The following is a 57,166-nucleotide window of genomic DNA, read 5'->3' as shown; positions in this document are numbered from 1 at the left end:
CCGCATTCCTATCCGGCAGCTCCAGCAGGCGCGCGGGCACGATGTTGAAGTTTGCTGCCATCGGTGTCATCAGCGTCCCGCAGTAGCCGGAAAACATGCCGATCGCCGCCATGACGGCCGGGTTTCCGCCATGCTGCAGCACCAGAATCGGGATGCCGACGCCGGCCGTCACAATCGGGAACGCGGCAAAGGCGTTGCCCATTACCATCGTCAGCAGCGCCATTCCTCCGGCATAGACCGCCACCGCAATCAGCCGGTTATCCACCGCCAGATAGTGTTCAGTGAGATGCGAAATCGCGCTGCCGACGCCGGCGCTGGTAAACAGCAACCCCAGCGTGGCGAGGATCTGCGGCAGAATAAACGCCCAGCCTACCGCATCCAGCAGGCGCCGTGTCTCCTGCATCGACTGCAGCGGCTTTTCCCGCGTAAACGCCAGTGCAATCAGCCAGCCCAGAATACAGCCCACCATCATTGAAAACAGCGTCACCAGCGTAGCGTGGTTGCCCGCGCCAAACACCTGCTCCTGCAGTCCGGGAATATGATTAAACGCCAGTACGCCAATCACCGTAACCAGCGGTATCGCCAGGGCGGGTAAGAACAGCTTATTGCCCAGCCGTCTGGCGCTGGCCTGTTTCTCCTCATCCGTACGCTGATGATAGCGCCCGAGGCGTACCCCACCACAGCCGGCGATCAGCGCCATCACAACCACGACCACCCCGGTGGCAATATGCAGCCAGCGGCGGCCCAGCTCAGCGTCGCCGGCCCACTGCCCTGCCAGCTGATAAGCGCCATCACCAATCAGAAAAATCAGGCCATAGAGCGCCCAGAAGAGACCGGTGGTCAGACGGCGCGGATTGGCGCGGTCTCCCCAGGAGAGCAGCGCCACCACCAGCAGAATCGCCCCTGCCAGCCACATCAGATATTGTTGCTGAAACATTACTTCTCCTCCCTGGCGTGCAGCGCCTGCTGATTCAGCGCACCCAGCTCACGCGACAGCTGGCGATCCAGCCGCACCAGCCGGGCCGAGTGGATAAGAAAGGCGCACAGCGCGGTCGGGATGCCCCACAGCGCAATATGCAGCGGCTCGGTGGTAATGCCGGCTGATTCCTGCATAAAGTTATGCATAAAGATAATCGCGCCGAACGCGACAAAGATATCCTCACCAAAGAAAAGGCCGACGTTATCCGTTGCGGCAGACATGGCGCGCAGCCGGTGACGTATCTCCGGCGAAACCTCACCATAGCGGTTCTCCGTCGCCCCCTCCGCCATCGGTGCCAGCAGCGGACGCACCATCTGCGGATGGCCGCCCAGGCTGGTCAGCCCCAGCGCGGCGGTTGCTTCGCGCACAAACAGATAAACGATAAGCAGACGGCCGGCGGTGGCAGTTTTGATCTGCGCAATCCAGCTCTGGGCACGCTCTTTCAGCCCGTGGCGTTCCAGCAATCCGATTACCGCCAGCGGCAGCAGCAGGATCAGCGGCAGATTGCGCGTATTGAGAAAGCCGGAACCGAGTTTTTCCAGAATGTCGCCGAGCGGCATCTGCGCCGCGAGGCCAGTAACAAAGCCCGCGACGATTACCACCAGCACCGGATTAAAGCGTAATAAAAAGCCAATAATGATGGCCAGGATCCCCAGCAGGGGCCAGAGGTTGACAACGTTTTCCATGATTTTCCTCACTGAAAACAAAAAAGCCCGGCCGTAGCAGGCCGGGCGAAAAAGGGACGTTATGCGCTGCTGACGGCAATCTGCTCAGCAGCAAACGCGGCACGCAGCGTACGGGCAAACTGCAGCGCGTGTGCGCCATCACCGTGCAGGCAGACCGTCTCCGCGTTGACGGCGACCCACTCACCGCTCACGCTTTGCACCTGCTGCTGCTTTACCATAGCCAGCGTCTGCGCCAGCGCCTGGCCGGCATCCTCAATCAGCGCGCCTGGCTGGCTGCGCGGCACCAGCGCCCCGCTCGCCAGATAGCCGCGATCGGCAAACACCTCTTCGCGGGTGCGCAGGCCATACCGGGCACCTGCCGCAATCAGCTCGCTGCCCGCCAGGCCAACCAGAATAAGCTGAGCATCCACCGCCCGTACTGCCCGGGCAATCGCGTCAGCGAGCTGCGGATCGGCGGCGGCCTGGTTATAAAGCATGCCGTGCGGCTTAACGTGAAACAGCCGCGCGCCTTCACTTTCCGTCATGCTTTTCAGCGCGCCAATCTGATAGATCATCTGGGCATAGACTGTCTCCGGCGGCAGCTGCATCGCCGTGCGACCGAAGTTCTCGCGGTCGGGAAAGCCCGGATGAGCGCCAATCGCCACCCCTGACGCATTGGCCCAGCGCACCGACTGCAGCATGGTCTGCGCATCACCGGCGTGAAAACCGCAGGCGATATTGGCAGAGCTTACCAGCATCAGCAGTTCCCGATCGCTGCTGCTGCCTTCGCCGAGATCGGCATTCAGATCAATTTTCATGCGTAAGCCCCCAGGCTATCTGATCCAGCGCGCGCTGCTGCTGCTGTTTCGCCAGCAGCGCCTCTTCCAGCGTGCACGGAATAAAGTGAATCGGTTCGCCGAGCCGGATTTGCGCCAGCTGATAAATATCCGCCTCGATAATGCAGGCGATCCGCGGATAGCCGCCGGTGGTCTGTGCATCCGCCATCAGCACAATAGGCTGACCGTTTGGCGGCACCTGCACCACGCCAGGCACCAGACCATGTGAGAGCAGATCGCGCGTGGCGGTCCGCTGCAGGCTGTCGCCCTGCAGGCGATATCCCATACGGTTACTCTGCGGGCTCAATTTCCACGGGTTACGCCAGAATGCCTCCTGCGCCTCCTGGGTAAATTCGCTATATTCCGGACCCGGCAGCGCACGAATGCGGTTCCCCCACAGCAGCTGGCGCACGCCCGCCGGCTGGCTGAAGCGGCGGGTTGGCTCGCCCAGCGGCAGACGATCGCCATCCTGCAGCCTGCGGCCCTGCCAGCCGCCAAACGCAGCTTTCAGATCGGTGCTGTGCGAGCCCAGCATTTCTGCTACCGCAAACCCGCCGTTTACCGCCAGATAACTGCGCATGCCGCTGGTTGGCATGGATAGCGTAAGAACCTGACCACGCCGCACCGGCAGGCGCCATCCGGTCCAGACCGGCTTGCCATCCAGCTCAGCGTTACAGGCGGCTCCCGTCAGCGCAAACCAGCCGTCGCGCTGAAACTCCGCCCTGAACTGACCCAGCACAATCTCCAGTACCGCGCTGTTCTCGCTGTTACCCACCAGCATATTTGCGGTACGCATGGAGGGCTCATCCAGCGCACCGCTCAGGCTGACGCCCAGCTGACGCCAGCCGTGCCGCCCGCGATCCTGTACCGAGGTCATTAACCCGGCGCGTAAAATATTCAGCATATGCCCTCCTTCTGCGGCACAAACCGAACGCGATCGCCGGGGCGCATCAGCGTGGGCGGCTGCTTAAGCGGATCAAACAGGCTGAGTGGCGTATGGCCAATCAGCTGCCAGCCGCCGGGGGCAGCCAGCGGATAGATACCGGTCTGACTGCCGCCAATCCCCACTGAACCAGCCGGGACGGCCACGCGCGGCTCGGCGCGACGCGGCGTATGCAGTCGCGTATCCAGGCCGCCCAGATAGGGGAAACCAGGCTGGAAGCCAAGAAAATAGACAATGTAGTCTGCGCTGCTGTGCAGCTCTACCACCTGCGGCGGCGTCAGCCCGGCGCGATCTGCCACTTCTGACAGATCGGGTCCGGCACTGCCACCATACACCACCGGGATCTCAATCAGCCGGGGATTATTCTGCAGCTGCTCTTCACCCTCTTCCCACCAGCGCTGCAGACGCTCAATGGCGTCCTGCGCATCAATTTGTGACTCGCGCAGTATCAGCGTGAGGTTGTTCATACCGGGGATCACCTCCTGCACCTGCTCATCCTGCTGCAGTCGTTCACATAATCCCCAGATGCGCTGCTGACTGGCGAGCGAAACCGGCGGCGCCAGTTCCAGTACAACCGCCCGCTCTCCCAGTAAATAACAACGTGCCTGTTGCAAAACCCACCTCCCGATCGTGAATAACGCGCGCCGGCAGACGTGCTGCGGCACGATAAACCTTTCACATAGCTGCTCAGGTTCAATAGGTTATGCAAAAGTGGCGGAGATGTGTCAACCAGTTTGCGCCCGGCGAGCGGACGCAGAGAGAGAAAAATCAGGCAGGATTGTCGATATCGATAAAGGTAACATCGAGGTGGTAATGCTGCGCCAGCCACTCACCCAGCGCTTTGATACCGTCGCGCTCGGTCGCGTGATGGCCCGCGGCGAAAAAGTGCAGCCCCTGTTCGCGCGCGCTGTGAATGGTCTGCTCAGAGACTTCGCCCGTAATAAAGGCGTCAACGCCGGCCGCGGCCGCGTTGTCGATAAAGCCCTGACCACCGCCGCTGCACCAGGCCACGCGTTTGATCAGCGCGGGTGCGTTATCACCGCAGTGCAGCGGCGTGCGTCCCAGGCGCTGCGCGATTTTTTCTGCCAGGTCGCTGCCGCTGAGCGGCGTGCGCAGCTCACCCCAGGGCAGCAGCGGCTCGATTTCACCCCTGACGTCGATATCAAACAGGCGCGCCAGCTGCGCGTTATTCCCCAGCTGCGGATGCGCATCCAGCGGCAGATGCCAGCCATAGAGATTAATATCGTTAGCCAGCAGCGTGCGCAGACGCTGTCGTTTCATGCCTTTTATTGCCGGGGCTTCGTTTTTCCAGAAATAGCCGTGGTGTACCAGAACGGCATCGGCATTCCGCTTTACCGCTTCATCCAGCAGCGCCTGGCAGGCCGTAACGCCGGTAACCACTCTTCTGACTTCACTGCGTCCCTCAACCTGCAGTCCGTTAGGTGCATAGTCGCTAAACGCGCTGCTGTTTAGCTGCTGGTTAACGATCTTTTCCAGCTCAATGTTATTCATAAAGGCTCCGTCATCGCCTCAGGCCGCGCCGCGTGCGCGTTCAAAGGCGTCTAATGTCTTTTTGCGTGCCGCCTTATGTTCCACGATTGGCAGGGGATAATCGAGTTTCTTGTTATTTTTCTTCGCCCAGACGTGCGGCTGATGAATATCGCTGTCGGGCACATCTTTCAGCTCCGGCAGCCACTGCCGGATAAATGCGCCCTGCTTATCGAACCGTTCACCCTGGGTTGTCGGGTTGAAGATACGGAAATAGGGAACGGGATCGGTGCCGGTAGAGGCTGCCCACTGCCAGCCGCCGTTGTTAGCAGCGAAATCACCGTCAATCAGCTGTTCCATAAAGTAACGCTCGCCCTGCCGCCAGTCGATAAGCAGATCTTTTACCAGAAAGCTGGCGGTGATCATGCGCAGCCGGTTGTGCATCCAGCCAATGCTGTTCATCTGGCGCATACCTGCATCAACGATGGGATAGCCGGTTTTGCCCGCTTTCCAGGCATCAAAATGGGCGCTGTCTTTCTGCCAGCTGACGTGATGGGTCCAGTCGATAAACGGCTGATGTTTACAGAGCGCCGGATAGGCCACGATCAGATGGCGATAGAATTCCCGCCAGATCAGCTCACTGATCCAGGTAAAGGCTTTTCCTCCTTTCAGCGCATCAGCATGCTCTTTCACAATCCGATGCAGACACTGCCGGGGTGAGAGTACGCCGGTTGAGAGATAGGCTGACAGCTGGCTGGTCCCGTCGCTGGCAGGTGTATCGCGCTCTAAGGGATAATCCAGTACCGGCTGTCTGGCGAAGGCGCGCAGGCGTTTTAACGCCGCCTGTTCGCCGGCCGGAAACAGCTTTTCATCGGGTTTTTCAGTCGGATAATCAAATGCGGGGATCTTTTTCAGGCTGTTCAGCGGCGCATCACCGCGCGCGGCAGGAGCGCTATGGCACTCTGGCATCCCCTGCTGCAGCCGTTTTACAAACGCTTTGCTGAACGGCGTGAAGACTTTGAACGTCGTATTATTGCCGGTCTGCACGCTACCCGGCGGCAGCAGCAGGCTGTCATCAAATCCCTGACATGTAATACCCTGCTCATCCAGCTGTTTTTCGACGGCAGCGTCGCGCTCGCGCTCGTTAATTTCATACTGATAGTTGTAAAACAGCGCATCCACCCGATGCGTTTTGCAGAAGTCGCTCAGGTAATTAACCGAAGCAGCAAAATCATCGCACTGATGAAAATGCAGCGGAATGCCGCGTTCCGCCAGCGCCTGCTGCAGCTCACACAGGTTCTGATGAATAAAGGTCGCCTGTTTTGCTGACATGCTGTGCTGCCGCCACTGTTTCGGCGTGGCGATAAACAGCGCCATGACGTCAGCCTTTTTATCATGACACGCTGCAGCCAGCGCGCTGTTATCGTTAATACGCAGATCGTTGCGCAGCCAGAGCAGGTGTGTGGTCATGGGGCCTTGTCCTTATTGTCCGTAACGCAGGCGCAGTGCTTCCGGGTAGGGATCGAAATAGCGCTGCTGCGCCAGCCAGGGATGCGGATACTCAGCCATGTAGTGTTTCAGCATAGTAATAGGGGCCAGCAGCGGCTGAACGCCACAGCGATAGCGATCGATCAGCTGCGCCAGTTCCTGACGCTGAGGAGAGCTGAGTTTTGGCCGGAAATAGCCCTGTACATGCATCAGCACATTAGTATGATTGCGGCGCGATGCGCGATGCGACATTAGCTGCATCAGCCGGTTACGGTACTCAAACGCATACTCTTCCAGCGACGCCCATTTATCCATAGCGGCCACAAAGCGTCCCAGTTCGCGATAGGCATCCTGCGCGTGCGACAGCAGCAGCAGTTTGTACCGGCTGTGAAAGGCGATCAGTTTGTGCCGCGTCAGTCCGCTGCGCCACATTTCGTTGAACTCATGCAGCGCAAATACGCGCCCGGTGAAGTTTTCGCGCAGAACCGGATCGTGCAGGCGGCCATCCTCTTCCAGCGGCAGCCAGGGCATCTCCTGCTGTAAAAAAGAGGTAAAGATGCCGATGCCCGATTTGCGATTATTGTTTGTGGCAGGATCGTAAACGCGCACCCGCTCCAGACCGCAGCTGGGTGATTTGGCGCAGAGAATATAGCCGCAAAGATGGTGCAGCGATTTGACGCGCTCCGCTGACCAGCTGCGCATTTCGCTGGTGACTTCCTGATTGTCATCTTTGCTGAAACAGATATGGATCTGATCGTCGCCTTGCTTCACCAGCCTCAATGCCGGACGCGGTGTGGGCAGGCCGATAGCCATCTCAGGACAGACGGGCTCGTAGCGCACAAATTGCGCGAGTTCGTCCGTTGCAAAGGCAAAACGCTTGTGGCCGCCATCAAATCGGACGCTATCCCCGAGCAGGCAGGCACTGATGCCGACAGGAATTTTCTCGCTCATACTTGTACAACCTCCAGAATCTTGTAGAGGTTTAAGTGTAGCGCAAATGACGATGAATGGCAGGATGTAGCAGGCGCTATAAGGAAAATTTTGTCAAAAAAAGCGGCCGCTTCGGGTAAAAGCGTCCGCCTCAGTCAGAAAAACTCTGTTACCAGTAAATACCGCCAGCGATTTCGGACTGCGCCAGCCATACCGGCTGGGTACTGGTTTTGCACCAGATGCGGTGCAGGTAGCTATAAAAACGCGCACGATCGCGGCGGAATAGCATAAAAGGAAGCGCCGCAACGCCTGCAATCAGCACCAGCGTGCGCCGTATAACGATTTTTGGCAGTGAATAGCGTTTATCCATTGCGTTCCTCCTGAGCAATCTGTTGTAAAGTGTGATCTGCCGCAAATATTACTCCTGGCTGCTCACTTTTGCTACTCATCAGACCACTTATTCTGAACTTTTTTTGACCATTTTTCCGCTTCAAAGAATGGCGTTACAACAGTGTGAATAACGGGTTATTTTATTGGGGTAAATCGCTGCGCGGACGCCGCTGCGGTTTATTGCTAAAGTAGAGAAAACCGTGTCGCAGGAGCCCACGTGACAACCATTTTGATTGTGGAAGATGAAAAAGAGATCCGCCGTTTTGTACGCCTGGCGTTAGAGAGCGAAGGCGTAAAAATTGTCGAAGCTGAACAGCTGCAGCGTGGTCTGATTGAAGCGGCAACGCGCAAGCCCGATCTGGCGATCCTCGATCTCGGCCTGCCTGACGGTGATGGCATCGCGTTTATTCGTGAAGTACGCCAGTGGAGCACTATGCCGGTTATTGTGCTTTCAGCCCGCAGTGACGAGCAGGATAAGATCGCAGCGCTGGACGCGGGTGCGGATGATTATCTGACAAAACCGTTTGGCATTGGCGAACTGCTGGCCAGGGTGCGGGTGGCTTTACGTCGTCATCAGGGCAGTCAGCCCGATGCGCGCGTGCTGTTTGGTGAAGTCTGCGTTGACCTTGCTGCACGCCGTATCACCCGCAGCGGTCAGGAAGTGCATCTGACGCCAACCGAGTTTCGCCTGCTCAGTCTGCTGCTGAATAACGCCGGCAAGGTGCTGACGCAGCGCCAGCTGCTGAATCAGGTCTGGGGCCCCAATGCGGTGGAACACAGCCACTATCTGCGCATCTATATGGGCCACCTGCGTCAGAAGCTCGAAGAAAACCCGACGCAGCCTGCTCACCTGCTGACGGAAACCGGTATCGGCTACCGTTTTATGCCATAAAAAAAGGCCGCAGCAGCGGCCCTTTTCACGGTATCACCCTCAGGCGTTCTTCAGAACTTCGCTGACAATTTCCACCGCTTCTTTCTCAATCAGCTCGCGATGCTCAGCGCCAAGGAAGCTTTCGCAGTAAATCTTGTAAGCATCTTCAGTGCCGGACGGACGCGCGGCAAACCAGCCGTTCTCCGTCATGACTTTCAGTCCGCCAATAGATGCGCCGTTACCCGGAGCAGCCGTCAGGCGTGCGGTAATCGGATCGCCCGCCAGCGTATCAGCGCTGACCATCTCTGGTGACAGCTTTGACAGCGCGGCTTTCTGTGCCGAGGTCGCAGACGCCTGCAGACGATTGTAGCTTGGCGCACCAAAGCGCTCCGCCAGCTCATCATAGTGCTGCTGCGGATTTTTACCGGTCACCGCCGTGATTTCAGCGGCCAGCAGGCAGAGAATAATGCCATCTTTATCCGTTGACCAGGCTGAACCATCAAAACGCAGGAAGGAAGCCCCCGCGCTCTCTTCGCCGCCAAAGCCAAAGCTGCCGTCGAACAGGCCATCAACGAACCACTTAAAGCCCACCGGTACTTCTACCAGCTTGCGCCCGATATCATTAACCACGCGGTCGATCATCGCACTGGAGACCAGCGTTTTGCCCACGGCAACATCACTACCCCACTGCGGACGATGCTGGAAAAGATAGTTGATAGCGACGGCCAGGTAGTGGTTTGGATTCATCAGGCCAGCTGGCGTGACAATACCGTGACGGTCATAATCGGGATCGTTGCCGAAGGCCAGATCAAACTTGTCTTTATACGCCAGCAGACCCGCCATCGCGCACTCTGATGAACAGTCCATGCGCACCACGCCATCTTTATCCAGATGCATGAAGCGGAAGGTCTGGTCGATAGCGTCATTAACGATGGTCAGATCGAGGTTGTAATGCTCAGCGATACGCTGCCAGTAAGCCATACCTGAGCCGCCAAGCGGATCTACGCCAATTTTCAGTCCCGCTTTCTGAATCGCCGGGAAGTCGATAACCTGCGCCAGTCCTTCAACATAAGGCTGAATCAGATCCTGCTCAACAATGTGGCCGCTCTGCCACGCCTGATCCAGCGGCAGACGTTTCACATCCTGCAGACCGCCTTTGATCAACTGGTTAGCGCGATCTTCCACCACTTTTGTGACGTTGGTATCAGCCGGCCCACCGTTTGGCGGATTGTATTTAATGCCGCCATCTTCCGGTGGATTGTGTGAAGGGGTGATCACAATGCCGTCAGCCTGCGCGCCGCCGCGTTTGTTATGCTCCAGAATAGCATTGGAGATAGCGGGCGTTGGCGTGTAGCCGTTATCCTGCTGCACGATGACATCCACACCGTTCGCCGCCAGCACTTCCAGTACTGACAGAATAGCGGGCTCAGAGAGCGCGTGCGTATCTTTGCCCACGTAGCATGGACCCGTAATACCGTTCTTTTTGCGCTCTTCGGCGATCGCCTGTGCGATAGCCAGAATGTGCTCTTCATTGAAGCTGTGACGTCCCGCGCTGCCGCGGTGGCCAGATGTGCCAAATTTCACCGCATGGTCCGGGTTAGCCGCATCCGGCTTCAGGACGTAATACTGCGAGGTTAATTGTGCAACGTTAATCAAATCGCTCTGCTGGGCAGGCTGCCCGGCACGGGGGTGATTGGCCATTGGCGCTTCTCCCTGACGCTTCAGTTTAAATGGTGCCGCAAACTTTCTCTGTCAGCTCCGGAGGGAACTGCATAGCCAGCATGATGTGCTCCACCATGCTGCATTTACGGCCTGTATTGGTGTTTGTGATGACCCAGTAAGGTGTACCTGGCACATGCTTAGGTTTGGTATGCGTGCCATTTTGCAGCAGCGTATGCTCATCACCGGCAAAATAGACGCGCGTACGTCCCTGCAGCGATGCGGTAGCATCGGCAAATGCATCAGGATCGAGACGATAGAGCGTTGACAAAATCAGCATAAAGCGGTTAACCGCTTTTTTCTGCTCGGCATACTCATCTGACAGCATCAGCTCGCGCATGGCACGCACGCGGTCCTGCGGACGCGCTTCAGGCTCTGCTGCTGCTGTCGCCTCTTTTACCGGGGCCGTTACTGCTGGCGCTGCTGCAGCGCGCGAGCTGGCGGTAAATTTCAGCATGCGACGCAGTATGTCTGAGGCGCTTTCACCGATGTGCTGCGTGTGGCTGGCAATATAACGGTAGAGTTCTTCGTCAACTTCAATCGTTTTCATCTTATTCCGTACGAGTCTGGCAACTAGCAGAATCCCGCATTCTGCAACGCCCTTACCGGTAGCGGGCACGCAGAGAGCCTGGGATCTGACATATTGATTATAAAGTTAAATCCGCAATAGCTGATAGCGCTGGCAACGTTTACGGGCAAAAGTCAGAATATGCCCTAATACCTGGCGACCGCCACCCGGACAGGTAGAATCATGATACCCTAACCCACGCTCTCAACTGTAAGAACTTTAGCCATGATTTTGAATGCCCGTCTGCAAACTGCACAATCTGATTCTCACAGCGCACCGGTTTTGCTTATCCATGGCCTGTTCGGCAGCCTGGATAACCTTGGCGGGCTGGCGCGTGGCGTAGCCGATGCGCGTACTACGCTGCAGGTGGATGTGCGCAACCACGGTTTATCGGCGCGCAGCAACAGCATGAGCTATGCTGCAATGGCGCAGGATATGGTTGATACACTGGATGCGCAGCAGATCACGCAGGTTGATGTGATTGGCCACTCGATGGGGGGCAAAATCGCTATGGCACTGAGTGCGCTGGCGCCTGAACGCGTTGGCAAGCTGGTGCTGATTGATATCGCTCCCGTTGACTATCAGACGCGCCGGCACGATGAGATCTTTGCGGCGATTCGCGCGGTATCCGCCGCCGGCGTGACGCGCCGCAGTGAAGCCGCAGCGGTGATGCGACAGTTTATCCCTGAAGAGGGGATCATTCAGTTTATCCTGAAGTCCTTTGCTGAAGGAGAATGGCGGTTCAACGTGCCGGTATTATGGGATAACTACGCGACGATATCGGGCTGGGAACCTATTCCCGCCTCGGCTCATCCGGCGCTGTTTATTCGCGGCGGCGACTCTCCTTATCTGGATAATCACTATCGGGCCGCGCTGCTGGCCCAGTTTCCTGAGGCGCGGGCGCAGGTCATTGCCGGTGCCGGGCACTGGGTGCATGCAGAGAAGCCTGATGCCGTGTTACGTGCCGTGCGGCGCTTTTTTACGCTCTGAAAGCAAAAGCTTACTGCGCTATGTTTAAGATTGGCGTCACGTCTGACGCTGGAGTATGATGTCGCGCTAAAATTTTGCCACGGTGGTCAGACACTGTGGCTGGCCGATAATGTGTTTAATCGCGCGGCGCCGTTCGCGCCCACTCAGTTTCGCAAATCATGGCAAAAGAACAGACAGACCGTACCACGCTTGATCTCTTTGCAGACGAGCGACGACCGGGCCGCCCGAAAACCAGCCCGCTGTCGCGCGATGAGCAGCTGCGCATTAATAAGCGCAATCAGCTTAAACGCGATAAGGTTCGTGGGCTACGGCGCGTGGAGCTCAAAATGTCCGGCGAAGCGGTTGACGCGCTCAATACGCTGGCTGAGCAGCAAAATATCAGCCGCAGCGAGCTGATTGAGCAGATGCTGCTGACGCAGCTCAAACTCATATAATTTATGCAGACCGCACACTGGAACACAAACTCTGCGCTTTGCGCGTTCCGCGCTTTTTCAGGGTCTGCTATCATTCGCTTATCTGTATAGTCTGTTGACTTACTCTCACATTCAGGATTTAAGAGGCTACCTAACCCATGGCAATCGTAGGCATTTTCTTCGGCAGCGATACCGGCAACACTGAAAACATTGCAAAGATGATCCAGAAACAACTGGGTAAAGATGTCGCCGAAGTGCATGACATTGCTAAGAGCACGAAAGAAGATCTGGAAGCGTTTGATATTCTGCTGCTGGGTATTCCTACCTGGTATTATGGTGAGGCGCAGTGCGACTGGGATGACTTTTTCCCGACGCTGGAAGAGATTGACTTCAATGGCAAGCTGGTTGCGCTGTTTGGCTGTGGCGACCAGGAAGATTATGCCGAGTACTTCTGCGATGCGCTGGGTACGATTCGCGACATTATTGAGCCAAATGGCGCAATCATCGTGGGCCACTGGCCTGTTGAAGGTTACCACTTTGAAGCCTCTAAAGGTCTGGCCGATGAGAAGCATTTCCTCGGGCTCGCCATCGATGAAGATCGTCAGCCAGAGCTGACGAATGCGCGCGTCGAGGGCTGGGTGAAGCAGATTTTTGATGAGCTGCAGCTTAAAGAAATTATTGAGGCATAATGTGTTGCCGTTACCCGATGCAGGCACGGTTAACATCGGGTAACGGAATTGCCTATAAAAATAATAGCTACGCTTTTTTAACTTTTCCCTGCAATTCTGTAGAATACCCGCAACGGTTAACGGCTTATTCCTCTGTCAGCAGGCTGAGGCTGAGTGAACTGAGAACCCAGCACTGTATAATCCCGCCGGCGACAGCAAGAGCGTTACTCCCGCCTCTGGTGATTTCTTTAGCATTTGCCTGGTTTCTATTCGCCTGCCCCGGTTCTATAATGAGACGCAAATGAGAATGCGCGTTAACCACACATTCAAGGCTGTTAAGCCGCAAATGACTAGCAAAGTAACAGGACAATATCCGCATGACTGACAACAATTCCGCATTGAAAAAGGCTGGCCTGAAAGTCACGCTGCCCAGATTAAAGATTCTGGAAGTGCTTCAGGAACCCCAGTGCCATCACGTCAGTGCGGAAGATTTGTACAAACGCCTGATCGATATGGGCGAAGAGATTGGTCTGGCCACGGTATATCGCGTTCTGAACCAGTTTGACGACGCGGGCATTGTAACCCGTCATAACTTCGAAGGCGGCAAGTCCGTTTTTGAATTAACGCAGCAGCAGCATCACGATCATCTTATCTGCCTGGACTGCGGTAAAGTGATTGAGTTCAGCGATGAGTCGATCGAAACGCGCCAGCGCGAAATCGCGACCCGCCACGGCATTAAGCTTACTAACCATAGCCTCTATCTGTATGGTCACTGCGAAGTGGGTGACTGCCGGGAAGATGAAACGCTGCATAACGATAAATAACGTCAGCTACGCTGCAAAATAAAAAAACCGGTGCAGGCACCGGTTTTTTTGTTGCTGCAGTTCAGGCGACCAGTGTCTCCTGCAGATAGCGCCAGCGCGGATTTTCCGTTGTGCAGTCCAGCACCGCCAGCGAAATACGGCTGTGGCTCTCGCCGTTCAGTATCTGCAGTTCGCGATACTGAATGGTGACCTCTTTTTGCTGCTCAGAAATGATTGCATGTTCGCTGGTCGCGATGCGCATTCCTTCACGCTGTCCGCACAGGCGGCGAAAAAGATCTTCAACGTCATTCAGATTCAGCTGTCTGCCCTGTGGCGTAACCATCCGGAAATCAGGATGGAAATGCGACAGCAGCAGCCCCATGGTATCGTTGCTGACATCCGCATGATTAAAAATACGTTCAATGAGCTGATGTAAAACCACAACGCTATGTTTGGCTTCCTGAGCGAGGCTTGTCATTATTTTTCCCTTTTTGCTAGCCACAGACCAAGTCCGGAGTGCGCATAGCCTACCTGAAAAAAAGGATTTAACACGGTCAAATGCGTTAATTTTTTTAAAGTCAGACAAGTCGTAAACCCGCATACCAGCTCGATTTTATTTAACGCAGAATAAATGGTTGCCGGGGAGCAAAAGAGGATAATAAAAAAGGGCGAATACTCGCCCTTATATAATTTTATGATGCCGGAAGCGGTTATTATTCGCTGCCGATCTTCGCCCAGGTATCACGCAGGCCTACCGTGCGGTTAAATACCAGCGCTGATGGCTGCGAGTAGACGCTGTCCGCGCAGAAGTAGCCCTCACGCTCGAACTGGTATGGCGAGGTTGCTGCCGCTTCGCGCAGTCCTGGCTCCACAAAGCCCTGCTTGATCTGCAGCGAGTCCGGATTCAGAGTCGCGAGGAAATCCTCTGCCGCGCCCGGGTTAGGCACGCTGAACAGACGATCATAGAGGCGGAACTCAGCGGGCAGCGCATGAATTGCGGAGACCCAGTGGATCACCCCTTTTACTTTGCGGCCATCAGCCGGGTCTTTGCTCAGCGTATCCACATCGCAGGTTGCATAGATGCAGGTGATGTTGCCCGCCTCATCTTTTGCCACGCGCTCAGCGCGAATCACATAAGCGTTACGCAGGCGCACTTCTTTACCCAGTACCAGACGCTTATACTGCTTGTTAGCTTCTTCACGGAAATCTGCGCGATCGATCCACACTTCGCGGCTGAAAGGCACGTCGCGCGTTCCCATCTCCGGCCGGTTAGGATGGTTTGGCATGGTGATGATCTCATCATGCCCGGCAGGCAGGTTTTCAATCACGACTTTAAGCGGGTCGAGCACGGCCATAGCACGCGGCGCATTTTCGTTGAGGTCGTCACGAATGCATGACTCCAGCGAAGCCATCTCAACGATATTGTCCTGTTTGGTGATACCGATGCGGCGGCAGAACTCACGAATTGATGCCGCGCTGTAACCACGACGGCGCAGGCCTGAAACGGTCAGCATGCGCGGATCGTCCCAGCCTTCAACCCGCTTCTCGCTCACCAGCTGCGTCAGCTTGCGCTTCGACATCACCGCATATTCCAGATTCAGGCGCGAAAATTCATACTGCCGCGGATGCACCGGAATCGTGATGTTATCCAGCACCCAGTCATACAGGCGACGGTTATCCTGAAACTCCAGCGTACAGAGCGAATGCGTGATCCCTTCCAGCGCATCGGAGATGCAGTGCGTGAAATCGTACATCGGATAGATGCACCACTTGTTACCGGTCTGATGGTGCTCGGCAAACTTAATGCGGTAGAGCACCGGATCGCGCATCACAATAAAGCTGGAAGCCATATCGATTTTGGCACGCAGGCACGCCTTACCCTCTTCAAAGCCACCATCGCGCATTTTCCGGAACAGCGCCAGGTTCTCTTCGACGCTGCGATCGCGATACGGGCTGTTTTTGCCCGGCGCCGTCAGCGTGCCGCGATACTCGCGGATCTGCTCGGGTGACAGTTCGTCAACGTACGCCAGTCCTTTGTTGATCAGCTCGACAGCATAATTAAACAGCTGATCAAAATAGTCGGATGAGTAACGAATGTTGCCGCTCCACTCAAAGCCCAGCCATTGCACATCATTTTTGATCGACTCGACGAACTCCATATCCTCTTTAACCGGATTGGTATCATCGAAACGCAGATTGCATTCCCCCTGATAATCCTGTGCGATTCCAAAGTTCAGGCAGATCGATTTTGCATGGCCAATATGCAGATAACCATTGGGCTCTGGCGGGAAACGGGTATGCACACTACTGTGCTTACCGCTCGCCAAATCTTCGTCGATGATCTGACGAATAAAGTTCGTTGGGCGGGCTTCAGCCTCACTCATCTCAAAATCCTCAAACAATAACGGGTGATTTTACCTCGAAGTAACGGAGTATGATCCACAAAGCGCTGAAGGGAAACAACCGTTTGTTGGCGCTTTTAAAACAAAAAAGGCAGGAATCGCTTCCTGCCTTATCGGTTAGACGCCCGGGGTTAGTTTTTCACCTCATAGAGCGGCGTTTCGCCGGCAACGACCGTGCCGGTTGCCAGCAGCGTAAGACCTGCGAAGTCGTCGCTGTTGCTGACCACCACCGGACTGATCATCGAGCGCGCGTGAGCGTTCAGATAGTCCAGATCCATCTCCAGGATCGGCTCGCCAGCGGTAACGGTCGCGCCCTCTTCCACCAGCCGGGTAAAACCGCGCCCTGCCAGCGCAACGGTGTCCAGCCCCATATGCACCACTATCTCAACGCCGCTCTCTGTTTCCAGACAGAAGGCGTGATTGGTATTGAAGATTTTCACTATGGTACCGGCAATCGGTGCCACCACGCGGCTATCCGACGGCTGAATGGCCAGGCCATCACCTACCGCTTTGCTGGCGAACGCTTCATCCGGCACCTTATCCAGCGCCACTACATGACCTGATACCGGTGCCAGCAGCGTGGCAATCGCCTTATGTGTAGCCGCGGGCGCAGGCGCTGCTGCTGCCACAACCGGTTTAGCCACAGGCGCAGCGCTGGCGGCCGCCACCGGGCCTTTGGTCAATACGGACTTCATCGCAGTAGCGATACTCTCCGCCTGCGTACCCACAATAATCTGCACGCTCTGCTTATTAAGACGAATAACGCCTGAAGCGCCGATACGTTTTGCCACACCTTCGCTGACCTGTGCGGAATCTTTCACGTTCAGGCGCAGGCGCGTGATACAGGCATCAATATGCGTCAGGTTTTCAGAGCCGCCGACGGCAGCAATATAGCGACGCGCCAGCGATTCAGTCGCCGTTTCACCGCTACTTTCAGGCGTGACATTCACATCATAACCATCGGTTTCATCATCCGCTGCCAGCTCGCGGCCCGGCGTCAGCAGATTAAATTTGCGGATAGTGAAACGGAAGACGACGTAATAGATCACGAAGAAGACCAGGCCCTGCGGGATCAGCATCCACCAGTGCACCGCCAGCGGGTTACGCGACGAGAGCACCATATCTACCAGGCCGGCGCTGAAGCCAAAGCCGGCAATCCACTGCATGCTGGCCGCAATAAACACGGAAATACCGGTGAGTACCGCGTGGATCACATAGAGCACCGGGGCCACGAACATAAAGGAGAATTCCAGCGGCTCAGTGATACCGGTAAAGAATGCTGCGAAAGCGGCTGCCAGCATAATGCCGCCCACTTTTGCCCGATTCTCAGGACGCGAGCAGTGATAGATAGCCAGTGCCGCACCCGGCAGGCCAAACATCATGATCGGGAAGAAGCCTGCCTGGTAGCGACCCGTAATACCCGGAATGCCGCTGCCGTTAGCAATAGACTGCGCGCCGCCGAGGAATTTTGGAATGTCGTTAATACCCGCAACATCAAACCAGAACACGGAATTGAGCGCGTGGTGCAGGCCAACCGGGATCAGCAGTCGGTTAAAGAAGGCGTATACCCCCGCCCCGACAGAACCCAGTTTCTGGATATGTTCCCCAAAGCTTACCAGACCACCGAAGATCACCGGCCAGACGTACATCAGGATAAACGCCACGACAATCATCAGGAAGGAGACCAGAATCGGTACCAGGCGACGCCCGCTGAAGAAAGAGAGCGCTTTAGGCAGTTCGACATGGCTGAAGCGGTTATACATCTCCGCCGAAAGGATACCCACCATGATACCGACAAATTGGTTTTCAATTTTGCCAAACGCCGCAGGCACCTGCTCAAGCGGCATTTTCTGGATCATAGCGACTGCAGCAGGCGAACAGAGCGTGGTCACCACAAGAAAGCCAACAAAGCCGGTCAGGGCCGCTGCGCCATCTTTATCCTTAGACATACCGTACGCGACACCAATCGCAAACAGTACCGACATATGGTCGATAATCGCGGAGCCTGACTTTATCAGCAGTGCCGCCAGTGCGTTACCTGCCCCCCAGCTGTCGGGATCGATCCAGTAGCCTACCCCCATCAGGATAGCGGCCGCCGGCAGCGTGGCCACCGGCACCATCAGCGCACGGCCGACTTTTTGTAAATAGCCTAATATACTCACCTTGTTCTCCCCCTATGAGACTGGCGTATCCCCTGGTACGGGTTGGTTTTATTATCCCGGCACCTGGCGTGTTGATAAGACGATTCTCTGCGAGATGCAGTGTAAAGATAAATTAATTCGCCTCGCAAATTAAAACCGCTCCAGTTGTGACTTTTATCACCTTAATAGCCAATATAAGTCGCTTAATACTGGTCACTGCCACAAACTTATTTTATGATAAAAAATATCAACCGCTCTTTTTCGCTGTAGCTTGCTGATAAACGCGTTAACCTCATTCACACTTGATCACGGCTGCTACAGCATATTCTTTTTATCTGTTTAACCGAGGTGCACTATGAGACTGATTCCGCTGGCTACACCTGCTCAGGTTGGCAAATGGGCAGCCCGCCATATCGTCAACCGGATTAACGCCTTTAACCCAGGCCCTGAGCGTCCCTTTGTTCTGGGATTGCCTACGGGCGGCACGCCGCTGGAAGCTTACAAGCATCTGATTGAGATGCACAAAGCGGGCCAGGTCAGCTTTAAGCATGTTGTCACATTCAATATGGATGAGTATGTCGGTCTGCCGAAAGCGCACCCGGAAAGCTATCACAGCTTTATGTATCGCAACTTTTTCGATCACGTTGATATTCCGTCAGAAAACATCAATCTTCTGAATGGCAATGCGGAAGATATTGACGCAGAATGTCGCCAGTATGAAGAGAAGATTCGTGCGTTTGGTAAAATCCACCTGTTTATGGGTGGTGTAGGCAATGATGGCCATATTGCGTTTAATGAACCCGCCTCCTCGCTCTCATCGCGTACACGTATAAAAACGCTGACGCATGATACGCGTGTCGCTAATTCACGCTTTTTCGATGGCGATGTCAGCCAGGTCCCTAAATATGCGCTGACCGTTGGCGTGGGTACGCTGCTTGATGCCGAAGAGGTAATGATCCTGGTGACAGGCCACGTCAAAGCGCTGGCGCTTCAGGCCGCGGTAGAAGGCAACGTAAACCATATGTGGACCATCAGCTGTCTGCAGCTGCATCCAAAAGCGGTTGTGGTATGTGATGAGCCAGCGACAATGGAACTGAAAATTAAAACGGTAAAATATTTCCGCGAGCTTGAAGCGGAAAATATGCAGGGCGTCTGAGAGCACGATGTAGAAGCCTGCTGTCGTTGACAGCTGGCGCAGCCGGGAGAGAGATAATGTACGCATTAGTAAACGGTCGGATTTTTACCGGCTATGACATTCTGGACGATCACGCGGTAGTTATCGCGGACGGTATTATTGATCGGGTTTGCCCGCGCGCCATGCTGGATGCAGCGCTACCGCAACAGGATATGGCCGGCGCGTTTATCGCTCCCGGCTTTATCGACCTGCAGCTCAACGGCTGCGGCGGTGTGCAATTCAACGATTCGCCTGAAGCGCTGAGCGTGGAAACGCTGGAGATAATGCAGCGTGCTAATGAAAAGTCAGGCTGTACCAGCTTTCTTCCAACGCTGATTACCAGCAGTGATGAACTGATGAAGCAGGCGGTGGAAACCATGCGCGCCTGGCTGACAACGCGCCAGAATCAGGCGCTGGGTTTGCACCTTGAAGGTCCGTGGCTCAACCGGGAGAAAAAAGGAACGCACAATCCGGCTCTGATACGCCAGCCCGATCCCGCACTGGTCGACTACCTTTGTGCCAACGCGGATGTCATTACTAAAGTCACGCTGGCGCCTGAACAGGCAGGCAGCGAGGTTATTCGTCAGCTCAGCGCAGCCGGTATCATCGTTTCTGCCGGTCACTCTAATGCGACCTATGCCGAGGCAAAAGCCGGCTTCAGCGCCGGCATTACCTTTGCGACCCATCTTTATAATGCGATGAGTCCTTTTAGCGGCCGTGAACCTGGACTGGTCGGTGCGCTGTTTGATTCGCCTGATGTATACTGCGGCATCATTGCAGATGGCTTACATGTCAATTACGCTAACGTGCGCATGGCAAAACGTCTCAAAGGCGAACGGCTGATTCTGGTTACTGACGCGACTGCGCCGGCAGGTGCTGCGATTGATAAATTCATTTTTGCAGGTAAAACAATATACTATCGCAATGGTCTGTGCGTGGATGAGCATGGAACCCTGAGCGGTTCAGCACTGACAATGATTGAAGCAGTGCAGAACAGCGTAGAGTATTGCGGCATTGCCCTGGATGAGGCGTTACGTATGGCAACGCTTTATCCGGCAAGAGCCATGGGCGTGGAGAAACAGCTGGGCACGGTAGCAGCAGGAAAAGCCGCCAACCTCACTGTTTTTACCCGCGATTATCAAATCATCAAGACGTTCGTCAATGGAGAGAGCGTCCTCAGCGAGTAAGCATTGAATGACCACTGGCGGCCAGACTCAAATAGGAAATGTCGATCTTGTCAAACAACTCAATAGCGCAGCCGTTTATCGGTTGATCGATCAACAGGGGCCGATTTCGCGAATTCAGATTGCCGATCTCAGCCAGCTTGCGCCCGCCAGTGTCACTAAAATTACCCGTCAGCTGATTGAACGCGGTTTGATCAAAGAGGTCGAGCAGCAGGCCTCTACCGGCGGTCGCCGCGCCATCTCCATTATCACGGAAACCCGTCATTTCCATACCATCGGCGTCCGTCTCGGACGCAACGACGCCACGCTTACCCTGTTTGATCTAAGCGGCAAATCGCTGGCGCAGGAAGATTATCCGCTACCGGAGCGCACGCAGGAGACGCTGGAGAACGCGCTGTTTAACGCTATCAGCGCGTTTATCAACGTGCATCAGCGGAAAATTCATGAGCTGATCGCTATTGCCGTGATCCTGCCCGGGCTGGTCGATCCGGTTAAAGGGATTATCCGCTATATGCCGCACATTGCCGTCAGCCACTGGCCGCTGGTTGCCAGCCTGCAGCAGCGGTTCAGCGTGACCAGCTTTGTAGGGCATGATATCCGCAGTCTGGCGCTGGCTGAGCACTACTTCGGTGCAAGCCGCGACTGCGCTGACTCGATTCTGGTGCGGCTGCATCGTGGAACCGGTGCCGGCATTATTGCTAACGGACAGATTTTTCTCGGCAGTAACGGTAACGTGGGTGAAATTGGCCATATCCAGGTCGATCCGTTAGGCGAACGCTGCCACTGCGGCAACTTCGGCTGTCTGGAAACCATCGCCGCAAATGGCGCGATTGAAAACCGCGTACGCCATCTGCTGAATCAGGGATATCCAAGTACGCTGTCGCTGGATAACTGCCTGATGCCACAAATCTGTCACGCTGCTAATCAGGGCGACGCGCTGGCGTGTGAAGTGATTGAGTATGTGGGGCGTTATCTCGGCAAAGCGATTGCCATTGCAATCAACCTTTTTAACCCGCAAAAGGTGGTGCTGGCGGGCGAAATCACCGACGCCGACAAAGTGTTGTTTCCCGCCATCGAGAGCTGTATCAATACGCAGGTGCTGCGTGAGTTTCGTAAAAACCTGCCGGTGGTGCGCTCACAGCTGGATCATCGCTCCGCGATTGGGGCGTTTGCGCTGGCAAAACGCGCTATGCTGAATGGCATTCTGCTGCAGCATCTGCTGGAAGATTAATTGTAACCTGCCTGAGCAGGCCTGACGGGATCTTGTATGACCATTAAAAGCGTAATCTGTGATATCGATGGCGTGTTGATGCATGACAACACGGCCGTGAAAGGGGCTAATGAATTTCTGCAGCGTATCCTGGAAAAAGGCATGCCGCTGGTCGTGCTGACTAACTATCCGTCGCAGACTGCTCAGGATCTGGCCAACCGTTTCTCCAACGCCGGCGTCGACATTCCTGACTCGGTGTTTTATACCTCAGCCATGGCCACCGCTGATTTCCTGCGGCGTCAGGAGGGGAAAAAAGCGTATGTGATCGGAGAAGGTGCGCTGGTTCATGAACTCTACAACGCCGGCTTTACCATTACTGACGTCAATCCTGATTTTGTTATCGTCGGTGAAACCCGCTCGTTTAACTGGGATATGATGCATAAAGCCGCGTTTTTTGTGGCTAACGGCGCGCGCTTTATTGCGACCAATCCGGATACCCACGCGCGTGGATTTATTCCCGCCTGCGGCGCCCTCTGTGCCGGTATCGAAACCATTTCGGGCCGTAAGCCTTTTTATGTTGGCAAGCCCAGCCCCTACATTATGCGGGCGGCGCTGAACAAAATGCATGCGCACTCTGAAGAGACAGTGATCGTGGGTGATAACCTGCGCACCGATATTCTGGCGGGCTTCCAGGCGGGACTGGAAACTATTCTGGTGCTCTCTGGTGTTTCCACCCTGAGCGATATCGACGCAATGCCATTCCGACCCGACTGGATTTTCCCTTCCGTCGCCGATATCGATCTGTTCTGACCGGCGCCGTGCACCTGCTGACGCCCTGCCCACCTGCCGGTGTGCGGGGCGTTACTGTTTTTGGCGCCTGATGATAAAAAGAGCTAAACCGGCAAATTATTAGATATCATCTAAAAAAATAGCCTTTATTTTGGTGTATATTCAATTTATTCACCTGTGCAACACTCTATTTATCATAAAAACGTTATTTTGCTTGCGCAACCACCATCAATTAGCGCATTTTCTTATACATCACGCAGCGCAGGCTGCCGGACAAATGCAAAATAACATCGCCACAGGGTGAGATCAGGAGTCAGTTATGTGTTCGATTTTTGGTGTGCTGGATCTGAAAAGCGATCCTGTTGAACTGCGCAAGAAAGCGCTGGAGTCTTCCCGTCTGATGCGTCACCGCGGCCCGGACTGGTCCGGGGTGTTTGCAGATGATAAGGCTATCCTGGTGCATGAGCGCCTCTCAATCGTTGACGTTAACAACGGCGCGCAGCCGCTGTATAACGCTGACCACACCCACGTACTGGCCGTGAACGGCGAAATTTATAACCATCAGGCGCTGCGCGCTGAGCTGAGCGATCGTTATGCGTTTCAGACCGGCTCCGACTGCGAAGTGATTCTGGCGCTCTATCAGGAAAAAGGCGTCGATTTCCTTGATGACCTGCAGGGTATGTTCGCTTTCATCCTGTGGGACAGCGTTAAACAGCAGTACCTGATTGGTCGCGATCATATCGGTATCATTCCGCTCTATATGGGCAATGATGAGCACGGTAACCTTTACGTGGCGTCTGAAATGAAAGCGCTGGTTCCGGTCTGCCGCTCTATTAAAGAATTCCCGCCGGGAAGCTTCCTCTCCAGCACTGATGGTGAAATCCGTCGTTACTGGCAGCGCGACTGGATGGATTTTGCAGCGGTTGCGCAGAACACCACCGATGCTGCAGGCCTGAAACATGCGCTGGAAGAGTCAGTAAAAAGCCATCTGATGTCTGATGTCCCTTACGGCGTGCTGCTCTCAGGCGGACTGGACTCTTCAATCATTTCGGCCGTTACCAAGCGTTTTGCGGCTAAACGGGTGGAAGATGCTGATAAGAGCGACGCCTGGTGGCCACAGCTGCACTCGTTTGCTGTGGGCCTGGAGGGTTCACCCGATCTGAAAGCTGCGCAGGCGGTCGCCGATCATCTCGGTACCGTACACCACGAAATTCATTTCACGGTACAGGAAGGCCTGGACGCGATCCGTGACGTGATTTACCACATCGAAACGTATGATGTCACCACGATTCGCGCCTCAACGCCGATGTATCTGATGTCACGCAAAATCAAGGCGATGGGTATCAAGATGGTGCTTTCTGGTGAGGGCGCAGATGAAGTATTTGGCGGCTATCTCTACTTCCATAAAGCACCAAACGCCCGTGAGTTCCATGAGGAGAACGTGCGTAAGCTGCTGGCGCTGCATATGTTTGACTGCGCGCGTGCGAACAAAGCGATGTCAGCCTGGGGCGTAGAGGCACGCGTGCCGTTCCTGGATAAAAAATTCCTGGATGTGGCAATGCGCATCAACCCGGAAGATAAACTGTGCGGCAGCAACGGGAAGATGGAAAAGCACATTCTGCGTGAATGCTTCTCATCGTATCTGCCGGAGAGCGTGGCGTGGCGTCAAAAAGAGCAATTTTCTGATGGGGTCGGTTACAGCTGGATCGATACGCTGAAAGAAGTGGCGGCGAAGCAGGTCAGCGATCAGCAGCTGGCAACCGCACATTTCCGCTTCCCGCACAACACGCCTGGCTCAAAAGAAGCGTATCTCTATCGCGAAATCTTTGAGGAGCTGTTCCCGCTGCCGAGCGCAGCAGAGTGCGTGCCTGGCGGACCTTCTGTGGCCTGCTCTTCTGCTAAAGCGATTGAGTGGGATGAGGCGTTCAAATCCATGGACGATCCTTCCGGCCGTGCCGTTGGCGTACATCAGTCCGCTTACAAATAAGCGCATCGCCGGATAGAGTAAGGGACCCGCTGCGGTCCCTTTTTAGTTGCAACTGACGCGGATGTGATCGAAAATTGCTGAATAAAGCGCCAGCCTGGTTACAAGCCAGACAAACAGGCGCCGCAAGGTAAAAAACGGCAAAAAAACTGTTGACGCTACAAAGCTCAATACGCATAATGCGCCCCGCAACGCCGTTGAAGGTAACGCGAAAAAAGATGGCTACGTAGCTCAGTCGGTTAGAGCACATCACTCATAATGATGGGGTCACAGGTTCGATTCCCGTCGTAGCCACCATCTTTTTTGCGGGAGTGGCGAAATTGGTAGACGCACCAGATTTAGGTTCTGGCGCCGCAAGGTGTGCGAGTTCAAGTCTCGCCTCCCGCACCATTTCAGTCTTCGGCAGCCGGATGGGGTATCGCCAAGCGGTAAGGCACCGGTTTTTGATACCGGCATTCCCTGGTTCGAATCCAGGTACCCCAGCCAATCCGATATGTTTTCGTGGATACGCGTTAACAGATGGGATATCGCCAAGCGGTAAGGCACCGGTTTTTGATACCGGCATTCCCTGGTTCGAATCCAGGTATCCCAGCCAGCATCGGGAAAAGCAGTAAAGCAGTATTATGGCTACGTAGCTCAGTCGGTTAGAGCACATCACTCATAATGATGGGGTCACAGGTTCGATTCCCGTCGTAGCCACCAGATAATTGGGGTGTCGCCAAGCGGTAAGGCACTGGTTTCTGATACCAGCATTCCGGGGTTCGAATCCCTGCACCCCAGCCATACAAAGACAATTTGATCAAACACCTATTGGGGTGTCGCCAAGCGGTAAGGCACTGGTTTCTGATACCAGCATTCCGGGGTTCGAATCCCTGCACCCCAGCCAAATTGCACAACAGGCCCGCTTTTGCGGGCTTTGTTGTTTCTGACGTTCTGAAACGGCAGGGCTTTCTGCCAGCGCGCCGCGCCAGCAGTAAGCGTGGGTGAGGTCAGAGTCCCAGCGCGTAGCGCAGCGCACGACGCTTCAGGCCGCCGGCACGCTCTGCCGCCATCAACCCCAGATTACGCGCCAGGCGCAGCGGCGGCAGTGAGTTGCTGAACGCAAAATAGAACAGATCCATGCCACCCTGCATCAGCAGATTATCGCGATAGCGTTCACGCTGATAGCGCTGCAGCACCGCCATTCCTGACCACGTCTGCGCCTGACTGCGCGCCTCAGTCAGCACGGTAATCAGCGCATCCACGTCGCGATAGCCCAGGTTAACGCCCTGCCCCGCCAGCGGATTAATCGTATGCGCAGCATCGCCCACCAGCGCCAGCCCCGGCATGACGTAGCGCGTGGCATGACGCCGGACCAGCGGAAACGACGCCGCGCTCTTTATCTGAAAACGGCCGAGACGAGCCGGGAAATTCAGCTTTACCTCTTTCTCCAGCTGGCTCAGCGGCAGCGCCTGCAGCTGACGGATACGCGCGGGTGCGTCATACCACACCAGCGATGCATGCTGGTCAAAAAGCGGCAGAAAAGCTCGCGGCCCCTGCGGCGTAAACTGCTGCCAGGTAGCATCACCCGCCGGATGCTCACACTCGGTACTGATAAGCATGCAGGATTGCGCATAGTTCCAGCCGTGCACGCCGATGCCTGCCAGCTGCCGCACCCGCGAGTTAGCGCCATCCGCGCCAACCACCAGCCGGGCATCAAGCGGTGCGCCCTGGTCCAGGGTGATGTGCCAGCCGCCGCTATGCGGCTGCAGATCCTGCAGCGTTGCCGGGCACAGCAGCGCGACGCCATCCTGCTGCATCTGCTCCCACAGCGCCCGCTGCAACACGCGGTTTTCTACCATATAGCCAAGCACCGGCAGCCCCAGCGATGCTGCATCAAACGTGACGTGCGCGCTCTGCCACTCCCAGGTTTCCAGTTTGCGATAGGGCGCACTGCGCATCGTCTCTACGCGCGCCCAGGCGCCCAGCTGCTGCAGTAACGCAACTGAAGAAGCACCAATCGCGGAGATGCGGATATCAGGCTCGCAGCTGCTATCAAACGGCTCAGGTTCTGCACGCTCAATGACAGCAACGCGGAACTGCTGCTGCGCCAGCCCGCACGCCAGCGCCGCCCCCACCATGCCACCTCCGACGATGACCACGTCATACTGTCTCTCCTGCATCAATCCTCACCTTTCCTGTTGCCCTGACGCCCCACGGCGTTTGCTGATAAACAAAGTGTACCGGAAATCATCCGGAAGGGGGCTGAGCCGCTGCCACATCTTTTTGTGTCCGCGCTGCCTGCAGCAGCCTGGCTGTCACGCTGGTGCGCGAAGTATGACAGGTACGCTGGTCACATCCCCCCCAAAGCATTACACTATGCCCCCTGCACTTCCCTGCTCAGATTCAATGGCTGGTTCAATGACCAAAAAACTGCATATCAAAACCTGGGGCTGTCAGATGAATGAGTATGATTCATCCAAGATGGCTGACCTGCTGAACAGCACGCACGGCTACACTCTGACGGAGGAAGCCGAAGACGCAGATGTTCTGCTGCTTAATACTTGCTCTATCCGTGAGAAAGCGCAGGAGAAAGTCTTTCACCTGTTAGGGCGCTGGAAAAAGCTCAAAGCGGCCAATCCCGATCTTATCATCGGCGTGGGCGGCTGCGTGGCGTCGCAGGAAGGCGATAAACTGCGCCAGCGTGCACAGTGTGTTGATATCGTCTTTGGACCACAGACGCTGCATCGCCTGCCGGAAATGATCAATCAGGTACGCGGGAATAAAAGCCCGGTAGTTGACGTCAGCTTCCCGGAAATTGAAAAATTTGACCGTCTGCCGGAACCGCGCGCTGAAGGCCCGACGGCTTTTGTCTCCATCATGGAAGGCTGCAATAAATATTGCACTTTCTGCGTGGTGCCGTATACCCGCGGCGAAGAAGTCAGCCGTCCCTGCGACGATATCCTGCTGGAAATCGCCCAGCTGGCCGCTCAGGGTGTGCGCGAGGTTAACCTGCTGGGTCAGAACGTCAACGCCTATCGCGGCGCGACCTTTGATGACCAGATCTGCACGTTTGCTGAGCTGCTGCGCCTCGTCGCCGCCATTGATGGTATCGACCGCATCCGCTTTACCACCAGCCATCCGATTGAGTTCACCGATGACATCATTGATGTCTATCGTGATACGCCAGAGCTGGTGAGCTTCCTGCATCTGCCGGTCCAGAGCGGCGCTGACCGTATTCTGACGCTGATGAAGCGGGCGCACACTGCGCTGGAGTACAAAGCGATTATTCGCAAGCTGCGCGCAGCACGTCCTGATATCGAAATCAGCTCTGATTTTATCATCGGTTTCCCGGGTGAAACTCAGCACGACTTCGAACAGACCATGAAGCTGATCCACGACGTTAACTTTGACACCAGCTACAGCTTTATCTACTCCGCCCGTCCGGGTACGCCTGCGGCTGACCTGCCAGACGACGTGCCGGAAGAGGAGAAAAAGCAGCGCCTTTATATTCTGCAGGATCGTATCCAGCAGCAGGCGATGGCGATCAGCCGCCGTATGGTGGGTACCGTTCAGCGTATTCTGGTTGAGGGTACATCACGTAAAAATGTGATGGAACTGACCGGCCGTACTGAAAATAACCGCGTGGTAAACTTTGAAGGCTCGGTGAACATGATTGGCAAATTTGTCGATGTTGAAATCGTTGATGTCTATGCCAACTCACTGCGCGGCGTGGTCGTACGCACCGAAGATCGCATGGGACTGCGCGTGGCGCAGAGTCCGGCGGCCGTCATTGCCCGCACCCGCAAAGAGGATGAAACCGGCGTCAGCCTGTATCAACCCTGACAGTTAATCACTGTGCGGCAGCACGCAGCGTGCTGCCGCCTGTTTCATCCGCTACCCCTTGCATTCTGCAGCGGTCGCCCAAATATCTTTCCCTGCGCTTGCGTCCTGGTGCTGTCCCATAAATAATTTTGTCATACGCTTATGACGCGCACGCGCGGCATCCATACACTTTTTCAACTGGCCCTGTGTGACCCAAAGGATTCAATTGAATATCGAAACTCGTGAAATCGCTCTGGAACCCGCCGACAATCAACGTCTGATGAGCCTGTGCGGTCCGTTTGATGACAATGTGAAGCAGCTGGAACGCCGTCTGGGCATCGAAATCAACCGCCGCGACAACCATTTTAAGCTGGTGGGCCGTGCGCTTAGCGTGGACGCCGCCGCGCATATCCTGCGTACGCTGTACGTGGATACTGCCCCGGTACGCGGCCATATTCCGGATATCGAACCGGATCACATCCATCTGGCCATTAAAGAGAGTCGGGTGCTGGAGCAGACCGCCGAAAGCGTGCCGGAGTATGGCAAAGCGGTAAACATTAAAACCAAACGCGGTGTGATTAAGCCGCGCACGCCGAATCAGGCGCAGTACATCGCCAACATCCTCGACCACGATATCACCTTTGGTATCGGCCCGGCGGGCACCGGTAAAACCTATCTTGCGGTTGCCGCCGCGGTTGATGCGCTGGAGCGCCAGGAGATCCGTCGTATTCTGCTGACCCGTCCGGCGGTAGAGGCGGGTGAGAAACTGGGCTTTCTGCCTGGCGATCTGAGCCAGAAGGTTGATCCCTATCTGCGCCCGCTTTATGACGCGCTGTTTGAGATGCTCGGCTTTGAACGGGTTGAAAAGCTGATGGAGCGTAACGTGATTGAGGTGGCACCGCTTGCCTATATGCGCGGTCGTACGCTGAATGATGCGTTTGTGATCCTTGATGAGAGCCAGAACACCACCATTGAACAGATGAAGATGTTCCTGACGCGCATTGGGTTTAACTCCAAAGCGGTGATCACCGGTGACGTGACGCAGATTGACCTGCCGCGCAGCACCAAGTCGGGTCTGCGCCACGCGATTGAAGTGCTGGCTGACGTCGAAGAGATCAGCTTTAACTTCTTCCACAGCGAAGATGTGGTACGCCATCCGGTAGTGGCACGTATTGTGAACGCTTATGAAGCCTGGGAAGAGGCGGATCAGAAGCGTCGTGATAAACTGGCGGAAGAGCGTAAACGGGAGTCGCTGGCCGCACAGGCTGTGCACTCCACACCACCACAGGAGCCGTCATGAGTACGGTAGTACTGGATTTACAGCAGGCCTGCGCCGACGCGCACGGCCTGCCGGAAGAAACCGCTTTTCAGCGCTGGCTGGAAGCGGCCGTTATCCCCTTTCAGCCAGAAAGTGAGGTCACGATTCGCCTGGTTGATGAAGCGGAGAGTCACGAGCTAAACCTGACTTATCGCGGCAAAGACAAGCCGACCAACGTGCTCTCTTTTCCTTTTGAAGCGCCGCCAGGAATTGAGCTGCCGCTGCTGGGTGATTTAATTATCTGTCGCCAGGTGGTTGAGCAGGAAGCGGCTGAACAGGGTAAAAGCACTGAAGCACACTGGGCACACATGGTCGTACACGGCACGCTGCATCTGCTGGGCTATGACCATATTGAAGACAGTGAAGCCGAAGAGATGGAGGCGCTGGAGACTGAGATAATGCTTGCTCTTGGTTATCCTGACCCGTACATTTCGGAGAAAGAAGACGCCTGAGCCGTGGGTTCAGGCTACTGTGCTGCCGGCGGGACGCGGGCAGCTATCCTTATCTAACAGCGAGATCGTAATTAAAACGCCATGAGCGACGACCATTCTCAAAACAACGACGCCCCCAGTAGTAAAAAGGGCTTCTTTTCCCTGCTGCTTAGCCAGCTGTTTCACGGTGAACCTAAAAATCGTGATGAACTGCTGGGTCTGATCCGTGATTCTGAACAAAAAGAGCTGATTGACCAGGATACCCGCGACATGCTGGAAGGGGTGCTCGACATCGCCGAACAGCGCGTACGCGATATCATGATCCCACGCTCACAGATGATCACCCTGAAGCGCAATCAGAGTCTGGAAGAGTGCCTGGCCGTGATTATTGAATCTGCGCACTCCCGTTTTCCGGTCATCAGCGAAGATAAAGATCACGTTGAAGGCATTCTGATGGCGAAAGATCTGCTGCCGTTTATGAGCAGCAGCGCTGAGCCCTTCAGTATGGAAAAGGTGCTGCGTCCTGCGGTAGTGGTGCCGGAAAGCAAGCGCGTTGACCGCATGCTGAAAGAGTTCCGCTCGCAGCGCTATCATATGGCGATTGTTATTGATGAATTTGGTGGCGTATCTGGCCTGGTGACCATCGAAGATATTCTGGAGCTGATTGTCGGCGAAATCGAAGATGAGTATGACGACGAAGAAGATCGCGACATCCGTCAGCTGAATCGCCATACCTACACGTTACGCGCGCTGACGCCGATTGAAGATTTCAACGAGGCGTTCGGCACCGATTTCAGCGATGACGAAGTGGATACGATTGGCGGTCTGGTTATGCAGGGCTTTGGCCACCTTCCGGCTCGCGGCGAGAGTATCACTATTGATGGCTACCACTTCAAAGTCGCTATGGCGGACAGCCGTCGTATTATTCAGGTGCATGTGAAAATTCCGGAAGATTCTCCACAACCGCAACTCGAAGACGAATAACTTTATGGCATCTGCCTCTCTTTTTTCCCGCCAGCGGGTGCGTCTGCTGCTGGCGCTGATAGCGGGTGCCACCGGCACCCTCGCCTTTTCTCCTTACGATTTCTGGCCTGCGGCGCTTATCTCCCTGGCGGGTTTGCAGGTATTACTGCTAAACCGTCGTCCTGCCCAGGCTGCAGCGCTTGGCTTTACATGGGGCTTTGGCCTGTTTGGCAGCGGCATTAACTGGGTCTATGTCAGCATCGCTACCTTTGGCGGTATGCCCGGGCCGGTAAACGTCTTTCTGGTGCTGCTGCTGGCAGCATATCTGGCGCTCTATCCGCTGCTGTTTGCCGTGGTGCTCAACCGCTTCTGGCCGCGCGCTACTCTATGGCGGCTGGCGCTGGCGGCGCCGGCGTTATGGCAAATCAGTGAGTTTCTGCGCGGCTGGGTCCTGACGGGTTTCCCCTGGCTGCAGTTTGGCTACAGCCAGATTGACGGTCCGCTGAAAGGTATTGCGCCGCTTGCGGGCGTAGAGACCATTACCTTCCTGCTGATGATGATTGCCGGCCTGCTGGTCTTTGCCCTGCATCAGCGCAGTCTGAAAAGCCTGATTGTTGCCGCAGCCCTGCTGCTGCTGCCGTGGCCGCTGCGTATGCTGCACTGGTATCAGCCGCTGCCGGCACGCAGTGTGGACGTGGCGATGGTACAGGGTAATATCCCGCAATCGATGAAGTGGGATCCGCAGCAGCTGCGCGACACGCTGCGCGTCTATACCAGCTACAGTCAGCCCTATATCGGCAGTGCGCCGCTGATTATCTGGCCTGAATCAGCTATTACCGATCTTGAAAGTAACCAGCAGCCCTTTTTACAGGCGCTGGACGCGGAACTGCGCGCGCGCGGCAGCAGTTTGATTACCGGCATTGTTGACTCACGCGTTGAGGGTGATAACCGCTATCACGACTATAACTCCGTCATCGTGCTCGGTGGCAAACAGCCTTATAACTACCAGAGCCGTAACCGCTATCAGAAAAATCACCTGGTGCCGTTCGGCGAGTTTGTGCCGCTGGAGAGCCTGCTTCGTCCGCTGGCGCCGTTCTTCGATCTGCCCATGTCCTCTTTCAGCCGCGGTGCTTACATCCAGCCACAGCTGAACGTGGCGGGTTATAACCTCACCAGCGCCATCTGCTATGAAATCGTTCTGGGCGAACAGGTACGTGCCAACTTCCGGCCAGATACCAACTTCCTGCTGACGGTTTCAAATGATGCCTGGTTCGGCCACTCGATCGGTCCGTGGCAGCATTTTCAGATGGCGCGCATGCGTGCGCTTGAACTGGGACGCCCGCTGCTGCGCTCGACAAACAATGGCGTTACAGCCGTGGTCAACGCCGACGGCGACGTTGAAAAGATGATCCCGCAGTTTACCCGCCGGGTACTGGAGGCGCGCGTAACGCCTGCTGCAGGCGAAACGCCCTATGCGCGCAGCGGTATCTGGCCGGTCTGGTTACTGACGCTGGCAGCGATCACCGCCGCCATTGCACGCCGGCGCGTCTGACGCTCGCGTCTCCCTGAAAGCGAAGCCACGGCTTCGCTTTTTTTTTTGTCTTTCCGCTGAAACATTCTCCTGCAATGCTGCGTAATGTGGCACGAAGCTTGCTGTTAACCATAACGACAGCGGCGAATCCCGGCAGCAGGCTTGCTGTCATGAATTTCACGCACTGTTAACGGGCATGATTGCGCACTGAAACAGCGCAAGGCAGCTACATTGCCTTGTAATGGTGCGGAGCGGCTCGCAAAAAACAAACTTTTTTGTTTCATTGCGTTAACATTTCGCTATGTTAGTCCCCTATCCTGCGCGCAGTTGCGCTAAAGGATTATTAAAAAAGCAGCAGGACACACAGACATAACATCACGCTCTGCGCAGTTTTATTCTGCGCGACATTCACACGAAGGAGTTGGAACATGCAAATGCGCAAAGTGGCCTTATCACTTCTGCTGTTGGGAGCAGCAGCGGGCGCGGCTCAGGCAGAAGATTTCACCGGCACGCTGAAAAAGATTAACGACAGCGGCGTTATTGTCGTCGGCCATCGTGAGTCATCCGTTCCCTTTTCTTATTATGACAACCAGCAAAAGGTCGTCGGCTATTCGCAGGACTACTCCAGCGCCATTGTGGCAGCGATCAAAACCAGACTGAATAAACCCGATCTGCAGATCAAGATGCTGCCAATTACCTCGCAGAACCGTATTCCTCTGCTGCAGAACGGCACCTACGATTTTGAATGTGGTTCCACGACAAACAACGTTGAGCGTCAGCAGCAGGCGGCCTTCTCTGACACCATCTTCATCATCGGCACCCGTTTACTGGTGAAAAAAGGCGGTGACATTAAAGATTTCACCGATCTGAAAGGCAAAACGGTTGTGGTCACCTCCGGTACCACCTCTGAAATTCTGCTGCGCAAGCTGAATGATGAGAAAAAGCTCGATATGCGCATTATCAGCGCTAAAGATCATGGCGATTCGTTCCGCACGCTGGAAACCGGACGTGCCGTCGCCTTTATGATGGATGATGCCCTGCTGGCCGGTGAGCGCGCCAAGGCGAAAAAGCCTGATAACTGGGAGATTACGGGTACCGCGCAATCCAAAGAGGCTTACGGCTGCATGCTGCGTAAAGACGATCCACAGTTCAAACAGCTGCTGGATGAAACCATTGCTAAGGCACAGACCTCCGGTGAAGCGACCAAATGGTTTGATAAATGGTTTAAACAGCCTATTCCGCCAAAAAACCTCAATCTGAATTTTGAACTCTCCTCCGATATGCAGGCCCTGTTTAAATCACCTAACGACAAGGCGCTGTAACGTAACAACGATAACAAGGGCGGCCAGGCTGCCCTCCTGATTGCTGAACATGCGGTACGGACAGACAGACTGCTGCGGGTCGTTCCCCTGCGGCAGGAAAAAAGAGACCGCTCAACAATCTTATGGGTAGCCTGGCTACCCTTTTTTACCGGAGCTCGTTATGGGTATCGACTGGAACTGGGGCATCTTTTTACAGCAGGCTCCGTTCGGCAATACGACCTACCTTGGCTGGCTGTGGTCCGGATTTCAGGTGACCGTCGCGGTCTCCTGCTGCGCCTGGATTATCGCCTTCCTGGTGGGATCGCTGTTTGGCATTCTGCGTACCGTACCGAATCGCCTGCTGGCTGCGATTGGCACCTGCTATGTAGAGCTGTTTCGTAATATCCCGCTGATTGTGCAGTTTTTCTTCTGGTATCTGGTGGCGCCGGAACTGGTTGGTGAGAAGCTCGGCATGTGGTTTAAGGCGGAGCTTGATCCAAACATTCAGTTCTTCCTCTCCTCCATGATCTGTCTCGGACTTTTTACCGCAGCGCGCGTCTGCGAGCAGGTGCGGGCGGCGATTCAGTCGCTGCCGCGCGGACAGAAAAATGCCGGACTGGCTATGGGGCTGACGCTGCCACAAACCTATCGTTATGTGCTGCTGCCTAACGCCTACCGTGTCATTGTGCCGCCAATGACCTCGGAAATGCTGAACCTGGTCAAGAACTCCGCCATCGCTTCCACGATTGGCTTGGTCGACCTGGCTGCCCAGGCGGGCAAGCTGCTCGACTACTCGGCGCACGCCTATGAGTCCTTTACCGCGATTACGCTCGCCTATGTCGGCATCAATCTGGTGATTATGCTGGTCATGGGTCTGGTAGAACGCAAAATTCGCCTGCCCGGCAACCTGGGAGGGAAATAATGTACGATTTTGACTGGAGCTCTATTCCGCCCAGCCTGCCCTACCTGCTTAATGGCATGGTGATTACGCTTAAAATTACCGCCGTCGCGGTGGTGTTCGGCATTATCTGGGGCACCATTCTGGCCGTTATGCGCCTCTCAACGTTTGCCCCGGTACGCTGGTTTGCAAAACTCTACGTCAACCTGTTCCGTTCAGTCCCTTTGGTGATGGTACTGCTGTGGTTCTATCTGGTTGTGCCGAGTTTTCTGCAGCAGGTGCTGGGCCTGTCGCCGCAGACGGATATTCGTCTTATCTCTGCCATGGTGGCCTTTGCGCTGTTTGAGGCTGCTTATTATTCGGAGATTATTCGCGCCGGTATCCAGAGCATCTCTCGCGGACAATCAAATGCCGCACTGGCGCTCGGCATGACGCAGTGGCAATCAATGAAGCTGATTATTCTGCCGCAGGCGTTTCGCGCCATGGTGCCGCTGCTGCTTACTCAGGGCATTGTGCTGTTCCAGGATACCTCACTGGTCTATGTACTGAGCCTGGCTGATTTTTTCCGCACCGCCTCTACCATTGGCGAGCGCGATGGTACCCAGGTAGAAATGGTTCTGTTTGCCGGTCTGGTCTATTTCGCGATCAGCCTGAGCGCGTCGTTGCTGGTTAGCTATCTGAAAAGAAAAAGGACAGTTTAAATGATTAGCCTGAAAAATGTTTCTAAGTGGTATGGGCACTTTCAGGTGCTGACCGACTGCTCAACCGAGGTAAAAAAAGGAGAAGTGGTGGTGGTCTGCGGGCCCTCGGGCTCGGGCAAATCCACGCTGATTAAAACCGTCAACGGACTGGAGCCGGTTCAGCAGGGCAGCATTCAGGTCAACGGCACTGAAGTGAACAATAAAAAGACTAATCTGGCCAAACTGCGCAGTCAGGTCGGCATGGTGTTTCAGCACTTTGAGCTGTTTCCTCATCTGAGCATTATCGATAACCTGGTGCTGGCGCAGGTAAAAGTACTGAAGCGCGATAAAACGGCGGCGCGAGATAAAGGACAAGCCCTGCTGAAGCGCGTGGGGCTCTCTGCCCACGCGGAGAAGTTTCCGGGGCAGCTTTCAGGCGGCCAGCAACAGCGTGTGGCCATCGCCCGTGCGCTCTGCATGGACCCGATCGCCATGCTGTTTGATGAGCCCACCTCCGCGCTCGATCCGGAGATGATCAATGAAGTGCTGGATGTCATGGTTGAACTGGCAAACGAAGGCATGACGATGATGGTGGTGACGCACGAAATGGGCTTTGCGCGTAAGGTGGCTAATCGCGTTATCTTTATGGGTGAAGGAAAAATTGTCGAAGATACCCGCAAAGATGACTTCTTTAATAATCCGCAGTCCGGGCGCGCGAAAGAGTTCCTGGCAAAAATTCTGCACTAACCGCTGAACCATGCGCGCCGCCTGCACACACGCAGCGGCGCGCTGTTAACGCAATCTGTCAGGGTTCAAACGGCTGGCGCTGAAACTGATCGTGATTGCACTCAGGGCAGCGCGTCAGGCTTTCAGGCGTATAGATAGCGCGCGTAAAGCCGCAGTTTTCGCACACCAGATTACCCAGCCCCACCACCTCACCGCTCTGATAAACGCCGTGATGATGCAGGTCTTTAAACACCTCACGCCACTCCAGCTGACTCTTATCTGTGATATCCGCCAGCTCTTTCCACAGGCTCTCACGGATCACACGTAAAAAGACCGAATCTTCCAGCGCGCTCTCCGCTTCGGGATAGCTGCGGGAGAATTCGTAAAGATCGCGTCGCACCGCACGCATTACTTCATCCACTTCAGAAGATGAGAGACTCTCGTCGGTCAGCAGATCCTGACGCGCTTCTGCGACCAGCGCGTCGATATCGCGTTCACCGTGCTCCAGTCGCTGGGTTAACGTTGCTACCATGGTTCGATACGCCTGCGCCACGTTATTCATTTTATTCTCCTTTCTGCTGTGAGGGCTGCTGTAAGTTTAGCCGCTTTATCGCAAAAGCTCTGACGGTCATCGCGGAAATTGCAAAAGCGCGGAAGCCGCAACGCATTCCGCAGAAAAGCGGCGGAGAGGGACGGTGAAATGTTGTTGAGGGCGGGGCTTATGGGTATGCTATGCGGATCATAAGTAGACAAACCCGGCCTGTCCGATGCGGCGGTCAAGCCATCAGGCGACGATGTCAGCGGCTCTGCTGCTGCACCAGACGGTCCGGGAAAACGATTTTTACTAAGGATCACAGGCAGCCATGCAAGAGCAATACCGCCCGGAAGAGATAGAATCCCGCGTCCAGCAGCACTGGGACGAAAATGAAACCTTCAAAGTCACCGAGCAGGAAGGCAAAGAGAAATATTACTGCCTGTCGATGCTGCCCTATCCTTCTGGCCGCCTGCACATGGGCCACGTGCGTAACTACACCATTGGCGATGTTATTGCCCGCTATCAGCGCATGCTGGGCAAAAACGTTCTGCAGCCGATTGGCTGGGACGCTTTTGGTCTGCCCGCTGAAGGCGCTGCGGTAAAAAATAATACTGCACCGGCGCCATGGACCTACGACAACATCGACTACATGAAGAACCAGCTGAAGCTGCTGGGCTTTGGCTACGACTGGAGCCGCGAACTGGCGACCTGTCAGCCAGAGTACTACCGCTGGGAACAGTGGTTCTTCACCAAACTCTACGAAAAAGGTCTGGTGTACAAAAAGACCTCGGCGGTGAACTGGTGCCCGAACGATCAGACCGTGCTGGCTAATGAGCAGGTAATCGATGGCTGCTGCTGGCGCTGCGACACCAAAGTTGAGCGCAAAGAGATCCCGCAGTGGTTTATCAAAATCACCGACTACGCTGAAGAACTGCTTAACGACCTCGACAAGCTGGATGAGTGGCCGGAGCAGGTTAAAACTATGCAGCGCAACTGGATCGGCCGTTCAGAAGGGGTTGAAATCACCTTTGACGTTGCGCACAGCGACGAAAAGGTCACGGTTTACACCACCCGTCCCGATACCTTTATGGGCGCGACCTACGTCGCAGTGGCGGCGGGTCATCCGCTGGCGCGACAGGCTGCCGCAGGCAATCCGGTGCTGGCCGATTTCATTGCCGAGTGCAGTACGACTAAAGTCGCAGAAGCGGATATGGCCACTATGGAGAAAAAAGGCATGGCGACCGGCCTGTCTGCTATCCATCCGCTGACCGGTGAAGCCATTCCGGTATGGGTCGCGAACTTTGTACTGATGGAATATGGCACCGGTGCGGTGATGGCGGTACCTGGTCATGACCAGCGCGACTGGGAGTTTGCGACTAAATATGGCCTGAACATCAAGCCTGTTATCCGCAACCTCGATGGCACAGAACCCGATCTGAGCAGCGGTGCCATGACCGAAAAAGGCACGCTGTTTAATTCCGGTGAGTTTGACGGTCTGGATCACCAGGCGGGCTTTAACGCAATCGCCGACGCGCTGACGGCAAAAGGCGTTGGCGTACGCAAAGTTAACTACCGTCTGCGCGACTGGGGCGTTTCGCGTCAGCGCTACTGGGGTGCACCTATTCCGATGGTCACGCTGGAAGATGGCACGGTCGTCCCTGCGCCAGAAGATCAGCTGCCGGTTATCCTGCCGGAAGATGTGGTCATGGATGGTATCACCAGCCCGATCAAAGCGGACCCGGAGTGGGCTAAAACTACCGTGAATGGTCAGCCAGCACTGCGCGAAACTGATACCTTTGACACCTTTATGGAATCTTCCTGGTACTACGCGCGCTATACCTGCGCTAACTACAACGAAGGCATGCTGGATCCGGCGGCGGCCAACTACTGGCTGCCGGTAGACCAGTACGTAGGCGGTATCGAACACGCCATCATGCACCTGATGTACTTCCGCTTCTATCACAAGCTGCTGCGTGACGCGGGCCTGGTTAACTCCGATGAGCCAGCAAAACGCCTGCTGTGTCAGGGCATGGTGCTGGCGGACGCGTTCTACTATGTTGGCGTTAACGGCGAGCGCAACTGGGTCTCTCCGGTTGATGTTACCGTTGAGCGCGATGATAAAGGACGTATTACCAAAGCAGTGGACAATCAGGGCCGCGACGTTATCTACGCCGGCATGAGCAAAATGTCGAAGTCGAAAAACAACGGCATCGATCCACAGCTGATGGTTGAGCGTTACGGCGCCGATACCGTACGCCTGTTTATGATGTTTGCATCGCCGGCAGATATGACCCTGGAGTGGCAGGAGTCTGGTGTGGAAGGCGCTAACCGCTTCCTGAAACGCGTCTGGAAACTGGCTTACGATCACGTAGCGAAAGGCGCAACTGCTGCGCTGGATGTCAGCGCACTGAATGATGAACAGAAAGCGCTGCGTCGCGATCTGCATAAAACCATTGCGAAAGTCGCAGATGACATTGGTCGTCGCCAGACCTTTAACACCGCTATCGCTGCTATCATGGAGCTGATGAACAAGCTGCTGCGCGCGCCGCAGGAGAGCGAACAGGATCGCGCACTGATGCAGGAAGCGCTGGTCGCCGTTACGCGCCTGCTCTATCCGTTCACGCCGCACGCCAGCTATGTCCTGTGGCAGGCGCTGGGTGGCGAAGGCAGCATTGATAATGCGCCGTGGCCGGTAGCGGATGAAGCCGCAATGGTCGACGATTCAATGCTGGTTGTCGTTCAGGTTAACGGTAAAGTACGCGGTAAAGTCACCGTGGCAGCAGATGCCACTCAGGAGCAGGTGCAGGCGCGAGCCGCACAGGAGCCACTGGTGGCAAAATATCTGGACGGCGTCACCCTGCGAAAAGTGATTTATGTCCCTGGCAAACTGCTTAACCTGGTCGTGGGTTAAGTTCAGGAGGAACTGTGCGACAACTAGTTATCAGGCTGTTTGTCCTGTTTGCGGTGCTGGTCACCGCAGGCTGTGGATTTCATCCGCGCGGCACCACTCAGGTGCCACCGGAGATGAAAACGCTGATTGTACAGAGTGGCGATCCTTACGGCCCGCTGGCGCGCACCGTGCGTCAGCAGCTGCGCATCAACGATGTAAACATCATTGAGGACAGCAAAGAGGCCAGCGCAACCTACCCGACGCTGCGTCTGGGAGGCGTGCGGCAGGCGCGTGACACGGCTTCAGTGTTTATCAGCGGTACCACGGCAGAATATTCGCTGGTGATGACGCTGACCGCACAGGTCGTGCTGCCCGGCAAAGGGATTTACCCTATCAGCACCACGGTCTACCGCTCGTTCTTCGACAACCCTAACGCCGCACTGGCAAAGGATGCGGAACAGGATATGATCCTGCAGGAGATGCGTCAGCGTGGAGCAGAGCAGCTGGTGCGTAAACTGCTGACGGTCCATGCCGCGCAGCTCAATAATAAAGAGACGCTGCCGGAGCCGGAGATCATCGCCCCGGGTTCTGATTCACCGGAAGTGCCCTCCTCTTCCGCCACCAGTCTGCAATGATCAGGATTTATCCTGAGCAACTGCGCGCGCAGCTTCGTGAGGGGCTGCGCGCCTGCTATTTTCTCGCCGGTAATGAACCCCTGCTGATCCAGGAGAGTGCGGATGCTATCCGCGCTGCTGCCGGCAGTCAGGGATTTGAAGAGCACTTTTCGGTCACGCTGGATGCCCAGACTGACTGGCAGGCGCTTTTTGCCAGCTGTCAGGCGCTGAGCCTGTTCACCCTGCGCCAGACGCTGACGCTGACGCTGCCGGAAAACGGCCCGAATGCTGCGATGGCTGAGCAGCTGGTTACCCTCTCTGCCCTGCTGCATAGCGATATCCTGCTGGTGCTGCGTATGACAAAGCTGACCAAAGCGCAGGAAAACAGCGCCTGGTACAAAGCGCTGAGTCCGCAGGCGGTGCTGGTGCCGTGTCAGACGCCGGAACAGGCACAGCTGCCGCGCTGGGTCGCCGCGCGGGCCAAAGCGATGCAGCTCAGCGTCGATGAGGCAGCGGTTCAGCTGCTGTGCTACTGCTATGAAGGCAATCTGCTGGCGCTGGCTCAGGCGCTGGAGCGGCTGTCGCTGCTCTGGCCTGACGGCAAACTGACGCTGCCGCGCGTGGAAGCCGCAGTCAATGATGCGGCCCATTTTACGCCATTTCACTGGGTGGATGCGCTGCTGGCGGGGAAAGGCAAGCGGGCGCTGCATATCCTCCATCAGCTGCAGAAAGAGGAGAGCGAACCGGTGATCCTGCTGCGCACCCTGCAGCGCGATCTGCTGACGCTGCTGCACCTGCAGCGCAATCAGGCAAAACAGCCTCTGCGCACGCTGATGGATCAGCAGCGCATCTGGCAAAACCGGCGCGCGCTCTTCACCGGGGCGCTGCAGCGACTGGACGCCGAACGACTGCATCAGGCGGTACACCTGCTGGCTGAGCTGGAGCTCACCATGAAGCAGGATTATGGCCAGAACCTCTGGCCGCAGCTGGAAACGCTCTCGCTGCTGCTCTGTCAGCGTCACTTTCCGTCAGGATTACATTATGTCTGAACTCTGCGCCCTGTTTGGCGGCACGTTTGATCCGGTGCATTATGGTCATCTGCGTCCGGCAGAGGCGCTGGCGCAGCAGGTCGGATTGAAAAAAGTCACGCTGATGCCCAACAATGTTCCACCCCACCGGCCACAGCCGGAAGCGAGTGCCGCACAGCGGGTGGCAATGCTGCAGTGTGCGATTGCCGACCGGCCGCTGTTTGATATCGACACGCGCGAACTGCAGCGTCAGACCCCTTCCTGGACGGTGACCACGCTGGAAGCGCTGCGCCAGGAGCGCGGCCCACGACAGCCGCTGGGCTTTATCATCGGTCAGGATTCGCTGCTGTCGCTGCATAAATGGCATCGCTGGCAGGAGCTGCTGTCGCTCTCTCATCTGCTGGTTTGCAAACGGCCGGGCTATGCGACGGAAATGGGATCGCCTGAGATGCAGCGGTGGCTGGAGCAGCATCAGACGCAGGATCGTGCGGCGCTGCATCAGGCACCGGCGGGCCATATCTGGCTGGCGGAGACGCCGCTTTATGCTATTTCTGCCACTGAGATCCGCCAGCGACGCCATCAGGGAGAATCCTGCAGCACGCTGCTGCCGGCAGCGGTGATCGACTATATCGATCGCGCTGGCCTCTATCTGGATGCTCCGCCCGCCGGCGCGGGTAAATAACCCGGATATATATCTCCTCCGGTTGTAGCATGCTATACTGCGCCGCTTAATTTTTGGCTGCATTTCCGGGCATTCAGCCAGCCCGCATTACCTGTTTTTAAGGGGAACCTTTTGCAAGGCAAAGCACTCCAAGAGTTCGTTATTGATAAGATTGATGATCTTAAAGGCCAGGATATCGTTGCGATTGATGTTCAGGGCAAATCCAGCATCACCGATTACATGATCATCTGCACCGGCACCTCAACCCGCCACGTCTCCGCTATTGCCGATCACGTGATGCAGGAGTCCCGCGCAGCTGGCCTGACTCCGCTGGGCGTGGAAGGTAAAGCGGCGGCAGACTGGGTTGTCGTCGATCTCGGTGACGTCATTGTGCATGTAATGCAGGAAGAGAGCCGTCAGCTTTATGAGCTGGAAAAGCTCTGGAGCTAAGCAGTGAAACTGCAACTTGTAGCCGTTGGCACCAAAATGCCCGACTGGGTTCAGACCGGTTTTATGGATTATCTGCGGCGCTTTCCGAAAGATATGCCGTTTGAGCTGACTGAAGTTCCGGCCGGGAAACGCGGCAAAAACGCTGATATCAAACGCATTCTGGACAAAGAAGGCGAAGCGATGCTGGCGGCAACAGGCAAAGGCAATCGTATTGTCACGCTCGACATTCCCGGACAGCCGTGGGAGACCCCGCAGCTGGCGCAGCAGCTGGAGCGCTGGAAGCTGGATGGTCGCGATGTCAGTCTGCTGATTGGTGGTCCCGAAGGCCTGGCTCCGGCGTGTAAAGCCGCTGCTGAACAGAGCTGGTCGCTGTCGGCGCTGACGCTGCCTCATCCGCTGGTACGCGTGCTGGTTGCTGAGAGCCTTTACCGCGCCTGGAGTATCACCACGAATCACCCTTATCATCGTGAATAACGCCCGACAACCTCCAGATAAAAACGCAGCGGATGAAACTACAGAGCAACGCTTTTCGCGATTACACTGCCGAACAAAAACTGTTTGTCCGCCGCGCCCTTGTGGCGTTCATCGGCATTCTGCTGCTCTCCTGCGTGCTGATTTTCAACCTGTATCATCTGCAGATCCTGCGCTTTGATGATTACAGCACCCGCTCGAATGAAAACCGTATCAAGCTGGTGCCGGTCGCCCCGAGCCGCGGCATTATCTACGATCGCAACGGCGTTCCGCTGGCGCTGAATCGCACGATTTACCAGGCTGAACTGGTGCCGGAAAAAGTTGACGACCTTAAACAGACGCTGCAGGCGCTGCGACCGGTGCTGGATCTGACCGACGACGATATCGACGCGTTTGAAAAAGAGCGCAAGCGCTCGCGTCGCTTTACCTCTATCCCGGTAAAAACCGGCCTGAATGAAGTACAGGTCGCACGTTTTGCCGTGAATCAATACCGCTTTCCCGGCGTGGAAGTTAAAGGCTACCAGCGCCGCTATTACCCTTATGGTCAGACGCTGACCCACGTTGTGGGGTACGTATCGAAAATCAACGATCGTGACGTAAAACGCCTTGATGAAGAGGGCAAGTGGCCTAACTATGCCGCTACGCATGATATTGGCAAGCTCGGGATCGAAAACTACTACGAAGATGTACTGCATGGCAAAACCGGCTATGAAGAGGTCGAGGTCAATAACCGCGGACGCGTGATACGCCAGCTGCATGAGCAATCCCCGCAGGCGGGCCGCGATATCTGGCTGACCGTTGACCTGCGGCTGCAGCAGTACATTGAAACGCTGCTGACCGGCAGCCGGGCGGCGGTCGTCGTCAGCGATCCGCGCACCGGTGAGATCCTGGCGCTGGTCTCCACGCCAAGCTACGACCCCAACCTGTTTGTCGATGGGATCTCCAGTAAAGATTATAAGGCGCTGCTCAGTGATGAAAACCGGCCGCTCTATAACCGTGCGCTGCAGGCCGCCTATCCGCCCGCCTCAACGGTAAAACCTTACGTAGCGGTATCAGCGCTGAGCGCAGGCGTCATTAACCGTAATACCAGCCTGTTTGATCCTGGCTGGTGGCAGCTACCCGGTTCTGAAAAGCGTTATCGCGACTGGAAAAAGTGGGGCCATGGCCGTCTTAACGTTACCAAATCGCTGGAAGAGTCAGCCGATACGTTCTTCTATCAGGTTGCCTACGATATGGGCATCGATCGCCTCTCAGAGTGGATGACTAAATTTGGCTATGGTCATCGCACTGGTATCGACCTGCCGCAGGAGAGCGCCGGTAACATGCCGACGCGCGACTGGAAAATGAAGCGTTTTAAAAAGCCCTGGTATCAGGGTGACACCATTCCGGTCGGCATCGGACAGGGTTACTGGACCGCTACGCCGGTACAGATGAACAAAGCGATGATGATCCTGATTAATGACGGCGTGATCAAAGTTCCGCATCTGCTGCGCGCTACGCGTGAGGGCAGCGCCATGGTGCCTTATCGTCAGCCGCCAGATGCGCCGATTGGCGATATTCACTCCGGCTACTGGGAGATTGCCAAAGATGGCATGTATGGCGTCGCCAACCGGCCTAACGGTACTGCGCACAAAAGCTTTGCTGATGCGCCCTATAAGATTGCTGCCAAATCAGGCACCGCCCAGGTATTTGGTCTGAAAGAGAATGAGACCTACAACGCGCATAAAATTGCTGAGCGCCTGCGCGATCACAAACTTATGACCGCGTTTGCGCCGTACGACAAACCGCGGGTGGCCGTGACCATCATTCTGGAGAACGGCGGTGCCGGCCCGGCGGTGGGAACCGTGATGCGCCAGATCCTCGATCACATAATGCTGGGTGACAATAATACGGTGCTGCCTGAAGCCGCCCCGACGCCGCCCGGCTACGAAGGTGAATAATCATGTCGATGAACGATAGTCCGCAGAAAAGGACGATCTGGACGCGTATCCATATCGACCCGCTGTTTATGTTAATTATTCTTGCGCTGCTGACCTATAGCGCCATTGTGATCTGGAGCGCCAGCGGGCAGGATCCGGGCATGATGGAGCGTAAGCTGGGTCAGATTGCCATGGGCACGGTGATTATGCTGGTCATGGCGCAGGTTCCGCCGCGCGTTTATGAGAGCTGGGCGCCCTATCTCTATATTGTCTGCGTGATTTTGCTGATAGCCGTTGACGCCTTTGGTCATATCAGTAAAGGCGCACAGCGCTGGCTGGATCTTGGATTCGTCCGCTTTCAGCCGTCAGAGATCGCCAAAATTGCCGTGCCGCTGATGGTCGCGCGCTTTATTAACCGCGACGTCTGTCCGCCCACGCTGAAAAATACCGGCATTGCGCTGGTGCTGATCTTTATGCCCACGCTGCTGGTGGCCGCACAGCCCGACCTCGGCACCTCTATTCTGATCGCCGCTTCCGGCCTGTTTGTGCTCTTCCTGTCCGGTATGAGCTGGAAACTGATTGGCGTTGCGGTGCTGCTGGTTGCGGCCTTTATTCCGGTACTGTGGTTTTTCCTGATGCATGACTACCAGCGCGATCGCGTGATGATGCTGCTCGATCCCGAAAGCGACCCGCTCGGCGCGGGGTATCACATTATTCAGTCCAAAATAGCTATCGGTTCAGGTGGGCTGCGCGGTAAAGGCTGGCTGCACGGCACGCAGTCACAGCTGGAGTTTCTGCCGGAGCGCCATACCGACTTTATCTTTGCCGTGCTGGCAGAGGAGCTGGGCCTGGTCGGCGTGCTGCTGCTGCTGCTGCTCTATCTGCTGCTGATTATGCGTGGCCTGATCATCGCCGCACGGGCGCAAACCACATTTGGTCGCGTGATGTCAGGCGGATTAATGCTGATTCTGTTTGTTTATGTTTTCGTTAATATCGGCATGGTAAGTGGTATCTTACCGGTGGTTGGCGTACCGCTGCCGCTGGTCAGTTACGGCGGGTCGGCGCTAATCGTGTTAATGGCGGGGTTCGGCATTGTCATGTCGATCCATACTCATCGAAAAATGTTGTCTAAAAGCGTTTAAGAGGCTGCACATGCGTAAGGACTGGCTTGGGGTTGCACTGGCGTCACTGGTATTAAGTGCCTGTACCACACAGGAACCGCAAACAAATACGCCGCCGCCACAGCCGGCGTATAACGGTCCGGTAGTGGAGATCCCGGGCGTTGAGCCGCGCTATGAACCGATTAATCCGGCTACCAGCCAGGATTACAGCGTGAATGGCAAAACCTGGCGCGTGGTCAAAAATCCATCTGACTTCAGCGAAGTGGGCCTGGCAACCTGGTATGGCGATGAGGCTAAAGGCAACCGTACCGCTATCGGTGAAACTTACGATCCTGATGCACTGACCGCTGCGCACCCTACCCTGCCGCTGCCGAGCTACGTACGCGTTACCAATATGGCGAACGGCCGGCAGATTGTGGTGCGCGTTAACGATCGCGGTCCCTACATGCCCGGGCGCATTATCGATCTGTCACGCGCCGCCGGCGATCGTCTGAACATTTCTAATAACACCCGTGTGCGGGTCGATTTTATCAACGTTGCGCCTGATGGCTCACTCTCCGGCCCTGGTACAATTGGCACCAGGGTGGCGAAGCAGAGCTATGCGCTGCCTGCCCGTCCCGATCTCAGCGGCGGCAATGTGATGAACGGCGGCAGTGCGCCACAGCCGACAGAATCAGACGTACGCGAGGTTGATAACCGTTCGCTGCAGGGCGACGACAGCCTGGGTGCGCCGGTACAGAGCAGCGGCTTTCTGGGCGCGCCGCAGCCGTTAGCATCCGGCGTGCTGGAGGGCAGCGAGCCGTCGCCGGCCCCTGCGCCAGCACCCGCGGTAGCGGCACCTGCTGCTACCGCCGCCGCGGCCAGCGCGGGCGCACCGGCCAGCGGCAGCTTTGTTGTTCAGGCTGGCGCGCTGAACGATGCGGGTCGCGCGCAGCAGCTGGCCAGCACGCTCGGTAAGCGCTTCGGCGTGCCGGGTAAGGTTGAGACCAGCGGTAATGTCTATCGTGTTCAGCTTGGCAGCTTTGCCCGTCGGGCTGACGCCGCAGCGCTGCAGGAGCGCCTCAGTACCGAAGCGCAGATTAACGCCTTTATTACCACAGCCCGTCCCTGATAGTGACGGACAGTAACATTTACGGCTAAAACTGACCGGCAATGCGGGATGCTGCCCGATCCCGCATTTGCTATAGTAAGGCACTTTTTTCACCCTAACCCCACGGATGTTGTAGTCCTTAACATGAATACGCTGAAACCTTCTCGTTTGCTGAAACGCCTGACAGTGGGATCACTGGTCGCCCTCTCTCTCAGCCATGTTGCCTTTGCTGATGATATCAATCTCAAAACTATGATTCCGGGCGTGCCGGACATTGATGCTGAGGCTTATGTACTAATCGACTATAACTCCGGTAAGGTGCTGGCCGAAAAAAACGCCGATGCGCGCCGCGATCCCGCCAGCCTGACGAAAATGATGACCAGCTACGTCATTGGTCAGGCGGTTAAAGCCGGTAAAATCCATCAGGATGACATTGTTACCGTGGGTAAAGACGCCTGGGCTACCGGCAACCCGGTATTCAGAGGCTCATCGCTGATGTTCCTTAAGCCAGGCGATCGCGTGCCGGTCTCCCAGCTGACACGCGGCATCGTGCTGCAGTCCGGTAACGACGCCTGTGTCGCAATGGCGGATTATGTGGCTGGCAGTCAGGACGCGTTTGTTAACCTGATGAATAACTATGTCGGGGCGCTGGGTCTGAAAAACACCCATTTCCAGACGGTACATGGGCTGGATGCTGACGGCCAGTACAGCTCCGCGCGCGATATGGCGCTGATTGGTCAGGCGCTGATCCGCGACGTGCCGGATGAGTATGCTATCTATCGTGAAAAAGAGTTCACCTTTAACAATATTCGTCAGATGAACCGCAACGGCCTGTTGTGGGACAGCAGTCTGGCGGTGGACGGCATCAAGACCGGCCATACTGAAGCCGCGGGCTACAATCTGGTGGCGTCTGCCACCGAAGGCCAGATGCGCCTGATCTCCGCCGTAATGGGCGGTCACACCTTTAAAGGACGCGAGACCGAAAGCAAAAAGCTGCTGACCTGGGGCTTCCGCTTCTTTGAAACCGTGGCACCCCTGAAAGCGGGTAAAGAGTTTGCTTCTGAACCGGTCTGGTTCGGTAATACCGATCGCGTTCAGCTGGGCGTGGAGAAAGATGCCTATCTGACTATCCCGCGCGGCCGGATGAAAGATCTGAAAGCGAGCTATGTGCTGAACAACACCGAACTGCACGCGCCGCTGAAGAAAAACCAGGTGGTTGGCAGCATTAACTTCCAGCTGGATGGTAAAACGGTTGAACAGCGTCCGCTGGTTGTACTGAATGAAGTTGAGGAAGGCGGTTTCTTTGGCCGTATCATCGACTACATCAAACTGATGTTCCATCACTGGTTTGGCTGATTTACGGTTGAAAAACCACCAGCTCGCCCATAAATAAGATATGATCAAGGCTCTCGCCCAGGCGGGAGCCTGTTTTTTTAAGCACCGGAGCCAATATGAAAACCAAACTGAATGAACTGCTCGAATTCCCTACCCCGTTTACCTATAAAGTTATGGGACTGGCGCAGCCAGAGCTGGTTGATCAAGTGGTTGAAGTGGTGCAGCGGCATGCGCCTGGCGACTATACACCTGATGTAAAGCCCAGCAGCAAAGGCAACTATCACTCTGTATCCATTACTATTAACGCGACCCATATTGAGCAGGTTGAAACGCTCTATGAAGAGCTGGGTAACATCGATATCGTGCGCATGGTACTGTAACACCGGCGCTGGCAAAGCCCGCTTTGCCAGCGTTATACTCAGGCTTTCCCTCTTTACCGGACCTCCGCTGTGTCTGCAAATACGCTTCTTGTACGCAACCTCGGCCTGCGCGACTGGCAGCCCGTCTCCGATGCCATGCATCACTTCACCGATACCCGCAATGCGGAAACGCCCGATGAGCTCTGGCTGGTTGAGCACGCGCCGGTCTTTACGCAGGGACAGGCTGGTAAAGCTGAACATCTGCTGATGCCGGGCGATATCCCGGTGGTGCAGAGCGATCGCGGCGGTCAGGTGACGTATCACGGCCCGGGGCAGCAGATCATGTACGTGCTGGTGGATATTAAGCGGCGCAGGCTGGGCGTGCGCGAGCTGGTTACGGCGCTGGAAGAGACCGTCATTGCCACCCTGGCAGAGTACGGCGTGACGGCGCGCGCGCGCGCAGATGCGCCCGGCGTCTATGTGGGTGATGACAAAATCTGTTCACTCGGACTGCGTATCCGTAAAGGCTGTTCATTCCACGGGCTGGCGCTGAATATAGCGATGGATCTGGCTCCGTTTCTGCGTATCAATCCATGCGGCTATGCCGGGATGCAGATGACGCAGCTGAGCCGGTTCCGGCCTGACGCTATGCCAGCTGATGTGCGTCCGCGTCTGGTGGCACACTTCGCGCGTCTGACGGGATTTGACGAGATGGCGTGGCAGGATGAAAGCGTGGACTGACCTTGTCTGTGCGTGCGTATTTACAAAATTGTAACCTTTCTCACCGCATAGCGGCTGCTTCTGCAGCGGCGAGATGATATAATTTTTGCAAATTTTTCAAAAAAAGTTGAAAGCCTGGTTCTCAGTTTGAGTGAGGAAGCTTTCAAATCGCAATCCCGATCGGAACCTGCAGATTTATGAGTAAACCAATTCAGATGGAACGCGGCGTCAAGTATCGCGATGCCGACAAAATGGCGCTGATTCCGGTGAAAACCGTGGTCACCGAGCGCGACGAAATTCTGCGTAAGCCGGAGTGGATGAAGATCAAGCTGCCGGCTGACTCCAGCCGCATCCAGGGCATCAAAGCTGCGATGCGCAAAAATGGCCTGCACTCTGTTTGCGAAGAAGCGTCCTGCCCTAACCTGGCAGAGTGTTTTAACCACGGCACCGCCACCTTTATGATCCTTGGCGCCATCTGTACCCGCCGCTGCCCGTTCTGCGACGTGGCACACGGTCGTCCTAACGCCCCTGATGCGAACGAGCCGCTGAAGCTGGCGCAGACCATTGCCGATATGGCGCTGCGGTACGTGGTTATCACCTCTGTCGATCGTGACGATCTGCGTGACGGCGGCGCACAGCACTTTGCTGACTGCATCACGGCTATTCGTGAGAAGAGTCCCAGCATCAAAATTGAAACGCTGGTCCCTGATTTCCGCGGGCGTATGGATCGTGCGCTGGAGATCCTCACCGCCACGCCGCCTGACGTGTTTAACCACAACCTGGAAAACGTGCCGCGCGTTTACCGTCAGGTGCGTCCCGGCGCTAACTATGAGTGGTCACTTAAGCTGCTGGAGCGCTTTAAAGAGGCGCATCCTGATATTCCGACCAAATCGGGCCTGATGGTGGGCCTGGGCGAAACCAACGCGGAGATCGTGGAAGTGATGCGCGATTTGCGCCGTCACGGTGTGACCATGCTGACGCTGGGGCAATATCTGCAGCCGAGCCGCCATCATCTGCCGGTACAGCGCTATGTCAGCCCGGCGGAATTTGATGAGATGAAAGAAGAAGCGATGGCGATGGGCTTCACTCACGCCGCCTGCGGCCCGTTTGTGCGCTCTTCTTACCATGCGGATATGCAGGCTAAAGGACTGGAAGTAAAATAATCCTCTGCTGACATCCTCCTGATACAAAAAAACCAGCCTCTGTGAGTCTGGTTTTTTTTCATCACAACTTGTTACAGTTGTGCGGCCCGGGCACGCCTTTACTCTTTATGGCTGACGCGCTCTGCCGGGATCTCATCTGCACTGCTCTTTGCAACGGTGCTGTCGTCGTCTTTCATGGCTTTTTTAAAGCCCTTGATCGCCGATCCTAAATCACCGCCCAGCGAACGCAGCTTATTGGTACCAAATAACAGAACAATAAGTGCACCGATAATCAGCAGCTTGGCAATACTGATACCTTCCATACTCTACCTTCAGCTCTCACGTATAACGGACAGCCTTTATTAACGCGCACTCTGCGCCGGCACTCAACAGAATTCTGTAACAGAGTAAGATCGGATCGGTCACTCCTGACGCAGCTGCGGCGTGGCAAAGCGACGGTTCTCCAGCACCGGCAAAATGCGGCGTGCGTAAGCGAGTCGCTCCGCCTCAAGATCGGCGAAGATCAGCGTGGCAGATTCAGCAGCCTGCGCGATCGTCACCCCCAGCGGATCGATCGTCATGCTGTTGCCAATATTACGCGGCCCGCATTCACCAGTGGCGACCAGATAACAGGTGTTTTCCAGCGCCCGGGTCGCCGTCAGTAACGCCCAGTGACGCTCTTTCTGCGGCCCTCTGACCCACGCAGCGGGCAGCACCAGTACCTCTGCCCCGTCAAGCGCCAGGCGTCGCGCCAGCTCAGGAAAACGGATATCGTAGCAGGTCATCAGCCCGACCTTCATGCCGGCGACCTCAATCAGCGGCGGGATAGTGCTGCCTGCCGTAACGCGCTGTGATTCCTGCATCGCAAAGGCGTCATAGAGATGCAGCTTGGCGTAGTGCGCAATGATCCTGCCATTACGCAGGGCGATCAGCACATTTTGCGTTTTTCCTGCGGCAGCCGGTACGTGCACGCTCATAATCGTGGTGAGGCTGTTCTCTGCGCTCTCAGCCAGCAGCGCGCTGACAAACGGCCCATCAAGTGGCTGGGCCGCCTGCAGAATACGATCGGGATGCTCTCTGTCCTGCATCAGTACCGCTTCCGGCAGCAACAGCAGATCGGCTCCTCCTGTCCGCGCACGCTGCATCAAATCGCGACAGGTGACGATATTCTCCTGCCATTCGCTGCTGACGGCGAACTGCCCCATTGCCGCTCTCATTGTCTCTCCTCCGATACCGGTGCGCTAACAGAGATCTTTTGTATGGTAGCGCGGTGACTCCACATAGCCTTCACGTGCGTAAAACTGATTAGCTTTAAGCCGCGAAGCGTGACAGTGCACCTCCATACGATCGCAACCTCGCTGCCGCGCCAGCTGTTCAGCGTGGGACAGCAGCTGCTGGCCGCTGCCTTTACTGCGTTCACCTTCAGCAATGCAAAAGTAGCTGATGCGGGCAAAATCACCTGCCAGCGCCAGCTGCGGAATAAAATGCAGCGACAAAAATCCCAGTACCTGCGTTCCGTGTTCAGCCACCAGCAGGATCTCATCCTGATGAGTACAAAGCTGCACCAGCCGCGCTTCAATAAAGTGCTCAGTGCCACTATAGCCAAGCTCAGCCAGCAGCGCGCTCAGGGCGAAACAGTCATCAGGCCGCGCCTCACGTATATGCATAGTGCTTCTCCTTGTATCGGGCTGATGTTTATATAGCCTGTGAACGGGAAAAGCTGCAAGCGGCAGTGGTTAAAACTCTGGTTTGTGAAGCATTAAGCGCACTCTGTGGCGTCATATTTCTGTCATCTGAGCTTAAGGCTGACTTAATCTTGCTTTGGCATGCTGAGGGAAATCACATCTGAGGCGAGTAGAATGAAAAACTGGATCCCACGTTCTTCGGAAGAGATGCTGGCACTGACTTTTGCTGCGGTAGTGGTAGCCGCCTGGCTGATCACCTGGTGGCAGAACTGAAAAAAGAATAAAAAAAACCCGCCATCAGGCGGGTTTTTAAAATTCTGACTGTTAACTTACAGAGCGGTAACGTTAGCAGCAGATGGGCCTTTAGCGCCGTCGGTGATTTCAAACTCTACACGCTGACCTTCAGCCAGAGTTTTGAAGCCGTTGCTCTGGATAGCAGAGAAGTGTACGAATACATCTTTGCTGCCATCTTCTGGAGTAATGAAACCGAATCCTTTGGACTCATTAAACCACTTAACGTTACCTTTGATCTTGGACATCTATATTACCTTTACATGAAAAATGGACACTAAACTGTGTCGTCATCTAGTACAGCAATTGCAGTGGCATTTGTCCAGTCCGAATTGATGAAAAAGTGATAAATATCGGATTTTTGTCTTTGCATCACACTTTTGCACTTATGTGCTCGCTTAAAACTGGAATCTGAGCCAGGCAAAATAGACGTTGCCGTTGTTATAAGTACCGGGAATGTAAGTCATTTGAAACGTGGCGGGTCCGTAGCCTGCGGATGCCAGCGGCAGCACCAGCGGCACCGGAATATATTTCCAGTTATCGCGCGCGGTGAAGCCAGCCGTATAGCCAGCTCCCAGATGAAAACGCTGATCCTGCAGCGGACGCCACGTCGCTTCCCAGCCATAGCCGGCAATCGGTTCCCACTTGTTGAAGGAGTCTTTAAACGCCATCACGTAGAGCCCGTTCCAGTTACCCTTATCGTCCCAGCGCGAGATGCCGCCCCCTGCCCCCCACGGCCGTTCGTTATATTTTCTGATGTGCGCATCATCATACGTCCAGCGGTTGTGCCAGGTGATGGCAGGCACATAAAGATCGTAATGCTGCGGCGCAGACCAGGTCTGAGCCACATTATCGCTGAAACTATTCCATCCCGCTTTAAGCGCGGCGCCTGCCGTAGCGGCTGAGGCAGAAAATGAGACCAGTAAGGTCAACACGCAGCCCGACATGGCTGCTGAAACGTGTCGATTCACGGATAAAACCCTGTTATTACAAAATTTAATAGCGTGCAGAACCTCTGTAGCCAGCTCTGCAAAAGTGATTGCTGCATTTTTGCGTCTGAAATTTCCAAAAGTAGCGGTAATCCTTTTCAGATATAGCCTGAAATAACGCGCATGCAAGGGCCTATTGTACCTGCGAAGGCCGTTACGAATAAAACCGCAGTTAAACGAATCAGAAAAAGTGCTTTTGTGACATAAAGTGCAGTTTTGAAAATCGGCTAAAAGCAAAAAAATGTTATTTATCATAAAATAACGTAAATTTTGTCTGCCACCATACAGATAAACAGAATTAATCATTTGAAGCCAGGGTCTGATTGCGATATTTCTTATTTTCCGGGAGGGAACAGGGAGAGAAACGGTGACGATTTGTTGCAGCCAGTGCGGCAGTAAAAAATTCTTTTATACGTGCCAGCGGAGTGAAGCTTCAGAGCCGGCAGCTCATCACGGCGCACGCTGTGCCGTATGCAGAAAGCCGCTAAACAGTTCGGATGTTAAACCGCCTGAAATAGCCGTCAGAGAGGCTATTGTACGTTATGCGCGATAACAATTTCAGGCACCCGCAGGTGCCTGAACACGTCAGAAAATCAGCTTGAATACACCAGTAATAGTCAGCAGCCCGACAATAAAGACAATCGCAATGATCCACAGAAATATTTTCATTATTCGCTCCTTCAGTTTGAAAATTTATGCATCCGCCGATGAGTATAGCTGAATATCCTGAACGCGCCGCACGCTGCCGATACGCGTTTCGCTTCGCCGGCCAGGTGAATAAGCCCGTGCTATTTCTGCGAGCAGGGTCGCAGCTCAGCCATTAACTGGCCCTGAAGGCGCTCTTTACAGATTTCGACGCGCTAAACTTAAAGCGCCTGTGACGGGCCTCAATGGTTATCTCTGTTAGCGAAACGAGGAGAAATTATGAGTACGATTAATACCAGCATGGGACGTTATAGCCTGAAGGCGAAGGAGGTCGGCAGCCATATTAAAGGGAGTATCGCTATTAACGACGAAGGCGGTACGCAGCTGACCATGCAGGAGTTTGATGAACACTATCTGGATGATGTGGTAAACAATGTCATCTACCCGGTAACGGGGGGCAATCGTGAAATTACCCGTGCACTGCGCGAGCAGATGGTAAAAGCGGGTTTTGAGCAGCCACATTAAGGCTGTCGGGCCACAATTCTGTGGCCCGTTATAAGCTGATTACAGCGCAGCAGAGAGCAGCAGACAGCCTGCCAGACCGCATACGGAAATAATCGTCTCCAGCGCCGACCACGATCGGATAGTCTCACCGATGGTGAGATTAAAATACTCTTTAAACAGCCAGAAGCCGGGATCGTTAACGTGCGAGAAGATAACGCTGCCGGAGCCTACTGCTATCACCATCAGCTCAGGGCTGGCACCACTGGTCACGATCAGCGGTGCAACAATCCCGCCAGCCGTAATGGCGGCAACCGTGGCTGAACCCAGCGCAATACGCAGGATCGCCGCAATCGACCAGGCCATAAAAATCGGCGACAGATTGGTCGCATGCATCATGCCCGCAATATATTTATCCACGCCGCTGTCTACCAGCACCTGTTTAAAGGCTCCGCCACCGCCAATAATCAGCAGCATCATTGCAATGATCTTGATGGAGTCGGTGATGGTGCCCATCACCTCATCCATGCTGCGTCCGCGATTCAGACCGAAGGTAAAAATAGCGATAAGAACGGCGATCAGCGTTGCCATAATCGGGTCGCCAAAGAATTCAGCGTAAGGCAGCAGTACGTGTCCTTTCGGCAGCAGCATCTCAGCCACCGCACGCAATGCCATCAGGATCACTGGCACCAGCGCGGTCCAGACGCTGACGCCAAATCCTGGCATCTCTGCTTCTGTAAAGGTTTTGGGATTCCACAGCCCTTCCGGAATTGGCTTATCGATGCCTTTCAGAAAACGCGCATACACCGGGCCAGCCAGAATCACGGTAGGGATCCCCAGCAGCGTGCCGTAAAGCAGCGTTTTACCCATATCAGCGTTAAACAGCGTCGCGATCGCGGTCGGACCCGGATGCGGCGGCAGAAAACCGTGCGTTACCGAGAGCGCGGCTGCCATGGGAACGCCGACGTAAAGCAGCGGCACGCGCGCTGAGGCAGCGATACTGAATACCAGCGGCAGCATCAGTACAAACCCTACCTCATAAAACAGCGCAAAGCCCACGGTAAAACCGGTCAGCACCAGCGCCCACTGGATATGCTTCTCACCAAATTTTGCAATCAGGGTGGTGGCGATACGCTGCGCGCCGCCGCAGTCAGCCAGCAGCTTACCCAGCATGGCTCCAAAGCCCATAATCAGCGCCAGGCTGCCAAGTGTCCCGCCTACGCCGGTTTTGATTGAGCCGATCACTTTATTGACCGGCATGCCCTGCATCATGCCCACCGCCAGCGCCACCAGAATCAGCGCGATAAAGCCGTTAAGTTTGAAGCGAATCATCAGCAGCAGCAGTAGCGCTACGCCGATGGCCACATAGAGTAATGGCATGGTTATTCTCCACTTTTTACGCGCGGCGTCAGTTGCCAGCGGGTTGCGTTGTACTACCGGATCGGCCAGATGCGGCCGGATGTTGCGAAATGCGTCATACTGTTACCGGTATCATGTTAAGGGCAACACCGGGCCGGTAACATCAGAGCAGCGGGCTGAATTTCGTTTTTGCGAAGGCGATCAACTTTTGCTCATTAAGCTACCGGCGTTTATACCTGCGTCAGCAGCGCTTTTCGCTACACTGGCTGCCTGAAATCATTTGAAAGGATAGACAGGTGAGTGAGAACCTGATTGCACTTTACAGTAACCAGCGAACCCTGTGCGGATGCGGCAGCATTCGCACTCTGCCCGCGCTGCTGGCTGAGGATCCGCAGCCTGCGCTGCTGTTTTGCGGCCGCTCATTTCTCAATAGCGAGACGTGGCAGCAGCTGAAGGGTGAGCTGCAACACGCTATCCAGGACTATGAAATCGTCAGTCATGAAGCTTCTCCGGAAGAGATTGACGTCTGGGTCGCGCGCTGGCGCGGACGGGTTAAGCGGGTAGTGGCGATTGGCGGCGGCAGCGTGCTGGATGCGGCAAAAGCGTTCTGCGCCATGATAGAGCATCCGCTGCCGACGGCGCGCTACCTGGAAAAAGTGGGGGATACACCGGTGCAGGGCGACACGCTGCCGCTGATCGCCATCCCCACTACCGCCGGCACCGGCAGTGAAGTCACGCAAAACGCTGTGGTCACCGATCAGCAGCACATCAAAATAAAAGCGTCGCTGCGCCATCCGAACTTTGTTCCTTCCGTCGCGATTCTCGATCCCGACCTGCTGCGCGGCGCACCTGATAGCGTCCTCGCTACCTGCGCAATTGACGCCTTTACGCATCTGTTCGAAGCGTACCTGTCAAAGAAAGGCAACGTATTTACTCAGCAGATGGCGCTCAGCGGCCTGCGGCTCTTTTTTCAGGCCTGGCCTTACCTGAACCGCGCTGACCGGCAGGGTGACGAGGCGCGTGAGGCAATGATGATGGCGTCCTGGCTGGGCGGCCTCTGCCTGAGCAGCGCCG

57 protein-coding genes and 7 tRNA genes (2 of these 64 running past the window's edge) are annotated in these 57,166 nt (G+C 55.6%); 41 read left to right on the top strand and 23 right to left on the bottom strand.

Annotated features, from left to right (window positions below):
- The 9 genes from LAC65_RS04575 to LAC65_RS04535 form a co-directional block, all read right to left on the bottom strand.
- Positions 1-937 carry the 5' portion of a DUF979 domain-containing protein gene (locus tag LAC65_RS04575; protein ID WP_039383212.1) on the bottom strand. 80 nt of this gene lie to the left of the window's left edge, so the window shows 937 of its 1,017 coding nt (coding positions 1-937); the start codon lies at positions 935-937; its stop codon lies beyond the left edge, outside the window.
- Positions 937-1,665, bottom strand: coding sequence for a DUF969 domain-containing protein (locus tag LAC65_RS04570; RefSeq protein ID WP_039383210.1), 729 nt, complete (start codon positions 1,663-1,665; stop codon positions 937-939). Before LAC65_RS04570 ends, LAC65_RS04575 begins: the two co-directional genes overlap by 1 nt.
- Positions 1,666-1,724: 59 nt before the next feature.
- The gene (gene pxpA / locus LAC65_RS04565) at positions 1,725-2,462 is read right to left on the bottom strand and encodes a 5-oxoprolinase subunit PxpA (protein WP_039383208.1); all 738 of its coding nucleotides are present in this window, start codon (positions 2,460-2,462) and stop codon (positions 1,725-1,727) included.
- Positions 2,452-3,384, bottom strand: a complete 933-nt coding sequence (pxpC, locus tag LAC65_RS04560) for a 5-oxoprolinase subunit PxpC (protein WP_039383205.1) — start codon at positions 3,382-3,384, stop codon at positions 2,452-2,454. Before pxpC ends, pxpA begins: the two co-directional genes overlap by 11 nt.
- Positions 3,378-4,037, bottom strand: a complete 660-nt coding sequence (gene pxpB / locus LAC65_RS04555) for a 5-oxoprolinase subunit PxpB (RefSeq protein WP_039383204.1) — start codon at positions 4,035-4,037, stop codon at positions 3,378-3,380. Before pxpB ends, pxpC begins: the two co-directional genes overlap by 7 nt.
- 154 nt (positions 4,038-4,191) lie before the next feature.
- Positions 4,192-4,935 (bottom strand): type 2 GTP cyclohydrolase I, encoded by a 744-nt coding sequence (locus LAC65_RS04550; protein WP_039383201.1) that lies wholly within the window; start codon positions 4,933-4,935, stop codon positions 4,192-4,194.
- Between the two features lie 18 nt (positions 4,936-4,953).
- Complete coding sequence (gene phrB, locus LAC65_RS04545) at positions 4,954-6,381, bottom strand: deoxyribodipyrimidine photo-lyase (protein WP_039383198.1); 1,428 nt, start codon at positions 6,379-6,381, stop codon at positions 4,954-4,956.
- A gap of 12 nt (positions 6,382-6,393) precedes the next feature.
- Positions 6,394-7,350 carry a YbgA family protein gene (locus LAC65_RS04540; RefSeq protein ID WP_039383196.1) on the bottom strand — a complete coding sequence of 319 codons (957 nt, stop codon included), beginning with the start codon at positions 7,348-7,350 and terminating at the stop codon, positions 6,394-6,396.
- Positions 7,351-7,498: 148 nt separating this feature from the next.
- Positions 7,499-7,699 carry a YbfA family protein gene (locus tag LAC65_RS04535; RefSeq protein ID WP_039383193.1) on the bottom strand — a complete coding sequence of 67 codons (201 nt, stop codon included), beginning with the start codon at positions 7,697-7,699 and terminating at the stop codon, positions 7,499-7,501.
- 237 nt (positions 7,700-7,936) lie between these two features.
- Between LAC65_RS04535 and kdpE the strand changes: the two genes are divergently transcribed.
- The gene (gene kdpE / locus LAC65_RS04530; protein WP_039383191.1) at positions 7,937-8,611 is read left to right on the top strand and encodes a two-component system response regulator KdpE; all 675 of its coding nucleotides are present in this window, start codon (positions 7,937-7,939) and stop codon (positions 8,609-8,611) included.
- A gap of 39 nt (positions 8,612-8,650) precedes the next feature.
- Here the strand turns inward: kdpE and pgm are convergent, their stop codons facing one another.
- Complete coding sequence (pgm, locus tag LAC65_RS04525; protein ID WP_039383189.1) at positions 8,651-10,291, bottom strand: phosphoglucomutase (alpha-D-glucose-1,6-bisphosphate-dependent); 1,641 nt, start codon at positions 10,289-10,291, stop codon at positions 8,651-8,653.
- 25 nt (positions 10,292-10,316) lie between these two features.
- Entirely contained in the window at positions 10,317-10,859 is a 543-nt protein-coding gene (seqA, locus tag LAC65_RS04520) for a replication initiation negative regulator SeqA (RefSeq protein WP_039383187.1), read from the bottom strand.
- A 243-nt stretch (positions 10,860-11,102) separates the two neighbouring features.
- On the opposite strand from seqA, the gene ybfF reads away from it, so the two are divergent.
- From ybfF to fur, 4 genes are all read left to right on the top strand, one after another.
- Positions 11,103-11,867, top strand: a complete 765-nt coding sequence (gene ybfF, locus LAC65_RS04515) for an esterase (protein ID WP_039383185.1) — start codon at positions 11,103-11,105, stop codon at positions 11,865-11,867.
- Between the two features lie 158 nt (positions 11,868-12,025).
- Positions 12,026-12,301 carry a LexA regulated protein gene (ybfE, locus tag LAC65_RS04510; protein ID WP_039383184.1) on the top strand — a complete coding sequence of 92 codons (276 nt, stop codon included), beginning with the start codon at positions 12,026-12,028 and terminating at the stop codon, positions 12,299-12,301.
- A gap of 137 nt (positions 12,302-12,438) precedes the next feature.
- Positions 12,439-12,969, top strand: coding sequence for a flavodoxin FldA (gene fldA / locus LAC65_RS04505; RefSeq protein WP_039383182.1), 531 nt, complete (start codon positions 12,439-12,441; stop codon positions 12,967-12,969).
- Positions 12,970-13,325: 356 nt separating this feature from the next.
- Positions 13,326-13,772 carry a ferric iron uptake transcriptional regulator gene (gene fur, locus LAC65_RS04500; RefSeq protein ID WP_039383181.1) on the top strand — a complete coding sequence of 149 codons (447 nt, stop codon included), beginning with the start codon at positions 13,326-13,328 and terminating at the stop codon, positions 13,770-13,772.
- Positions 13,773-13,833: 61 nt separating this feature from the next.
- Here fur and LAC65_RS04495 read toward each other — a convergent pair whose 3' ends face one another.
- The 3 genes from LAC65_RS04495 to nagE all read right to left on the bottom strand — a co-directional run bounded on the left by LAC65_RS04495 (position 13,834) and on the right by nagE (position 18,309).
- On the bottom strand, positions 13,834-14,229 hold the full coding sequence (locus LAC65_RS04495) for a hypothetical protein (RefSeq protein WP_039383180.1): 396 nt from the start codon (positions 14,227-14,229) through the stop codon (positions 13,834-13,836).
- Between the two features lie 235 nt (positions 14,230-14,464).
- Positions 14,465-16,135: a glutamine--tRNA ligase gene (glnS, locus tag LAC65_RS04490; protein WP_039383178.1), complete on the bottom strand. Its 1,671-nt coding sequence runs from the start codon at positions 16,133-16,135 to the stop codon at positions 14,465-14,467.
- A gap of 149 nt (positions 16,136-16,284) precedes the next feature.
- Positions 16,285-18,309, bottom strand: coding sequence for an N-acetylglucosamine-specific PTS transporter subunit IIBC (gene nagE, locus LAC65_RS04485; protein ID WP_039385758.1), 2,025 nt, complete (start codon positions 18,307-18,309; stop codon positions 16,285-16,287).
- A gap of 340 nt (positions 18,310-18,649) precedes the next feature.
- Here nagE and nagB point away from each other — a divergent pair, with 340 nt between their 5' ends.
- The 12 genes from nagB (at position 18,650) to LAC65_RS04425 (ending at position 25,521) form a co-directional block, all read left to right on the top strand.
- A complete protein-coding gene (gene nagB, locus LAC65_RS04480) occupies positions 18,650-19,450 on the top strand; it encodes a glucosamine-6-phosphate deaminase (protein ID WP_071668986.1) in 801 nt (266 codons plus the stop codon).
- A gap of 56 nt (positions 19,451-19,506) precedes the next feature.
- The gene (nagA, locus tag LAC65_RS04475; protein ID WP_039383172.1) at positions 19,507-20,655 is read left to right on the top strand and encodes an N-acetylglucosamine-6-phosphate deacetylase; all 1,149 of its coding nucleotides are present in this window, start codon (positions 19,507-19,509) and stop codon (positions 20,653-20,655) included.
- 7 nt (positions 20,656-20,662) lie between these two features.
- Positions 20,663-21,883: a DNA-binding transcriptional regulator NagC gene (gene nagC / locus LAC65_RS04470; protein WP_039383170.1), complete on the top strand. Its 1,221-nt coding sequence runs from the start codon at positions 20,663-20,665 to the stop codon at positions 21,881-21,883.
- A 36-nt stretch (positions 21,884-21,919) separates the two neighbouring features.
- Positions 21,920-22,672, top strand: coding sequence for an HAD-IIA family hydrolase (locus LAC65_RS04465; RefSeq protein ID WP_039383168.1), 753 nt, complete (start codon positions 21,920-21,922; stop codon positions 22,670-22,672).
- Between the two features lie 298 nt (positions 22,673-22,970).
- Entirely contained in the window at positions 22,971-24,638 is a 1,668-nt protein-coding gene (gene asnB, locus LAC65_RS04460; protein WP_039383166.1) for an asparagine synthase B, read from the top strand.
- Between the two features lie 217 nt (positions 24,639-24,855).
- Positions 24,856-24,932 (top strand) — tRNA-Met (locus LAC65_RS04455).
- 8 nt (positions 24,933-24,940) lie between these two features.
- Positions 24,941-25,025: transfer RNA gene (locus tag LAC65_RS04450), tRNA-Leu, on the top strand.
- Positions 25,026-25,046: 21 nt separating this feature from the next.
- Positions 25,047-25,121, top strand: a tRNA-Gln gene (locus LAC65_RS04445).
- Between the two features lie 34 nt (positions 25,122-25,155).
- Positions 25,156-25,230, top strand: a tRNA-Gln gene (locus LAC65_RS04440).
- A gap of 30 nt (positions 25,231-25,260) precedes the next feature.
- Positions 25,261-25,337: transfer RNA gene (locus LAC65_RS04435), tRNA-Met, on the top strand.
- A gap of 6 nt (positions 25,338-25,343) precedes the next feature.
- Positions 25,344-25,418 (top strand) — tRNA-Gln (locus LAC65_RS04430).
- 28 nt (positions 25,419-25,446) lie between these two features.
- A tRNA-Gln gene (locus LAC65_RS04425) sits at positions 25,447-25,521 on the top strand.
- A 103-nt stretch (positions 25,522-25,624) separates the two neighbouring features.
- Here LAC65_RS04425 and ubiF read toward each other — a convergent pair.
- On the bottom strand, positions 25,625-26,797 hold the full coding sequence (gene ubiF, locus LAC65_RS04420) for a 3-demethoxyubiquinol 3-hydroxylase (protein ID WP_039383164.1): 1,173 nt from the start codon (positions 26,795-26,797) through the stop codon (positions 25,625-25,627).
- Positions 26,798-27,035: 238 nt separating this feature from the next.
- Here ubiF and miaB point away from each other — a divergent pair, with 238 nt between their 5' ends.
- From miaB to LAC65_RS04375, 9 genes are all read left to right on the top strand, one after another.
- Positions 27,036-28,460: a tRNA (N6-isopentenyl adenosine(37)-C2)-methylthiotransferase MiaB gene (gene miaB, locus LAC65_RS04415; protein WP_039383162.1), complete on the top strand. Its 1,425-nt coding sequence runs from the start codon at positions 27,036-27,038 to the stop codon at positions 28,458-28,460.
- A 205-nt stretch (positions 28,461-28,665) separates the two neighbouring features.
- Entirely contained in the window at positions 28,666-29,739 is a 1,074-nt protein-coding gene (locus tag LAC65_RS04410) for a PhoH family protein (protein WP_039383160.1), read from the top strand.
- A complete protein-coding gene (ybeY, locus tag LAC65_RS04405) occupies positions 29,736-30,209 on the top strand; it encodes an rRNA maturation RNase YbeY (protein ID WP_039383158.1) in 474 nt (157 codons plus the stop codon). Before LAC65_RS04410 ends, ybeY begins: the two co-directional genes overlap by 4 nt.
- A gap of 81 nt (positions 30,210-30,290) precedes the next feature.
- The gene (gene corC, locus LAC65_RS04400) at positions 30,291-31,172 is read left to right on the top strand and encodes a CNNM family magnesium/cobalt transport protein CorC (protein WP_039383156.1); all 882 of its coding nucleotides are present in this window, start codon (positions 30,291-30,293) and stop codon (positions 31,170-31,172) included.
- Positions 31,173-31,176: 4 nt separating this feature from the next.
- Positions 31,177-32,703, top strand: a complete 1,527-nt coding sequence (gene lnt, locus LAC65_RS04395) for an apolipoprotein N-acyltransferase (RefSeq protein ID WP_039383154.1) — start codon at positions 31,177-31,179, stop codon at positions 32,701-32,703.
- A 407-nt stretch (positions 32,704-33,110) separates the two neighbouring features.
- Positions 33,111-34,004: a glutamate/aspartate ABC transporter substrate-binding protein gene (locus LAC65_RS04390; protein WP_039383153.1), complete on the top strand. Its 894-nt coding sequence runs from the start codon at positions 33,111-33,113 to the stop codon at positions 34,002-34,004.
- Between the two features lie 160 nt (positions 34,005-34,164).
- Positions 34,165-34,905, top strand: a complete 741-nt coding sequence (locus tag LAC65_RS04385; RefSeq protein WP_039383152.1) for an amino acid ABC transporter permease — start codon at positions 34,165-34,167, stop codon at positions 34,903-34,905.
- Entirely contained in the window at positions 34,905-35,582 is a 678-nt protein-coding gene (gene gltK / locus LAC65_RS04380; protein ID WP_039383151.1) for a glutamate/aspartate ABC transporter permease GltK, read from the top strand. The genes LAC65_RS04385 and gltK overlap by 1 nt, the downstream gene beginning before the upstream one ends.
- Positions 35,583-36,308 (top strand): amino acid ABC transporter ATP-binding protein, encoded by a 726-nt coding sequence (locus LAC65_RS04375; RefSeq protein WP_224144841.1) that lies wholly within the window; start codon positions 35,583-35,585, stop codon positions 36,306-36,308.
- Positions 36,309-36,366: 58 nt separating this feature from the next.
- On the opposite strand, the gene LAC65_RS04370 is transcribed toward LAC65_RS04375, so the two are convergent.
- A complete protein-coding gene (locus tag LAC65_RS04370; protein WP_224144840.1) occupies positions 36,367-36,849 on the bottom strand; it encodes a zinc ribbon-containing protein in 483 nt (160 codons plus the stop codon).
- A 301-nt stretch (positions 36,850-37,150) separates the two neighbouring features.
- On the opposite strand from LAC65_RS04370, the gene leuS reads away from it, so the two are divergent.
- The 13 genes from leuS to lipA all read left to right on the top strand — a co-directional run bounded on the left by leuS (position 37,151) and on the right by lipA (position 50,643).
- Entirely contained in the window at positions 37,151-39,733 is a 2,583-nt protein-coding gene (leuS, locus tag LAC65_RS04365) for a leucine--tRNA ligase (protein ID WP_039383145.1), read from the top strand.
- 14 nt (positions 39,734-39,747) lie between these two features.
- Entirely contained in the window at positions 39,748-40,347 is a 600-nt protein-coding gene (gene lptE / locus LAC65_RS04360; protein ID WP_039383142.1) for an LPS assembly lipoprotein LptE, read from the top strand.
- Positions 40,344-41,375 (top strand): DNA polymerase III subunit delta, encoded by a 1,032-nt coding sequence (gene holA / locus LAC65_RS04355; protein WP_039383140.1) that lies wholly within the window; start codon positions 40,344-40,346, stop codon positions 41,373-41,375. Before lptE ends, holA begins: the two co-directional genes overlap by 4 nt.
- On the top strand, positions 41,368-42,036 hold the full coding sequence (nadD, locus tag LAC65_RS04350; RefSeq protein ID WP_039383137.1) for a nicotinate-nucleotide adenylyltransferase: 669 nt from the start codon (positions 41,368-41,370) through the stop codon (positions 42,034-42,036). The genes holA and nadD overlap by 8 nt, the downstream gene beginning before the upstream one ends.
- Before the next feature lie 111 nt (positions 42,037-42,147).
- Complete coding sequence (gene rsfS, locus LAC65_RS04345) at positions 42,148-42,465, top strand: ribosome silencing factor (protein WP_039383135.1); 318 nt, start codon at positions 42,148-42,150, stop codon at positions 42,463-42,465.
- Positions 42,466-42,468: 3 nt separating this feature from the next.
- Positions 42,469-42,939: a 23S rRNA (pseudouridine(1915)-N(3))-methyltransferase RlmH gene (gene rlmH, locus LAC65_RS04340; RefSeq protein ID WP_039383133.1), complete on the top strand. Its 471-nt coding sequence runs from the start codon at positions 42,469-42,471 to the stop codon at positions 42,937-42,939.
- Between the two features lie 32 nt (positions 42,940-42,971).
- Positions 42,972-44,876, top strand: a complete 1,905-nt coding sequence (gene mrdA, locus LAC65_RS04335; RefSeq protein WP_039383131.1) for a peptidoglycan DD-transpeptidase MrdA — start codon at positions 42,972-42,974, stop codon at positions 44,874-44,876.
- Positions 44,877-44,884: 8 nt separating this feature from the next.
- A complete protein-coding gene (gene mrdB, locus LAC65_RS04330) occupies positions 44,885-45,997 on the top strand; it encodes a peptidoglycan glycosyltransferase MrdB (RefSeq protein ID WP_039385756.1) in 1,113 nt (370 codons plus the stop codon).
- Positions 45,998-46,007: 10 nt separating this feature from the next.
- On the top strand, positions 46,008-47,087 hold the full coding sequence (rlpA, locus tag LAC65_RS04325; RefSeq protein WP_039383129.1) for an endolytic peptidoglycan transglycosylase RlpA: 1,080 nt from the start codon (positions 46,008-46,010) through the stop codon (positions 47,085-47,087).
- 123 nt (positions 47,088-47,210) lie between these two features.
- Positions 47,211-48,422, top strand: coding sequence for a D-alanyl-D-alanine carboxypeptidase DacA (gene dacA, locus LAC65_RS04320; protein ID WP_039383127.1), 1,212 nt, complete (start codon positions 47,211-47,213; stop codon positions 48,420-48,422).
- Between the two features lie 95 nt (positions 48,423-48,517).
- Positions 48,518-48,781, top strand: a complete 264-nt coding sequence (gene ybeD / locus LAC65_RS04315) for a DUF493 family protein YbeD (protein ID WP_039383125.1) — start codon at positions 48,518-48,520, stop codon at positions 48,779-48,781.
- A 69-nt stretch (positions 48,782-48,850) separates the two neighbouring features.
- Positions 48,851-49,501 carry a lipoyl(octanoyl) transferase LipB gene (gene lipB / locus LAC65_RS04310; protein WP_039383123.1) on the top strand — a complete coding sequence of 217 codons (651 nt, stop codon included), beginning with the start codon at positions 48,851-48,853 and terminating at the stop codon, positions 49,499-49,501.
- 176 nt (positions 49,502-49,677) lie between these two features.
- Positions 49,678-50,643, top strand: a complete 966-nt coding sequence (gene lipA / locus LAC65_RS04305) for a lipoyl synthase (RefSeq protein WP_039383121.1) — start codon at positions 49,678-49,680, stop codon at positions 50,641-50,643.
- Between the two features lie 98 nt (positions 50,644-50,741).
- Here lipA and tatE read toward each other — a convergent pair whose 3' ends face one another.
- The 6 genes from tatE to LAC65_RS18315 form a co-directional block, all read right to left on the bottom strand.
- On the bottom strand, positions 50,742-50,945 hold the full coding sequence (gene tatE / locus LAC65_RS04300) for a twin-arginine translocase subunit TatE (RefSeq protein ID WP_039383119.1): 204 nt from the start codon (positions 50,943-50,945) through the stop codon (positions 50,742-50,744).
- A 99-nt stretch (positions 50,946-51,044) separates the two neighbouring features.
- Positions 51,045-51,839 (bottom strand): deaminated glutathione amidase, encoded by a 795-nt coding sequence (locus LAC65_RS04295; RefSeq protein ID WP_039383117.1) that lies wholly within the window; start codon positions 51,837-51,839, stop codon positions 51,045-51,047.
- 24 nt (positions 51,840-51,863) lie between these two features.
- On the bottom strand, positions 51,864-52,289 hold the full coding sequence (locus LAC65_RS04290) for a GNAT family N-acetyltransferase (RefSeq protein ID WP_071668974.1): 426 nt from the start codon (positions 52,287-52,289) through the stop codon (positions 51,864-51,866).
- 347 nt (positions 52,290-52,636) lie between these two features.
- On the bottom strand, positions 52,637-52,846 hold the full coding sequence (gene cspE / locus LAC65_RS04285) for a transcription antiterminator/RNA stability regulator CspE (protein WP_010615627.1): 210 nt from the start codon (positions 52,844-52,846) through the stop codon (positions 52,637-52,639).
- 150 nt (positions 52,847-52,996) lie between these two features.
- A complete protein-coding gene (gene pagP, locus LAC65_RS04280; protein ID WP_082032650.1) occupies positions 52,997-53,545 on the bottom strand; it encodes a lipid IV(A) palmitoyltransferase PagP in 549 nt (182 codons plus the stop codon).
- Positions 53,546-54,172: 627 nt separating this feature from the next.
- A complete protein-coding gene (locus LAC65_RS18315; RefSeq protein ID WP_446676465.1) occupies positions 54,173-54,256 on the bottom strand; it encodes a small membrane protein YohP in 84 nt (27 codons plus the stop codon).
- 255 nt (positions 54,257-54,511) lie between these two features.
- Between LAC65_RS18315 and LAC65_RS04275 the strand changes: the two genes are divergently transcribed.
- Positions 54,512-54,757, top strand: coding sequence for a hypothetical protein (locus LAC65_RS04275; RefSeq protein WP_039383108.1), 246 nt, complete (start codon positions 54,512-54,514; stop codon positions 54,755-54,757).
- A gap of 39 nt (positions 54,758-54,796) precedes the next feature.
- Here the strand turns inward: LAC65_RS04275 and gntT are convergent, their stop codons facing one another.
- Positions 54,797-56,113 (bottom strand): gluconate transporter, encoded by a 1,317-nt coding sequence (gene gntT / locus LAC65_RS04270; RefSeq protein WP_039383106.1) that lies wholly within the window; start codon positions 56,111-56,113, stop codon positions 54,797-54,799.
- Positions 56,114-56,388: 275 nt separating this feature from the next.
- Between gntT and LAC65_RS04265 the strand changes: the two genes are divergently transcribed.
- Positions 56,389-57,166, top strand: the 5' portion of a protein-coding gene (locus tag LAC65_RS04265; RefSeq protein WP_039383104.1) for an iron-containing alcohol dehydrogenase. It continues 368 nt past the right edge of the window; the window shows 778 of its 1,146 coding nt (coding positions 1-778); the start codon lies at positions 56,389-56,391; its stop codon lies beyond the right edge, outside the window.

Source organism: Pantoea eucrina (assembly GCF_020079945.1).
In the GTDB taxonomy this organism is placed as follows: domain Bacteria; phylum Pseudomonadota; class Gammaproteobacteria; order Enterobacterales; family Enterobacteriaceae; genus Pantoea; species Pantoea eucrina.
This window is presented reverse-complemented; position numbering and strand designations above follow the sequence as displayed.

Bases quoted from the DNA above. Each gene is read 5' to 3' on its own strand.
- LAC65_RS04570 (WP_039383210.1), bottom strand. From the start codon at position 1,665: ATGGAAAACGTTGTCAACCTCTGGCCCCTGCTGGGGATCCTGGCCATC.
- pxpA (WP_039383208.1), bottom strand. From the start codon at position 2,462: ATGAAAATTGATCTGAATGCCGATCTCGGCGAAGGCAGCAGCAGCGAT.
- pxpC (WP_039383205.1), bottom strand. From the start codon at position 3,384: ATGCTGAATATTTTACGCGCCGGGTTAATGACCTCGGTACAGGATCGC.
- LAC65_RS04550 (WP_039383201.1), bottom strand. From the start codon at position 4,935: ATGAATAACATTGAGCTGGAAAAGATCGTTAACCAGCAGCTAAACAGC.
- phrB (WP_039383198.1), bottom strand. From the start codon at position 6,381: ATGACCACACACCTGCTCTGGCTGCGCAACGATCTGCGTATTAACGAT.
- LAC65_RS04540 (WP_039383196.1), bottom strand. From the start codon at position 7,350: ATGAGCGAGAAAATTCCTGTCGGCATCAGTGCCTGCCTGCTCGGGGAT.
- LAC65_RS04535 (WP_039383193.1), bottom strand. From the start codon at position 7,699: ATGGATAAACGCTATTCACTGCCAAAAATCGTTATACGGCGCACGCTG.
- pgm (WP_039383189.1), bottom strand. From the start codon at position 10,291: ATGGCCAATCACCCCCGTGCCGGGCAGCCTGCCCAGCAGAGCGATTTG.
- seqA (WP_039383187.1), bottom strand. From the start codon at position 10,859: ATGAAAACGATTGAAGTTGACGAAGAACTCTACCGTTATATTGCCAGC.
- ybfF (WP_039383185.1), top strand. From the start codon at position 11,103: ATGATTTTGAATGCCCGTCTGCAAACTGCACAATCTGATTCTCACAGC.
- ybfE (WP_039383184.1), top strand. From the start codon at position 12,026: ATGGCAAAAGAACAGACAGACCGTACCACGCTTGATCTCTTTGCAGAC.
- fldA (WP_039383182.1), top strand. From the start codon at position 12,439: ATGGCAATCGTAGGCATTTTCTTCGGCAGCGATACCGGCAACACTGAA.
- fur (WP_039383181.1), top strand. From the start codon at position 13,326: ATGACTGACAACAATTCCGCATTGAAAAAGGCTGGCCTGAAAGTCACG.
- LAC65_RS04495 (WP_039383180.1), bottom strand. From the start codon at position 14,229: ATGACAAGCCTCGCTCAGGAAGCCAAACATAGCGTTGTGGTTTTACAT.
- glnS (WP_039383178.1), bottom strand. From the start codon at position 16,135: ATGAGTGAGGCTGAAGCCCGCCCAACGAACTTTATTCGTCAGATCATC.
- nagB (WP_071668986.1), top strand. From the start codon at position 18,650: ATGAGACTGATTCCGCTGGCTACACCTGCTCAGGTTGGCAAATGGGCA.
- nagA (WP_039383172.1), top strand. From the start codon at position 19,507: ATGTACGCATTAGTAAACGGTCGGATTTTTACCGGCTATGACATTCTG.
- nagC (WP_039383170.1), top strand. From the start codon at position 20,663: ATGACCACTGGCGGCCAGACTCAAATAGGAAATGTCGATCTTGTCAAA.
- LAC65_RS04465 (WP_039383168.1), top strand. From the start codon at position 21,920: ATGACCATTAAAAGCGTAATCTGTGATATCGATGGCGTGTTGATGCAT.
- asnB (WP_039383166.1), top strand. From the start codon at position 22,971: ATGTGTTCGATTTTTGGTGTGCTGGATCTGAAAAGCGATCCTGTTGAA.
- ubiF (WP_039383164.1), bottom strand. From the start codon at position 26,797: ATGCAGGAGAGACAGTATGACGTGGTCATCGTCGGAGGTGGCATGGTG.
- miaB (WP_039383162.1), top strand. From the start codon at position 27,036: ATGACCAAAAAACTGCATATCAAAACCTGGGGCTGTCAGATGAATGAG.
- ybeY (WP_039383158.1), top strand. From the start codon at position 29,736: ATGAGTACGGTAGTACTGGATTTACAGCAGGCCTGCGCCGACGCGCAC.
- corC (WP_039383156.1), top strand. From the start codon at position 30,291: ATGAGCGACGACCATTCTCAAAACAACGACGCCCCCAGTAGTAAAAAG.
- lnt (WP_039383154.1), top strand. From the start codon at position 31,177: ATGGCATCTGCCTCTCTTTTTTCCCGCCAGCGGGTGCGTCTGCTGCTG.
- LAC65_RS04390 (WP_039383153.1), top strand. From the start codon at position 33,111: ATGCAAATGCGCAAAGTGGCCTTATCACTTCTGCTGTTGGGAGCAGCA.
- LAC65_RS04385 (WP_039383152.1), top strand. From the start codon at position 34,165: ATGGGTATCGACTGGAACTGGGGCATCTTTTTACAGCAGGCTCCGTTC.
- gltK (WP_039383151.1), top strand. From the start codon at position 34,905: ATGTACGATTTTGACTGGAGCTCTATTCCGCCCAGCCTGCCCTACCTG.
- LAC65_RS04375 (WP_224144841.1), top strand. From the start codon at position 35,583: ATGATTAGCCTGAAAAATGTTTCTAAGTGGTATGGGCACTTTCAGGTG.
- LAC65_RS04370 (WP_224144840.1), bottom strand. From the start codon at position 36,849: ATGAATAACGTGGCGCAGGCGTATCGAACCATGGTAGCAACGTTAACC.
- leuS (WP_039383145.1), top strand. From the start codon at position 37,151: ATGCAAGAGCAATACCGCCCGGAAGAGATAGAATCCCGCGTCCAGCAG.
- holA (WP_039383140.1), top strand. From the start codon at position 40,344: ATGATCAGGATTTATCCTGAGCAACTGCGCGCGCAGCTTCGTGAGGGG.
- nadD (WP_039383137.1), top strand. From the start codon at position 41,368: ATGTCTGAACTCTGCGCCCTGTTTGGCGGCACGTTTGATCCGGTGCAT.
- mrdA (WP_039383131.1), top strand. From the start codon at position 42,972: ATGAAACTACAGAGCAACGCTTTTCGCGATTACACTGCCGAACAAAAA.
- mrdB (WP_039385756.1), top strand. From the start codon at position 44,885: ATGAACGATAGTCCGCAGAAAAGGACGATCTGGACGCGTATCCATATC.
- rlpA (WP_039383129.1), top strand. From the start codon at position 46,008: ATGCGTAAGGACTGGCTTGGGGTTGCACTGGCGTCACTGGTATTAAGT.
- dacA (WP_039383127.1), top strand. From the start codon at position 47,211: ATGAATACGCTGAAACCTTCTCGTTTGCTGAAACGCCTGACAGTGGGA.
- ybeD (WP_039383125.1), top strand. From the start codon at position 48,518: ATGAAAACCAAACTGAATGAACTGCTCGAATTCCCTACCCCGTTTACC.
- lipA (WP_039383121.1), top strand. From the start codon at position 49,678: ATGAGTAAACCAATTCAGATGGAACGCGGCGTCAAGTATCGCGATGCC.
- tatE (WP_039383119.1), bottom strand. From the start codon at position 50,945: ATGGAAGGTATCAGTATTGCCAAGCTGCTGATTATCGGTGCACTTATT.
- LAC65_RS04295 (WP_039383117.1), bottom strand. From the start codon at position 51,839: ATGAGAGCGGCAATGGGGCAGTTCGCCGTCAGCAGCGAATGGCAGGAG.
- LAC65_RS04290 (WP_071668974.1), bottom strand. From the start codon at position 52,289: ATGCATATACGTGAGGCGCGGCCTGATGACTGTTTCGCCCTGAGCGCG.
- cspE (WP_010615627.1), bottom strand. From the start codon at position 52,846: ATGTCCAAGATCAAAGGTAACGTTAAGTGGTTTAATGAGTCCAAAGGA.
- pagP (WP_082032650.1), bottom strand. From the start codon at position 53,545: ATGTCGGGCTGCGTGTTGACCTTACTGGTCTCATTTTCTGCCTCAGCC.
- LAC65_RS18315 (WP_446676465.1), bottom strand. From the start codon at position 54,256: ATGAAAATATTTCTGTGGATCATTGCGATTGTCTTTATTGTCGGGCTG.
- LAC65_RS04275 (WP_039383108.1), top strand. From the start codon at position 54,512: ATGAGTACGATTAATACCAGCATGGGACGTTATAGCCTGAAGGCGAAG.
- gntT (WP_039383106.1), bottom strand. From the start codon at position 56,113: ATGCCATTACTCTATGTGGCCATCGGCGTAGCGCTACTGCTGCTGCTG.